This is a genomic window from Thalassovita mangrovi (assembly GCF_009857745.1).
Classification (GTDB): domain Bacteria; phylum Pseudomonadota; class Alphaproteobacteria; order Rhodobacterales; family Rhodobacteraceae; genus Thalassobius; species Thalassobius mangrovi.
This window is the reverse complement of sequence record NZ_WWEN01000009.1, coordinates 109,882-164,297: the sequence shown is the minus strand read 5'-3', so window position 1 is coordinate 164,297 and position 54,416 is coordinate 109,882. Positions and strand designations below refer to the sequence as shown.

Here is a 54,416-nt window from a genome sequence, read left to right as displayed (position 1 = left end):
CATCCTGCCCACCAGCGCGTTTTCACTCCAGTCCACCAGCACGTAAAGCGGCGCCAGCCAGACCGCGCGCGCCGCGCCCAGCCAGCGCAGCGTGATCCAGATCCAGACGCCCAGAAGCGGCGGGAACAGCGTGTCGATCCAATGCATCGGCCCGGTGTAAATCCTGACCTGATCGGGACCAAGCGCCGCCAGATACTCCCGCGCCGCCTGCGCCGAATAGCCCAGCACCCGCGCGTCGAAGGGCGGCAACCGGTCCGGCCCCGCGTAAAGATAGCGCGCCCCCAGCCACAGCAGGATCGCGTAAACCGCCGCCGTCACCAGCGTCAACCCCAGCCAGGCCGGCTGCACCCGGGTCATGGCGCGTCCGCCGCGGTGAGGAATGAATGCGTCATGAAACCGGCTTTCTTCTGAGGCGCCGTGCGGCCCAAACCGCCAGCGACACCAGAAACAGGGTAAAGGCGAGCGTCGAAAACGCCGATTTCAGTATCGTCGCGGTGCTGGAGGCGCGCAACGCCCAATCCGTCACCGCCGCCGGGTCGGCCCGCAGCATCCCGCGCACCAGCATGTTCTCAAGATAATCGCAGCCGGACCCGGCAATCGCCGCCGCCGCCGTCGCCCATCGCAGCCAGCGGAAACCCGGGCGTAGCATCAGATGCGCCCCCAGCGACAACACCGCCGCCAGCAACGCCGGATAGGCCAGATCGAGAAGCGCCTGCGGCCCGAGATAAAGCGCCCTTCCCGCGTCGCTCAAGGCAGACAAGAAGGCCCGGCCTTCTTCCGCGGAATACCCCTTGGGCCGCAGATCGAAGGCGGGCAATCCGCCAGCCGATTGGGAAATTTCCGGCAAGGTCCAGGCGACCATCGCCGTGTAGATGATCATGGCCAGCGCGAACAGGAACCAGAACAGCCGCGCCATCATGCTTACCTGTTGCTGCGCTCGACCCGCGCGCCCAGATCCGCCATCAACCCCTCGAAGATCGGGAAGGAGGTGGCGATCGGGCTGCCGTCATCGACGCTGACCGGCGCCTCGGACGCCATGCCCATCACCAGGAAGCTCATCGCGATCCGGTGATCCAGGTGGCTGGCACAAGTCACACCGCCCGGCACCTTGCCATGGCCGCGCCCCTTGACGATCCACCAATCCGGCCCGTCCTCGACCTCGACCCCGCCCGCGCGCAGACCCGTGGCCATCGCCTCGATCCGATCGCTCTCCTTGACGCGTAATTCCTTCACCCCGCGCATCACCGTGTCGCCCTGCGCGAATGCCGCGACCACCGACAATACGGGATATTCGTCGATCATGCTGGCGGCACGTTCAGGCGGCACCTCGACGCCTTTCAGCTCGGGCGAAAACTTCGCCCGCAGGTCCGCCACCGGCTCGCCGCCCTCTTCGCGCATGTTCTCGAATGTCAGGTCCGCGCCCATATCCTGCAGCGTATAGAACAGCCCGGCCCGGGTTGGGTTCAGCCCGATATTGGGCACCAACACGTCCGATCCCGGCACGATCAGCGCCGCGCAAACCGGGAAGGCCGCCGAGGAAGGATCGCGCGGCACCACGATACTCTGCGACTTCAGCTCGGGCCGCCCGGTCAGGGTGATGACCCGGCCCGCATCTGTCACTTCCGTCGTGATCTCCGCACCGAACCCCGCCAGCATCCGCTCGGTATGATCGCGGGTCGCTTCCTTCTCGATCACCACCGTTTTGCCCGGCGCATTCAGCCCCGCCAGCAACACCGCCGATTTCACCTGCGCCGACGGCACCGGCACTTCGTAGCGCACCGGCACCGGATCGGCGGCACCCACGATGGTCATCGGCAGGCGCCCACCGGCGCGGCCCACCGCCAGCGTGCCGAACAAAGCCAGCGGATCGGTCACCCGCGCCATCGGCCGCTTGTTCAGGCTGGCATCGCCGGTGAAGGTCGCCGTGATCGGCGATGTCGCCATCGCCCCCATGATCAGCCGCACCCCGGTGCCCGAATTGCCGCAATCGATTACATTCCCGGGCTCGGCGAAACCTCCGACACCGACGCCATGCACATGCCAGGTGCCGTCATCGTCGCGCGTCACCTCGGCCCCGAAGGCGCGCATCGCCTTGGCCGTGTCCAGCACGTCCTCGCCTTCCAGCAGCCCGGTGATCACCGTTTCCCCAACCGCCATAGCGCCAAGGATCAGCGATCGGTGGCTGATCGACTTGTCGCCGGGCACATGCGCCTCGCCCTTCAAGGGTCCGCATTTGCGCGATGTCATCGGGATCGGGGTGCCGTGGCCTGACATGAAAGCTCTCCTCAAAACCTGACCGCGTGATAGCCCAAAGCCGAAGGGGCGTCCATCGGCTGGCTTCATCTTGGTTCAAATACCCGCAAGCGCGTCTGCGCCGCCCGCACAGCGTCACGGAAGGCACGCCTAAAAAACCGCAGCAGACCCGACCAAACGACCCGCTGCTTCTTCTTGGTTCAAATACTCAAAAAAGCACGCAGCTCACCGCTTGCGGAAGGTCAGATAATGCGGCACCCGCCCCTCGCGCAGCGCCTTCTGCTCGTAACGGGTGGACAGCCAGTCCCCCCACGGCTCACGCCAATCGGAAGGACCCTCGGCCAGCCACTCGAACCCGGCTTTCGGCACCTCTTCCAGCGTCTGGCGCACGTAATCGGGAATATCCGTCGCCACCCGGAAAATCGCCCCGGGCTTCAGCACCCGGTTCAGCGGCTGCAGGTATTCCTGCGTCACGAACCGGCGGCGGTGATGGCGCTTCTTCGGCCAGGGATCGGGGTAGAGCAGGAACGCCTTGTCGATCGAGGCATCGGGCAGCACGTCAAAGAGGTCGCGCGCATCGCCGGGATGCACCGCCACGTTCTGGGTGCCCAGCCGCCGGATCTTGCCCAGCAGCATCGCGACGCCGTTGATGAACGGTTCGCAGCCGATGATTTCGACCTCCGGATAGGTCTCGGCCATATGCACCATGTGCTCGCCACCGCCGAAGCCGATTTCCAGCCAGACAGGTTTGCCGTGGAACCGTTCGGCCATGTCGATCGGTTCGCGCGCGGGATTTTCCTCCCAGCCCACCGCGCCGGGCGACAGGGCGGCAAGGTCCTCGTCCAGATAATCCTTCTGCGCCTGATTCAGCGTCTTGCCGTGAATCCGGCCATAGAAGTTGCGCCAGGGCGCCTTGGGATGCTTGTTCGAAGAGGTCATGGCGCGCCCTTTAGCCCGGATGGGCGCGATTCACAATTGCCAGCTTGCACCGAATGGTAAAGCGCGCGACGGACGCCCCCAAGAACCGCCCCGCCCCCGCACTATTGTGCGCATACGAACAATCACTGTCAGATTTATCCGAATTTTCTGCGCGAGGGCACAGAGGCATCTTAACCATGACGCCCGGCATGGGCGGACCAGAGATCTTGAAAGGACCTTCTCCGATGACCCAATACCAAAGCTACGCCGCGCCGCTGGGCCGGCTCTTCCTCGCGCTGATCTTCATCGTCGCCGGGGCGCAGAAAATCACCGGCTATGCCGGCACCCAGGGCTATATGGAAATGATGGGCGTGCCCGGCGGGCTGCTGCCGCTGGTCATCCTGACCGAACTGGGCGGTGGCATCGCGCTGCTGCTGGGCTGGCAGACCCGTATCGTGGCCTTCCTGCTGGCGGGCTTCTCGCTGGTGTCGGGCTTCCTGTTCCACTACCTGCCGTCGCTCGGCATGGAAGGGATGGAAGCGCAGACCCAGACCATCATGTTCATGAAGAATATCAGCATCGCCGGCGGCATGCTGATGATCGTGGCGCTCGGCGCGGGCCGCTACGCGCTGGACAATCGCAGCACCGCCGCCGCGGTTCCGGCGGAATAATCCCTACCAAGACCCAGCCCTGCGCGCCCGCGCAGGGTCCGGAATTCAAAAAAAAAGGGGCGGAAAATGCAACATTTTCCGCCCCGTTTTCTGTTCTCGACGACGCCCCGATCAGAGCGCCGCTTTCAGCGCCTCGACCAGGTCGGTCTTTTCCCAGCTGAAGCCGCCATCGGCCTCCGGCGCGCGGCCGAAATGGCCGTAAGCGGCGGTGCGCGAATAGATCGGACGGTTCAGCGACAGGTGGGTGCGGATGCCGCGCGGGGTCAGGTCCATCACCTGCGGGATCGCCAGTTCGATCGCCGCCGCCTCGATATCGCCGGTGCCGTGCAGGTCGGCATAGATCGACAGCGGATGCGACACGCCGATCGCATAGCTCAGCTGGATCGTGCAGCGTTCCGCCAGACCCGCCGCGACCACGTTTTTCGCCAGGTAGCGCGCCGCATAGGCCGCCGAGCGGTCCACCTTGGTCGGGTCCTTGCCGGAAAACGCGCCGCCGCCATGCGGTGCCGCGCCGCCATAGGTGTCGACGATGATCTTGCGACCCGTCAGGCCCGCGTCGCCATCGGGGCCGCCGATGACGAATTTGCCGGTCGGGTTCACCCACCACTGGGTTTCGCGGGTGATCCAGCCCTCGGGCAGCACTTCGCGGATGTAAGGCTCGACGATTTCGCGGATATGATCGCTGGTCTGGTCTTCCTCGGCGTGCTGGGTCGACAGCACGATCGAGGACACGCCCACCGGCTTGCCGTTCTCGTAGCGCACCGAAATCTGCGATTTCGCATCCGGGCGCAGGGTCGGCTCGGCGCCGGATTTGCGCGCCTCGGCCAAGCGGCGCAGGATCGCGTGGGAATACTGGATCGGCGCCGGCATCAGCGCCTCGGTTTCGTTGGTGGCATAGCCGAACATGATGCCCTGGTCGCCCGCGCCCTCGTCCTTGTCGTCGGCGGCGTCGACGCCCTGGGCGATATGGGCCGATTGTTCGTGCAGCAGGTTGGTGATCTCCACCGTCTTCCAGTGGAACTTGTCCTGCTCGTAACCGATGTCCTTGATGCAGTCGCGGGCGATACCGTCGATCTTGCCCATGTATTCGGTCAGCTTCGACTGGTCAGACAGACCCACCTCGCCGCCGATGACGACCCGGTTGGTGGTCGCGAAGGTTTCGCAGGCGACGCGCGCCTCGGGTTCCTCGGCCAGGAACGCGTCCAGCACCGCGTCGGAAATCCGGTCGCAGACCTTATCCGGGTGTCCTTCCGAAACGGATTCGGAAGTGAAAATGTAGTTCTGTCGTGACATGAATAGTGCTCCATTAGAGTCTGCCCGCCACGCCAGGTAGCCGTTGTGACGGGGATACATATTCGTTACGCGCGCCGACCCACCGGGTCAATCGGCTTTTCGGCCGTTTTGCAGCGCCTTATTGCCAATAACGGCCAGAAAAAGCGCTAGGATAGCGCCTGCGGCAAATAAGTCGCCTATTCGCGCATAGATCGTAGGCGGCAATGCTTCGGGCAACGGCAGGTCGATCCACCCCGACAACCCCAACGGCACGGAGCCGGTTATCCGGCCGCGCGCGTCGATCACCGCCGACACGCCGGTATTGGCGACCCGCACCATCGGCAGCCCCTGCTCGATCGCGCGCAGCCGCGCCTGCGACAGGTGCTGATAGGGGCCGGAAAACCGCCCGAACCACGCATCGTTGGTGATCTGCAGCAGGAAACCCGGCCGCTGCGGCGCGGCGCCGACATCCTGCGGGAACACCGCCTCGTAACAGATCAGCGGCAGCGCGGTGCCAAGCGCACCCAGATCGAACAGCGCCGGGCCGGGACCGGCGGAAAATCCCGCGCCTTCGCGCGCCGCCATGCCGTGAATGCCGAACCGCGCCATCAGATCGCCCAAGGGCACGTATTCGCCGAAGGGCACCAGGTGGTGCTTGTCATAGACCTGGGCGATCCTGCCCTGCCCGTCCAGCACCGCCGCCGAGTTGAAGATGCGCTCCCCTTCCTCGCGCTGCGCGCCCAGGACGACCGGCACGCCACTGGCGGCCTCGGCGATCACCTTCAGCGTTTCCTCGGCATATTCCAGGTAGACCGGCACGGATGTTTCCGGCCACACGATCAGGTCGGGGCGCGGATCGGCCGCGGTGGCCTCGACCAGTCGGCGGAAGAAGATCGGGACGTAATCGGGATCCCATTTCTGATGCTGCGGCGCGTTGGGCTGGATCAGCCGCACCACCGGCGCGGCGCGCGGCGCGGGGCCCGAGGCGGCCAGATACGCCCCGCCCGCGAACAGCCCCGCCAGCAGCAGCACCGGAACGACGGCCCTGGCCGGATGGGCGGTAAACAACTGGCGCAGCGCCACGGCAGAGGCCAGCGCGATCAGGCTCAGCCCGTGCGGGCCGACGAACCCCGCCCATTGCGCCATCGCGGTGGGGATCCAGATATGGCCGATCAGCGCCCAGGGAAACCCGGTGAACACATAGGATCGCACCAGTTCCGCCAGCGCCAGCGCGCCGATCCAGACGATCGCCCCCCGCCCCAGCCGGTGCGCCAGCATCATGGCGGCGCCCCAGAACAGCGCCAGCCCGGCGGCCATGAACAAAAGCGCAAACGGCGCCATCCAGCCATGCCGGGCGATGTCGACCAGGAAGGGTTCAACGATCCAGCACAGGGCCAGCGCGAAATAGCCGGTCCCCCCGGCCCACCCGGCCCAGCCCGCCCGCCGCGCCGTCCCCGCGGTCAGGAACACCGAATAAAGCCCGGCAAAGCCCACAAGCGCCAGTTGCCACAGATCGAACGGCGCCTGGCCGGTGGCCGCCAGCGCCCCGAAGACCGCCGCAACGCCCATGCGCCGGCGCGGGCCAAGCCCGCGCAGCCAGCTTTCAAGATGCGGGGCCAGCGCCCGAAGCGGGGAAACCGGGCGCGGCACCGGTCAGGACGCGACGTTCTTCAGCCGCACCCGCAGCCGCTTGATGCGGCGCGGATCGGCATCGACCACTTCGAATTCGGGGCCCGCGGGGTGTTGCACCACCTCGCCGCGCACCGGCACCCGACCCGCCAGCATGAAGACCAGCCCGCCCAGCGTGTCGATTTCTTCCTCGTCGACCTCGTCGGTCTCGGTCAGCGACACGCCGGTTTCGGCCTCGAATTCATCCAGCGGCGTTTTCGCCAGCGCCAGGTATTGGCCGGGCTTTTCGCTGACCCACAGGCGGTCTTCGTCGGTGTCGTGTTCGTCCTCGATCTCGCCGACGACTTCCTCGATCAGGTCCTCGATCGTGACCAGCCCGTCGACACCGCCATATTCGTCGATCACCAGCGCCATGTGGCGCCGTTCGCTTTGCATCTTCTGCAACAGCACCCCGATCGACATCGAGGGCGGCACGAACAGCAGCGGGCGCAACAGCCCGCGCAGGTCGAGATCCTTCTCGTCGCAGCCGCTGAAGCCGTAGCTGAGCGCGAAATCCTTCAGGTGGACCATGCCCAGCGGCGTGTCCAGCGTACCGTCATAGACCGGCAGCCGGGAAAACCCGGTTTCGCGGAACTGTTCGACCAGTTCGGATTTCGAGATATCGGCGGGAACCGCGACGATATCGGCCTTGGGGACCGCCACGTCGTTGACCCGCACCCGGCCCAGCGATTGCAGGTCCGGTGCGCGATTTCCCGATGCCGTGATTTGTATATCCCCGCCCGTGGGGGTGGTTTCGCCTGACGCCTCGGGGCCGAGTGCCGCAAGGACACGCCGGAAGAAACCGGGGGTATTCGAATTGTCCGATGACTGCGCGCTGTGCGCCGCCATAGAAGAGCCGTCGGTACTGTCGCCCATCTTACCTTTCCAACCTGGACGGGTGTCTCACCCGCCTATTTTTCCATATATGGGTCAGGCAACCCCATTTTGCCAAGTATTTCACTCTCCAACCCTTCCATCAACGTGGCATCCTTGTCACGGATATGGTCGAAGCCCAGCAGGTGCAGGGTGGCATGGACCACCAGATGGGTGATGTGATCGGCCAGCGGTTTACCCGCCTCGCTGGCCTCGCGGGTGCAGGTTTCAAAGGCGATGGCGATATCGCCGAGCTCCTCCGGCGGGCCCTCGCCCGTCCCTTGCGGTCCGGTCTCGGGGATGTCCGGCATGTCCCCGTCGACCTGCGCGCCGCGCTCCTCGCTGGGCCAGCTCAGCACGTTGGTGGGTGTCGGTTTTTCGCGGAAATCGGCGTTGAGCTCGGCAATCCGGGCGTCGTCGCAGCCCAGCACGGCAATCTCGAACCGCTCGGGGTCGAGGCCGAGCCGGGCCAGCGCGGCGCGCGCCGCCACCTCGGCCAGGGTTTCGAGATCCGCGTCCTGCCAGCGGTCGTCTTCCAGAATCGTATCGGTCAGCATCTCTTACCGTCGCATGTGGGGGCCTGCCCCCACACCCCCGGAGTATTTGCCCCAAGAAGAAGGGATCAGGCTTCGTCGGCCTCATAGGCTTCGATGATGGCGGCGACAAGGGGGTGGCGGACCACGTCCTTGGCGGTGAAATAGTTGAAGCTGATCCTGGGGATATGTTTCAGCAGCCGTTCGGCATCGTGCAACCCGGAAGAGACGCCGCGCGGCAGGTCGACCTGGCTGCGGTCGCCGGTGATCACCATGCGCGATCCCTCGCCCAGGCGGGTCAGGAACATCTTCATCTGCATCGAGGTGGCGTTCTGCGCCTCGTCGAGCACCACGAAGGCGTTGGCCAGGGTGCGGCCGCGCATGAAGGCCAGCGGCGCGATTTCGATGCGCTTTTCCTCGATCAGCTTGGCGGTCTGCTTGCCGGGCAGGAAATCGTTCAGCGCGTCGTAGAGCGGCTGCATGTAGGGGTCGACCTTTTCCTTCATGTCGCCGGGCAGGTAGCCCAGTTTTTCGCCCGCTTCCACCGCCGGGCGGGCCAGGATGATGCGGTCCACCGCGCCGTCGATGAACATCGACACGCCCACGGCGACGGCCAGGTAGGTCTTGCCGGTGCCGGCCGGGCCGATGCCGAAAGCCATTTCATTGGCGAACAGGTTCTGCACATAGGCTTTCTGCGCCTCGGTACGCGGTTCGACCAGTTTCTTGCGGGTCTTGATTTCGACCTTGCCGCCACGGAACATTTCCAGCTGGTCGCCGTCGCGCGTGCCGGTTTCGGCCTCAGAAGATCCCATGCGGATTTCGCGGTCGATATCGCCGGTTTCCACCGCGCGCCCCGCCTCCAGCCGTTCGTAAAGCCCCTGCAGCACGGTTTCGCATTCCGCCACCGCGCCGGTTTCGCCGTGAATCGACAGATGGTTGCCGCGGCGCAGGATATGCACGCCCAGTTTCTGCTCGATGGCGGCCAGGTTGCGATCATATTCGCCGCAAAGGTCTATCAGCAAACGATTATCGGGAAATTCCAGAACCGCTTCGCTGAGGCTTTCGGGATCGGTGGGCGGGATCAACACGCTGTCGGACAAGCACGACTCCTTGCATCTGATTGTACCCTGATGGTGCCAACTTCGCAGGGTTCACGCAAGATATTGTGGTCGATTGTCATCAAACCGGCATAAAAAAACCGCCGGCGCTGAAACCGGCGGCTTTCGAAGTCGGATCCCCGGGGATCACAAATAGTCGGGGAATTCGCTGCCCTGCTTGAACGGGCCGGTGGCGGTGCCCGGAGGCGCCGCGCCGGAGCAGACCGGCTTGCCGTATTTGTCCAGCCGCTGCGACAGGTAGCCTTCGACGCCGTCGTCGATGATCCAGTGATCGCAGCCGTTGGGATCGACCCAGATACCGGCCTTCAGCTGGCTGAGATGTTTCGCGTCGAAGCCGCGGTCGCGGGTCTTGTCCGAACCGACGGTGCCGTGGCCCGCCACTTCGCAGCCGGCCAGCGTACCGAACAGCGCGAGAGCGATGATGGCTTTGCCCAAAGTCATGTGTGTTTCTCCCTCGCTCGATCAGCGGATGCAGATGATTTCGACGCGGCGGTTCTGCTGCATGCCGGCGGCGGTCGCATTCGACGCTTTCGGCATCCGTTCGCCATAGCCGCGCACATCGACGACCTTGGCGCCGACACCGTTGGCGATGCGGGCTACCGCGTTGGCGCGGTTGTAGCTCAGCCGCATGTTATAGGCGTCCGAGGCGCGGCTGTCGGTGTGACCGGCGATGATATAGGCGCGCGCCTGCGACTGGCGGAAGAAATCCTCCAGCCGGGCGCGGCCCGCAGCGTTGATGCTGTATTTATCGGTGGCGAACAGCTGATCGCTGTTCATCACGCCGCAGACATTGCCACGGCGGCAGACCGGGATGCCTTCGCGGGTCACATGCGGGCTCATGTAGCCCTCGGCGCCGTCATCCATCACCCAGTGTTCGCAGCCATCGGGATCGATCCAGATGGTCGGCAAATATTCTTCGCCACGGATCGTCGTCTCGCCGGCTTCCTGGGCGGCGGCGAATTGCGCCGTGCCCGTGATCCCCATGGCTGAAACGACGGCGCAAGCGAAAGCGGTACGAAATGCTTTGGAAATCATTTTCGCCACAGCCCTGTCCTTCGTGTTGTTACCCCCCGGGGCCCGCTGAATTTGGCAGCAATTAATGCGGTACCCGACGCAAATGAATGGGCGGAGTGTAGCACCTTTGTAGGTTAAGTGAAGGTAAATTCACTAGATATTGCGTCGAAATTGGCAACAGTAACACAAAATAGCCCCCATTGGCGCCAATCCGGGAAAATTGGCACCAATGGGACCGGATCGCGCCCTCAGCCCGGCGGGGTCAGGCCAACAGATCGTAGACGGTGGAGCCGATCATCAGGTTGATCTGCTGCTGCGCGCCGCCATCCACCAGCGCCCAGAGAATCTGCCCGGTCGGCTGATAGATCACGAAGGCTTCGTCCACATCCGCCGCCCCGGCACCGTCCGTGTTGCCGTAATTGACCCGGAACTGGTCGAGCGACGCGCCGGAGCCGCCATATTGCAGGTAATCGCCCTCGGAGGCGTCGTAATCCTGGATCCAGTCCGACCCGTGCCCGGCCACCCCGAGATGGAAGAAGGCGTCGGCGCCGTCGCCGCCGTTCACCCGGTCGTAGCCATAACCGCCATTGATGAAGTCGTCGCCATTGCCGCCGAACAGCAAGTCGCCCCAGGCCTGCCCGGTCAGCGCATCGTCATCGTCGCCACCCAGCACGGTGTCGGCGCCGAAGCCGCCCACAATCGTGTCGTTACCCGCATCGCCGCGCAATTCGTCATTGCCGTAGCCGCCATCGATATCGTCGGCGCCGTTGCCGCCATAGATGTTGTCGCGCAGGTCGTTTTCGCTGCTGCCGCCGACCAGGGTGTCGTTGCCGTCCTCGCCGATCAGCGTATCGGTGCCGTCTTCGCCATACAGCCGGTCGTCGCCGGCATGGCCGTTCATGCTGTCATTGCCGCCGCGCCCTTCGAAGATATCGACCCCGTTCTGGCCCAGCAGCGTGTCGTTGCCTTCCAGCGACCCGCGGATATATTCGACATTGCTCAGGTGGTGGGTGAAGGCGTTGCCGTCCCACAGCCCGGTGGCGGTGCCCGCGTCCAGGTCGACCTCGACCGCGGTTACGCCGGAGCGGTCATAGCGCACCCGGTCGGTGCCGCCGCCGCCATCCAGCGTATCGTCGCCCTGTTCCAGGATGAAGCTTTCGCCGCGCGAACTGCCGAGGATGGAATCGTTGTAATCGGTGGTGCGGATTTCCAGCCATTCGGCCCCGCCCAGGATATTGAGCTGATCCGTACCGCCCAATCCGTCATTGCTGATCACCCCGGTGGTCAGGTCGGCCACCACGCCCTGATCGGGCCCGTCGATGCCATCCCAGTTGAAGAACAACCGGCCACCGCCGTCCACCGTCACGTTGTAGGTGTCATTGCCGGCGCCGCCGCCGAAGCCCACCCAGGCATCCTCGGCCAAGGTGATGTTGAACGTGTCGTCATGGGTGCTGCCGATGATCCCGATGCCGCCATGGGTCAGCGCCGCGGCGAGGTTGGTGAAGGTATCGGTATCACCGTTGCTGGTCACCGTTCCGGTGCGCGCCACGGCATCGATCGTCGCGGTGATCCCGGTTTCCAACTGGTCATAAATGATGTCGTAATAGCTGATCTCGTCGGCCTGGCCGAAATCGAAACTGTCATCGCCGGCGCTGCCGTGGATCTGGTCGTAGCCTTCATTGGCGCCGGGATCGATCGCATCGTCGCCCGCGCCGCCATACAGGTTGTCGTCCAGCGGGCTGCCGGTAATGGTCATGTCAGCGGTGATATGGGGCGCGAGGAGGCTCCAGTCGCCCATGTTGAACCCGTCGCCCGCGCCGCTGGCGTCGAGGGTGATCGCGCTGGTACTGAGCAAAGCGCCCATCGGCGCGCCATTGCTGCTTTCGTCGATCGCGGCCAGGGCGTCGTTATAGTCGACAAGGCCCCAGCTGATCCCCGAAACCTCGGCAATGGTGTCGCCGTCGGAGGTTTCAAAGCTGAAGCCGGTGATGGTCCCGCCGGTCGGATCGTCGCCGGAAAAGGTGAACCCGGTGCCGGTGAGCGTGGTCACGATGCCGCTTTCCGGCTGTTCGAGAACGACCTGCGTCGCGCTGTTGCTGATCAGGTCGATGTCCAGGACACCGCTGGAATTGAAAACGGCGTCACTGATGAAATTCTGATAATACCCGTAATAGGTCAGAAGCATAATACACCTCTCCGATAAAGATATCTTTTGAAAAACCCGGGCGCCGCCGCCCGGGTATCGAAGAGATTAGTGCCTAATCGGTGCAGATCAAGCCATCAGGTCGTAGAGGGTGGAGCCGATCATGAGATTGATTTCTTCCTGTCCGCCGCCATCGACCAGCGCCCAGAGGATCTGACCGGTGGGACGATAGATGATGAAGGCTTCGCTGATGCCTGCCTCGCCGGCATTCTCGGTATCGGCATAATTGATCTGGAACTGGTCGGCCGTGGCGGTGCCGCCGTACAGCAGGTAATCGCCCTCTACCGAGTCGAAGTCCTGGATCCAGTCCGACCCGTGCCCGGCCACGCCGAGATGGAAGAAAGCGTCGGCCCCGGTGCCGCCATTGACCCGGTCGTAGCCGAAACCGCCATTGATGAAATCGTTGCCGTCGCCGCCGAACAGCAGATCGCCCCAGGCCTGTGCGGTCAGGTTGTCATCGCCGTCGCCGCCCAGCACGGTGTCTGCGCCGAAGCCGCCGATCAGCGTGTCGTTGCCGGCATCGCCGCGCAGTTCGTCATTGCCGTAATTGCCGTCCATGTAGTCGGCGCCGTCGCCTCCATACATGACATCGCGCAGGTCGTTTTCGCTGTCGCCGCCGATCATTTCATCGTCCCCGGCACCGCCGATCAGCGTGTCCTGACCATTGCCGCCAAAAATGAAATCGAAGCCGTCCCCGCCATCCAGGCTGTCGCGGCCGGCGCCGCCCAGGATGTCGTCAGAGGAATTGGTGCCGGTGACATTCACGCTGTTGTTGATGAAGGGCAGCAAGTCTTCCCAGTCCGTCATGTCCAGAGGCTGGTTCGCAGTGCTGGCATCGACGGTGATCGCGCCGCTGCTGTCGAACAGGTCGGACATCGGCACCGGGTTGTCATCTTCCTCGAGAGCGGCCAACGCTTCATCAAAGGCCACCAGGCTCCAGCTGATCCCCGAAATCTCGGCGATGGTGTTGCTGCCGGAGGTTTCGAAGCTGATGCCGGTGATCGTGCCGCCGGTCGGGCTACCGGTGCCATCGACGGCAAAGTTGGTGCCGGTCAGCGTGGTTATGATGCCACTGTCTAGCTGTTCAAGAACGGCTTGTGTCGAGCTGACGCTGAGAATGTCGAGATTGACCTCGCCAAACTCATTGAAAAAGGCGTCAGCCAGGAAGCCAGGGTAGAACCCGTAATAATTCAGAAGCATAAAAGCCCCCCTATAAAAATGATATTATTTTAAACGCTCGGACACTGTTTACTGCCTGAAAAGGTTAACGTTCTGTTAACACAAATCAAGCCAGCAAGTCGTAACTCACGCCATTCAACATCAGGTTGATTTCCTCCTGCGCTGCACCATCTACCAGCGCCCAGAGGATCTGCCCGGTCGGGCGGTAGATCACGAAGCCTTCCTCGACCCCGGCGTCGCCGGCACCGGCGGTTTCGGCAAAATTGACCTGGAACTGGTCAAGCGTGGCACCGGAACCGCCGTAATGCAGGATGTCGCCTTCGGCCGCGTCGTAATCCTGGATCCAGTCCGACCCGTGCCCGATCACGCCGGCGTGGAAAAAATGGTCGCCCCCCGCGCCCCCATTAATCCGGTCGGACCCGAAGCCGCCATTGATGAAATCCATCCCGTCGCCGCCGAAGATCAGGTCGGACCAGGCCTGCCCCGCCAACAGGTCGTCACCAGCGCCGCCGACCACGGTATCGACCCCGTAACCGCCGTTGATCGTATCCGCCCCGGCATCGCCCCGCAGTTCGTCATTGCCGTAGCCGCCGTCGATGTAATCGTTGCCGTCGCCGCCATAGATGTTGTCGCGGGTGTCGGTTTCCGACCAACCGCCCAGCAACTCGTCGTCACCCTCGCCCCCGACAAGCAAATCCGTCCCGTCGTCGCCAGCAAGGCTGTCGTTGTCGTCATCGCCAAACATGCGGTCATTGCCATCCCCGCCGGACAGCGCGTCGTCGCCGGCCCCGCCATACATCACGTCATCACCGTCTAAACCGGCATAACTGAGGCTGATGCTCATCAATATGTCGTTGCCGTCGCCGCCATCCAGCGTGTCGCTGCCCTGCCCGCCTAGCAGGAAATCGTTGCCACCAAAGCCCGACAGGAAATCGTTCCCGGCGCCCCCTTCCAGGGAATCGTGATTGGCATCGCCCAGCAAGGTGTCATCGCCTTCCGTGCCTTTCTCAAAAACCGCGGCGACATCGAACACGATATCCGAGACCAGAAACGTGCCGATCGCATCGTTTCCGGACGTATTGAAATCGATGGCCTCGATATTGCGCAGGGTGATTTCGTCACTGCCGACCGTCAGGATGATGTCGTCGCCTGACATGGTGAAAAGGAAGGCTTGGTTATTGTAATTTTCGTCGTAAAGCAGAATTTCAGCTTCATCATAGCCGTCACCGCCATCGAACGTATCCGATCCGGCCGTTTCGGTCAGGATTTGGCCGCTCTGAAGCCTGTCGTCGCCATCGCCACCAAGGAGCAGGTCATCCCCTTCCCCACCGGAGATATCATCGCTGCCGCCAAGGCCCTCGATCGTATCGTTGCCCTCACCGCCATGAAAACCATCGGCCTCCGGTCCGCCAATTAGCAAATCGTCGCCCGGACCTGCCACCACGAAACTGCCGCCTGCCGAGCCTGTCAGCGTAAAGCCGTCAGTGGCATTACCCATCAGGACAAACCAAAACGGGCCCGTATAGGAATCCATCACGAAAGCCGATTGCGTTGCGTCCACCGTCCAGCGTGTTCCAAACAGGTCGGCGAAGCCCGCGAAGTCGCCATAGGTGAACGGTTCCTCTGCCAGGGATTGCGCATATAGGAAATCAGTAACACCCCAAGCGATATCGCCGATTTCAGCCAGCGGCTCCCCCAGTTCGTCGATAATTTCGATGCCGGTCATGGTGCCGGCTGTCAGGTATCCCTCTTCGTCATAGGTAAAACCCGAACCGGTATAGGTGATGCCCCAGCCAGCCCAAATAACAGCGAGCTCCGTTTCGCTGGCCGCCCCGTCAGTGTCGCGAAGAACCGGATTAACAAGGGCATAGTCAAAATTGTAGGAACTTACATGGGTGGAGGGATCTTCAAAGAAAGTTACAAGTGTCATTGGTCAACTCCCTCAAGTTTTGCGTTGAGGAAACCGGCGGCACAGGCCCGACCCGACCCCCATCAGGCAAACCGAAAAAACAGACGGCCAAAGCCAAACTTCGACCTTAAAAATTCATATCCAAGACGTCAGAGCGCATCAGCCCAGTCGAACTGATTGAACCATAACAATACTGCAGCGCCAATCAAAACGCGAAGAAATGCCCCCCACCGCCAAGCGACGGCAGGCCAGCAAAGCCCGAACGGGAAAGCCGAACGGGACCTGTTTGCAGGATCAGGAAATTAGGATGCGCCGCAACCGGCCCGCCGCAACCGGCCGGTCAGACCAGCGTCCCGGCCAGCGAATTGGCGCCGCTTTCGACGATCCGCACCCGGGCGATATCGCCCACCCGGATACCGGCCTCGACGGCGCCAGTAACATGGACCGCGTGCAGGTAATCGGACTTGCCCACCATCTGGCCGTCGCGGCGGCCCGGCTTTTCGAACAGCACCGACACGTCGCGCCCGACCATGCTGTCCTGCACGGCGCGCTGCTGCTGAGTGATCAGCGCCTGCAGCCGCTGCAGCCGGTCGCTGGCTTCCGCGTCGTCGACCTGGGCACGTTCCGCCGCCGGGGTGCCGGGGCGGGTGGAATATTTGAAGCTGAAGGCCTGACCGTATTCGACGGCGCGGATCAGGTCCATCGTGGCCTGGAAATCCTCTTCGGTCTCTTCCGGGAAGCCGACGATGAAATCGCCCGAGATCAGGATATCGGGCCGTGCCGCGCGGATACGCTCGATCAGCTTCAGATAGCTTTCGGCGGTGTGGCTGCGGTTCATCCGCTTCAAAATCCGGTCGCTACCCGACTGCACCGGCAGGTGCAGGTAGGGCATCAGCTTGCTGCATTCGCCATGCGCCGCGATCAGGTCGTCATCCATGTCGTTGGGGTGCGAGGTGGTGAAGCGGATGCGCTCCAGCCCGTCGATATCGTTCAGCGCCCAAATCAGTTGCGCCAGCGACCAGGTGCCGTCCGGGCCTTCGCCGTGATAGGCGTTGACGTTCTGGCCCAGCAGGGTGATTTCGCGCACGCCGCGCTCGACCAGGTCGCGCGCCTCGCCCAGCACCCGCTCCACCGGTCGGGACACCTCGGCGCCGCGCGTATAGGGCACCACGCAGAAGGCGCAGAACTTGTCACAGCCTTCCTGCACCGTCAGGAACGCCGCCGGCGCGCGCCGCGCCTTGGGGCGGTTCTTCAGCTTCTCGAACTTGTCTTCCTCGGGGAAATCGATGTCGAGCGCCTTTTCCCCCTGCCGCGTCTTGGCCTCCATCTCGGGCAGCCGGTGATAGGACTGCGGCCCGACCACCAGGTCGACCAGCGGCTGGCGGCGCATGATTTCCTCGCCCTCGGCCTGGGCGACGCAGCCGGCGACGCCGATCTTCAGATCGGGCTTTTCATCCTTCAGCGCGCGGAACCGGCCCAGTTCGGAATAGACCTTCTCGGCCGCCTTTTCGCGGATGTGACAGGTGTTGAGCAGGATCATGTCGGCGTCTTCGGCCCGGTCGGTTTCGACATAGCCGGACCCGCCCATGGCTTCGGCCATGCGCTCGCTGTCATAGACGTTCATCTGGCAGCCATAGGTCTTGATAAAGAGTTTCTTGGGCTCACTCATCGGGCTGATCCTGTCCGCGGTTTCAAGGCGCCGTCCTATACCAGAACCGGGGCGACTTGCAATGCGGGGCGATTTGGCCGAATTTGACCCCGAAGCAGGCAAAGGTTTGGGGCAAGGGGTAAGGCATGCAATACGACAGCCTGTCGGATTTTCTGTCCCGCGGCCGCGCGGCGCTGCGCCAGGGGCCGCTGTCGATGACCTTCGCCGAGGACGAGACCGAGATCGACACCACGATCCGCCACCAGCTCAACAGCGGCTTCCGCACCGCGCTGGTCTTCATGCCCGACGCGTTCGACCTGGCCGAGGACCTGCACGACAGCGTGCACCGGATCAGCTACGACCCGCTGGCCGAACAGGCGGTACAGACGGCGGTCAACGCGGTGATCGAGGCGGCGCCGGATCTGTGGATGTTCTACTGCTTCAACGCCGAATACCTGTTCTACCCGTTCTGCGAAACCCGCACCGTGGGCGAAATGCTGGCCTTCCACGCCGAGGAACGGCGGGCCGCGATGCTGACCTATGTGGTCGATCTCTACGCCGCCGACCTGGACGAAGCCCCCAACGCGGTCTCGCTCGACAGCGCGCATCTGGACAAGTCGGGCTATTACGCGCTGGCGCGCAACGATCCGGACAATCACAACCATCCCAAGGAACGGCAGCTGGATTTCTTCGGCGGGCTGCGCTGGCGCTACGAGGAACATATCCCCGCCAAGCGCCGCAAGATCGACCGGATTTCGCTGTTCAAATCGAAACCGGGGCTGGAATTGCGCGACGACCACACCTTCAACGACGAGGAATACAACACCTATTCCTGTCCCTGGCACCACAACCTGACCGCCGCGATCTGTTCCTTCCGCACCGCCAAGGCGCTGAAGCGCAATCCCGGATCGCGCTACGACATCCAGAGCTTCCGCTGGCACAATTCGACCCCGTTCGAATGGCATTCGCGGCAATTGCTGGACCTGGGGCTGATGGAACCCGGCCAATGGTTCTGACCCGGATCTAAATTGTGCGCGCCAAGGCGCGCGCTTTATGTCTCGCGAAATTGCCTGCAGCAATTTCACTCGGGCATGCCTCCGGCGGGAGTATTTTCACCAAGAAGAAACCCTGAGCCCGCTGCCCTTCTTCTTGGCAGAAATACTCCGGGGGAGTCGCCCGGTACGGGCGACGGGGGCAGCGCCCCCATCCGCTTCGCCGTTCAGGCGAAGCCCCCGCTTACAGGTTTTCCGGCTGCGGCATGCCCAGCACGTGATAGCCGCCATCGACGCGAATGATTTCGCCGGTGGTGAAGGCGCCCGCATCCGAAGCCAGGTAGACCGCGGTGCCGCCCACCGCTTCCAGCGTCGCGTTCGAGCGCAGCGGCGCGTTCTGGTCGGTATGCTTGTAGGTCTTGCGCGCGCCGCCGATGGCCGCGCCCGCCAGCGTCTTCATCGGACCGGGCGAGATTGCATTCACCCGGATCCCGTCGGGGCCCAGATCGTTGGCCAGGTAGCGGGTCGCCGATTCCAGCGCCGCCTTGGCCACGCCCATCACGTTGTAATTCGGCGTCACCCGGTTCGACCCGCCATAGGTCAGGGTCAGCAGGGTGCCGCCGTTTTCCTTCATCATCGGGTAAGCGCGCCGCGCCACGTCGATGAAGGAATAGCAGGAAATATCCAGAGAATTCTTGAAATTGTCGCGGCTGGTATTGATGAAACGCCCGGTCAGTTCGTTCTTGTCGGAATAGGCGATCGCGTGGACCACGAAATCGATCGTCGGCCAGCGCGCCGACAGCTGGCCGAAGGCCGCCTCGAGCGACGCCTCGTCGGTGACGTCGACATCGACCATGAAGTCCGAGCCCACCGATTCCGCCAGCGGCGCCAGCCGCTTGCCGAAGGCTTCGCCCTGGTAGGTGAAGGCCAGTTCCGCCCCCGCCTCGGACATCGCCTTGGCGATGCCCCAGGCGATCGACCGGTCATTGGCCACGCCCATGATCAGCCCGCGTTTTCCCGTCAGAACTCCGCACATGGCGCTCACCCCAGATATTTCGACAGCAGCATCGACCCGTTGGTGCCGCCAAAGCCGAAGCTGTTGGTCATCACCGTGTCGAGCCCTGCGTTTTCCACCAGCTTGGTGGCCACCTCGCCGTCCCGGATCGCCGGGTCGAGCGTTTCGACATTGATCGACGGGATGATGAAATCGTGTTCCAGCGCCAGCAGGCAATAGACCGCTTCCTGCGCGCCGGTGGCGCCCTGGCTGTGGCCGGTCATCGACTTGGTCGAGGAAATCGGCGGCACGTAATCGTCGCCGAAAACGCGGCGCACCGCTTCGACCTCGCCGACATCGCCGACGGGTGTCGAGGTGCCGTGCGCGTTGATGTAGCTGACCTTGCGGTCCTCGGCCAAGGTCGACAGCGCCAGGCGCATCGCCCGTTCGCCGCCCTCGCCCGAGGGCGCGACCATGTCATGGCCATCCGAGGTGGCGGCGAAACCGGTCACCTCGGCATAGATCTTGGCGCCGCGCGCCAGCGCGTGTTCCAGGTCTTCCAGCACCACGATGCCGCCGCCGCCCGAGATCACGAAGCCGTCGCGATCCTTGTCGAAGGCGCGCGAGGCCTTTTCCGGCGTGTCGTTGTATTTCGAGCTCATCGCGCCCATCGCGTCGAACAGGCAGCTCAGCGTCCAGTCCAGTTCCTCGCCACCGCCGGCGAACATCACGTCCTGCTTGCCCATCATGATCTGTTCGGCGGCATTGCCGATGCAATGCAGCGAGGTCGAACAGGCCGAGGTGATCGAATAGTTGATCCCCTTGATCTTGAACGCGGTCGACAGGTTGGCCGAGATGGTCGAGGACATGCATTTGGGAACCGCGAACGGCCCGATCCGCTTCGGGCTGCCCTTTTCCAGCACGGTCTGATGCGCCACCAGCATGGCGCTGGTCGACGGCCCGCCCGATCCGGCCACCAGGCCGGTGCGCGGGTTGACGATCTCGGCCTCGGTCAGGCCGGCATCCTTGATCGCCTGCTGCATCGCGATATGGGCATAGGCCGCGCCCGGCCCCATGAAGCGCAGCGCGCGCTTGTCGATATGTTCGGTGACGTCGATGTTCAGCGCCCCCGCGACCTGGCTGCGGAAGCCGTGTTCGATCATCGCCTCGTTGGCGGTGATCCCCGACTTGCCGGTTTTCAGCGAGGCCAGAACCTCTTCGACGTTATTGCCGATGGACGACACGACGCCCATCCCGGTAACCACTACTCGGCGCATCTGCGCTCTCCTTCTTTACCCCAGCCGGTCTCTGTCCGCTCAGCTTATCAGCTTTCCGACAGCGCGACCTTCATATCCTTGACCTGGTAGATAACCTCGCCATCGGCTTCTACAATGCCGTCGGCCACACCCATGGTCAGCCGCCGGGTCTGGATCGCCTTGGTGAAGTCCACCTTGTAGGTCAGCATCTTGCGGTCCGGGCGCACCATGCCGGTCAGCTTGACCTCGCCCACGCCCAGAGCATAGCCGCGACCCAGCCAGCCGCGCCAGCCCAGGTTGAAGCCGGTCAGCTGCCACAGACCATCGAGCCCAAGGCAGCCGGGCATGATCGGATTGCCCGGGAAATGGCACTCGAAGAACCACAGGTCCGGCGTGATGTCGAATTCCGCCACCACATGGCCCTTGCCGTGCAGACCGCCATCGCCGGAAATCTCGGTGATCCGGTCCATCATCAGCATCGGCGGCGCGGGCAGCTGCGCATTGCCGGGGCCGAACAATTCGCCCCGGGAACATTTCAGAAGGTCTTCTTTGTCGAAGCTGCTCGGATATTGGGCCATGCAGGCTGCCCCCTTTCGGGAAATATTGTTGCTTTCAACTCCCTCTATCACCCACCGGAGCGGTCCTGCAAGTCCATGCGCAAAGGCACCGGCGGGCTAATGCGAGCTATTTTCATTTGAAATCCCCGGCCTGTCTCCACTATATTACCCTGTGAGGAAAGGAACGTGACAATGACGGCATCCACGCAAGCGGCGCAAAACGGGTCTGAATGGCTGGCAGGGGCAGGGTTGCGCCCGACCCGGCAACGGCTGACCCTGGCAACGCTTCTGGTCGGCGACGGCCAGCATCGCCACGTCACCGCCGAAAGCCTGTTCGCCGCCGTCAGCGAAAGCGGCGAAAGCGTGTCGCTGGCCACCGTCTACAACACGCTGCGCACCTTCTGCGACGCAGGCCTGATGCAGGAAGTCACCGTCGACGGGTCGAAAAGCTATTTCGACACCAACACCCACGACCACCCGCATTTCTTCTGGGAAGACGACGGCAAGCTGACCGACGCGCCGAGCGACCAGCTGGTGATCGCGAAACTGCCCGACGCGCCGGAAGGGTCGGAAATCAGCACCGTCGACGTGGTGATCAAGCTGCGCCGGAAATAACCGGATCGCACCCCCACCGTCTGACCGTAAGGTGGGGTTTCACCCCACCACTCCCCCCCTGTTCACGCAACCGGGCAGCGCCCGACCGCGGGTAGGCGCACAAACCTGTGTGACTGGCAGTTTATCCAACCGCCACATCCACCGTTTCAGTATCGCGCGAACATCACCGAAGCGCCCGCCCGTGTGGGCGGTCGGGCGCTGCCCGGCGGCGCGAAGCGCCGCTGTTTCGGGCATGGATTTCTATTGAGCAGAGGCCCGCCCATCAATCCAGCAAGATCCGACTGCCCGGCACCCGCACCACCGGCACCGTTTCCGGATCGAACCCCTGCAGGCACCGCGTATTGATCGCCCAGCCGTCGAACGGCTCCACCCCCTCGGCCCGTTCCTGCCGCGTCGGCGCCGCAGGCCGCCGGAACGGCAGGATGCCGCAGTGCGGGCAGAAATAATCCTTCGCCGTCCGGCTGCCCCATTGGTACAGCCGCAAGTCCTCCAGCGGGGTCTGCAGCAGCAGCGCCTCTTCCGGCACCCGGAAATTCAGCGCCCCGCGCTGGTGGCAGACGGAACAGTCGCAGACCCGCACGTGATCGATATCCGCCGTGACCTCGAAGCGGACAAATCCGCAATGGCAGCGGCCCTGCCAGACCCGTGCGTTCATTCCTCGTCCTGCAAATCGCGCCGCGGCCGCACCTGCCCGCCATGCCAGCCCTCGCCGTCGCCGTATTCGAGGAATTCGTGGTAATGATCGTGCCGCCCCTCGACCCGCGACGCGTGCTTGATCGGGCACCAATAGGCCTCGGTCCGGCCGGCGATTTCGCGGACATAGGAAATCAGCCCGTTGGCATAGCCGCAATAGACGCAGTTCAGCTTCTGCATGCCGTTGAGATAGGCCAGGTGATGGCGGTCGACGCGGATGTGGTCGCGGCGCCGCACCTTGGGGATGCCGTAGATCGGGAAACAGATCGCGTGATAGACGGTCACGAAGATGTCCAGGATCACGAAGGGCACGATCAGCGAATAGATCACCGGCGCGCTCAGCACCTCTTTCGGCCGGGTCCGGGCCAGGAAACGCGACAGCCGGACCCGCAACAGGCGGTGCGCCTTGCGCGTCTCCTCCTCGAACACCACGCGGCCGTTTTCCAGCCGGTAGCGGAATTCCTCCCGCCGCCTGGACAACTCGGCTTCGAGCTGTTCCTGCAACTCGCGGATGCGTTCGATCAGGGCTTCGGCGGTCATCGGCATGGCGGGGCCTCGGGTCATGTTGCAGCCCGAACCTAGCACAACTCTGCCACAGACCAAGCCCACAGAACACCGGGCGGGGCCCCGGCGCGCGCCGGGGCGCGGCGCCAGAGGCGCCGTAAAGCGCCGCGCGGCGCTTTGCAACGCGATGGATCATCGCGCGCCCCCGTTCCCAAACGGGGGCCGGGCTGGATCAGCCGATGCTAACCAGTTCGATCGCGAAGGTCAGGTCCTTGCCCGCCAGCGGGTGGTTGGCGTCCAGCACCACCGCTTCCTCGGTCACCTCGACGATGGTCACCGGCAGCACCTGGCCGTCATTGGTCTGCACCTGCAGCTGAATCCCGACCTCCAGCGGCAGCTCGGGCGGCACCTCGGCGCGCGGCACCGCCTGCACCGCTTCCGGGTTGGTTTCGCCGTAAGCTTCGGCGCAGGGCACCTCGACCACTTTCTTGTCGCCGACCGCCATGCCCGGCAGCGCCGCGTCCAGCCCCGGGATGATCTGGCCGCTCGCGACCTGGAATTCCAGCGGGTCGCGGCCTTCGGAACTGTCGAAAACCGATCCGTCCGCCAAGGTGCCGGTATAGTGAATGCGTACGGTGTCGCCCGTCTTGACCTGGGTCATCTGTCGTCCTGTCCTGTTGGGATTGATCTGAAGGGATTGATCTGTGAGGCCGCCGATTTGCCGGTACGTGCCGGGGCGGGTGCTCGGGTTGATGCGGCCAGCCTAACCGCCCCGCCCGGCGAATGCAAACCGGGCTCCGCTGCGGTCACGAAAACGGGACAATTCCGGCCTTCCCCTCGGCCCCGCACCGTGCCAACCTCCCCCACGGGAGGAACCACTCATGACCATCACAACCTGCATTTTCGACGCCTACGGCACCCTGTTCGACGTCGCCGCCGCCGCAAGGCTGGCCGCCGCCGAGCCGGGCAACGAGGCCCTGGCCGACACCTGGCCGAAACTGGCCGAACACTGGCGGCTGAAACAGCTGCAATACAGCTGGCTGCGCGCCATCATGGGCGAACATACCGATTTCTGGCAGGTCACCCAGGACGGGCTCGACTGGTCGCTGGAAGCCTGCGGGCTCAATGGCGACCCGGCGCTGCGCGAACGGCTGCTGGCGCTGTACTGGGAATTGCAGGCCTATCCGGAAGTCCCCAAGATGCTGGCCGATCTGAAGGCGGCGGGGATGAACACCGCGATCCTGTCGAACGGATCGCCCGACATGCTGAAGGGCGCGGTGGACAGCGCCGGGATCGGCGACGTGCTCGACGATGTGCTGTCGGTGGAAAGCGTTGGCGTGTTCAAACCGGCGCGCGTGGTCTACGACCTCGTCGGCGAACGCTTCGGCTGCGCCGGTGACGAGGTGCTGTTCGTATCGTCCAACGGCTGGGATGCGGGGGCGGCGGCGGGCTACGGCTTTGTCACCGCCTGGGTCAACCGCGGCGGCGATCCGGTCGACCGGCTGCCCGGCAAGCCTCATCACATCCTGTCCGACCTGACCGCCATTCCCGATATCGCGAGGTCCTGATGCCGCATTTTACCAGTTCCGACGGCGTGTCGATCTATTACGAGGATGCAGGCAGCGGCCTGCCGGTCCTGTGCCTGTCCGGCCTGACCCGCAACGCCCGCGATTTCGACTTCGTCGCGCCGCAGCTGGCTGGGGTGCGGATGATCCGGATGGATTACCGCGGCCGCGGCCGGTCCGATCACGCCGCCGATTACCACAGCTACAGCCTGCAGCGCGAAGCGCAGGACGCTTTGGAACTGCTCGATCACCTCGGGATCGACAAGGTTGCGATCCTCGGCACCTCGCGCGGCGGCATGATCGCGATGGGGCTGGCGATGGGCGCCAAGGACCGGCTGCTGGGCGTCTGCCTGAACGATATCGGCCCGGTGCTGGAAGGCTCCGGGATCGCGGATATCCTGACCTATCTCGGGGTGCAGCCGGATTTCCGCAACTTCGATGAAATGGCCCGCGCCCGCAAGGCGGCGATGGCGGAAAAATTCCCCGGCGTGCCGCTGGAACGCTGGCGCGAGGAAGTCGCCCGCACCCATGTCGAAACACCCGAAGGCGTGCGGCTCAGCTACGACCCGAAACTGCGCGACGCGGTGGTCGAGGCATCCACGACCGCCCCCGATCTGTGGCCCTATTTCGACGCAATCGCGCCGCTGCCCTGCGCCGTCATCCACGGCGCGAACTCCGATCTGCTCAGTTTCCAGACAGTCGAGGAAATGAAACGCCGCAATCCCGATCTGATCGTTGCACATGTCGCCGACCGGGCGCATGTTCCGTTCCTGGACGAACCCGAGGCACAGGCCGCAATCGGTGATTGGCTGCAATGCCTCAGCAAAGGAGAACCGGCATGAATATCGACATGATCGACGCCGCCGCCGGGCGGCTGGCGGGCAAGGCGCGCAAGACCCCGCTTTTGTCCTCGCCCTTCCTGGATGAAATCGCCGGGCGCCGGGTGCTGGTGAAATCCGAATGCCTGCAGCATACCGGAAGCTTCAAGTTCCGCGGCGGCTGGGCGGCGGTCTCATTGCTCGATCCCGATACCCGCGCCAAGGGCGTCATCGCCTTTTCAAGCGGCAACCACGCCCAGGGCGTCGCCTATGCCGCCCAGCAGCACGGGGTGCCGTCGGTGATCATCATGCCGAAGGACGCGCCGCAGCTGAAGATCGACAACACCCGCGCGCTCGGCGCCGAGGTGGTGCTGTACGACCGCGAAACCGAGGACCGGCGCGAAATCGGCGCCAAGATGTCGGAAGAACGCGGGCTGACCCTGATCAAGCCCTTCGACGACCCGGTGGTGATCGCGGGACAGGGCACGATCGGGCTGGAAATCGCCGAACAGGCCGGGGAAATGGGCATCGAGGAAGCCGACGTGCTGGTCCCCTGCGGCGGCGGCGGCATGACCTCGGGCATCGCGCTGGCGCTGGAGGCCCGGGCGCCGAAAATGACAGTGCGGCCCTGCGAACCCGAAGGCTTCGACGACGCCAAACGCTCGCTGCTCAGCGGCAAGATCGAATACAACGCGCATACGACCGGGTCGATCTGCGACGCGATCATGACGCCCTCGGTGGGCGACATCACCTTCCCGATCCTGCAGCGGCTGTGTGGGGCGGGCATCGTGGTCAGCGACGGTGAATGCCTGAACGCGATGGCGCAGGCCTTCCTGCGGCTGAAGATCGTGATCGAACCGGGCGGCGCGGCGGCGCTGGCCGCGGCGCTGAGCCACGCCTCCGAACTGACATCCGAAACGGTGATCGTGGTCGCCTCGGGCGGCAACGTCGACCCGGACATGTATGTCCGCGCCTTGCAGGGCCTATCGGTCTGAGGCAACGCCCAGAGCGGGCGGGGCCCCTGCCCCGCCGCGCAATTAGTGCCGCAGATTTCGAGGGTGGAAACGGAAACCGGGAAGCAATGGCCAATATCGGCAAACTGACAATCGATCTTCCCGACGACGCGGAACACGGGCGGGCCAGCGAAAACATCTTCGTCGAAGGGCTTGGCCATGACCGCTACCGGCTGCAGAGCACCCCTTTCTTCGCCACCGGGCTGAGCTACCGCGACATTGTCATCGCCCGCAAACGCGGGTCGCAGCTGGTCTTTGAAAAGCTGCTCTTCATCGGCGGGCATTCCAGCTACCGGATAAGACCTTCGGACCATGCCGGCCAAAGGGCGTTCAGGACCTACTGGACCCCGCTGCGGGACCTCGGCTGCACCTACGATGAGGGCAATTTCGGCTATTTGCTCTATGCGGTCGACATCCCGCCCGACACCGATATCGCAACCGCCCGCGCCCTGCTGGAAGCCGGCACGGCGGCAGGCGTGTGGGAAGTCGAAGAAGGGGCTGTTGGCCATCTCGTCGTGAAAAGCTGACGCTTTGCGTGTATCACAAACACAGGCAGACATTTTAAGCACGCAACCACAGGCCCGCCCATGACCCGCTTCACCATCGCCAGCTTCAACGTCAAGAACCTGATCGGCGCCGACAAGGAATATTACCGGTTCCAGACCTACACGCCGGAAGAATACGCCTGGAAGCTCGACTGGGTCGCCGACCAGATCCTGACCATGGACGCCGATATCGTCGGTTTCCAGGAAGTGTTCGAAGAAGACGCCCTGCGCGAGGTGATCGAGGAGGCCGATATAAGGGGAGAAGCCTATAACGCCGCCGTCATCCCCGACGCCTCGAAACGCTATCACAAGAAGGCGGTGTTCCGGAAACTGGGCTACACCCCCTACCGCGACGCGGCGCTGGCCTTCGCCCCCAACGCCAACGATACCGGGCAGCCCGGCGAACGCCGCCCCGGCGTCGCCATCCTGTCGCGCCACGGCTTCGTCGGCGCGCCGGAAATCATCCAGGACCTCGACGAGCCACTCACCATCCCGTTCCGCGAACTGACCGGCGAGGATTGCAGTCACTACACCCTGTCGCGCCTGTCGCGCCCGATCCTCAAGGTGCGGGTGCCGGTGGGCAGCGACGTGATCAGCGTGTTCTGCTGTCACCTGAAATCCAAGCTCGGCGAATATCACAAGCCCCCCGGCGCGCCCTTTGCGCCCGAGGCCGATCTGACCCGCTACGATCCGGTGGGCCGCGCCATGGGCAGCTTGCGCAGCGGCGTGTGGCGGATGGCCGAGGCCTGGGTGCTGCGCCGCGCCATCGTGGCGGAGCTCGACAAGGGCCGCCCGGTCATCGCCCTGGGCGATTTCAACGACGGTGAACATTCGGTCAGTTCCGAAATCGTCGCCGGCGAGCTGCCCTTCATCAACTACGCATGGATGCTGCGCCACAACGCGCGGGACGCAGACGACCGCTATTCCCGCGAAGAGGCCAAGCTGATCACCGACTCGGTGGAGCGGGTACGTCTGCATTCGGCGGAGAAACTGTTCGTGCGCAAATCGCAGCGCGACATGGTCTATACGGCGGCCTTCGGCGGCATCTACGAATCCGTCGACCAGATCTTTCTCAGCCGCCATTTCCATCCCGACTACAAGAAGCGGATCGGCCGGATGGACTATTTCAGCACCTTTAACGATCACATCACCGACGGGTCCCACCCCGAGGCGCCCTATAACAAGCTCGCCTCCGACCACGGCCAGATCATGGCCCATATCCGGCTGGGGGTGGAGGAGGAGTAAGGGCCCGCGCAAGCCCGTTCGAACGGGCTTGCCAAGGCGTTTCGAAACGCCTTTTCCCCGCCCACTCTACTGCGCAACAGAGGTTCGCGCCCGGCCCCGAGGGTGGGCGCGATGAAATCTACGCTGACATCGCGAAAAGTATCAAAGTTGCATCAAGCGCAACCGTATCATCAATTCGCGCCCGCCCTGGGGGGCGGGGTCGGGCGCGAACCGGATCGCAAGCGATCCGGGGGATGACAAAATGCAAAGATGCCATTTGACCCCACCGCGCTTTTCCCCGACTTTCCGGCGACCGGTCACAAGGAGAACCGCCATGCACATCGCCGATATCGGAGACATCAAGCTGCACTACCGCGAAGACGGCGACCCGGACGGCGCGCCGATCGTGTTTGCCAACTCGCTCGGCACCGATTTCCGGCTCTGGGACAAGATCGTGCCGCGCCTGCCAAAGGGCCTGCGCATCATCCGCTTCGACAAGCGCGGCCACGGGCTTTCCGACTGCCCGCCCGGCCCCTATTCGATGGGAATGCTGGTGCGCGATACCGAACGGCTGCTGGATCACCTGAAGGTCAAGGATTGCGTCTTCGTCGGCCTGTCCATCGGCGGCATGATCGCGCAGGGGCTGGCGGTCAAGCGGCTCGACCTGGTGCGCGGGCTGGTGCTGTCGAATACGGCCGCCAAGATCGGCCAGCCGCAGATGTGGCAGGACCGGATCGCGGCGGTGAAGGAAAACGGCATCGAAGCCTTGGCCGACGCCACGATGGAACGCTGGTTTTCCCGCCCGTTCCGCGAAACCGCCGAACTGACCGGCTGGCGCAACATGATGACAAGGCAACCGGAAGAGGGCTACATCGGCTGCTGCGCGGCGATCTCGGGCACCGATTTCTACACGCCCACCAGCGGCTTGCGGCTGCCGACGCTGGGTATCGCCGGGTCCGAGGACGGATCGACCCCGCCTGATCTGGTGCGCGAAACCGTCGGCCTGATTCCGGGGTCGAAATTCCACCTGATCCGCCGCGCCGGTCATATCCCCTGCGTCGAACAGCCCGAGGAATATGCCGATGCGCTGATCGGGTTCCTGAAAGAGGTCGGGCACGTGTAACCCCGCGCCCGGCCAGGAAATAAAAGACTGGCGGCGCGGCGCTCAGCCCGCCAGCCAGCCGTCCAGCTTCGCCTTGTCCGGCAGGCCGCCCGCATGGACCAGCTTACCGTCGACCGTGATCCCCGGCGTCGACATCACGCCCGCCATCGCGATTTCGCGCGGATCGGTGACCTTTTCCACTTCGACCTCGACACCCAGCTTCGACGCGGCCTCTCGGACCATTTCGGCGGTGGTTTCGCAGCGCTTGCAGCCGGGGCCGTAGACTTTGACGTTTTTCATGACAGTTCCTCAGAAAAGCAGGTTGAACAGGTATCCCACCGCCAGGATGCCGGAGGCGACGGTGCCGATGAACACGGCGATCAGGCGCAGCTTCAGGACCTGGTGCAGGATGATCATTTCGGGCAGCGACAGCGCGATGACGCTCATCATGAAGGCCAGAACGGTGCCAAGCGCCGCGCCCTTGCCTAAAAGCGCCTCGATGATCGGGATGACCCCTGCGGCGTTGGTGTACATCGGGATGCCCATGACCACAGCGGCGGGCACCGACCACCAGGCATCCGCGCCCATGATCCGCGCCATCAGGTCCTCGGGCACGTAACCGTGGATCAGCGCGCCCATGGCGATCCCGGCGATGATCCAGATCCAGACCTTGGCGAAAATCTCGCGCACCGCCTCGATGCCCAGTCGGTAGCGGTCGGTCATCGTCAGGTGTTCGCCCTCCAGCAGCTCCGGCGCATTGGCGCCGGAATGGATGTCACGCACCCAATCCTGCAGCCAGCCTTCCAGCCGCAGCTTGCCGATGATCAGCCCCGCCACCACGGCGATGGCAAGCCCGAACCCCAGATAGGTCAGCGCCACCTGCCAGCCGACCAGCCCGAACAGCAGCACCAGCGCCACCTCGTTGACCATCGGGGCGGCGATCAGGAAGGAAAAGGTCACGCCCAAGGGCACCCCCGCCGACACGAAACCGATGAACAACGGCACCGCCGAGCAGGAACAGAACGGCGTCAGCACGCCCAGCCCCGAAGCCAGCACGTTGCCGATCCCCTCGCGCCGCCCCGACAGCACCGCACGGGTCTTCTCCGGGCTGAAGAAGCTGCGCACCACGCCCATCGCGAAGACGATCAGCGTCAGCAGCATCATCACCTTGGGCACGTCGTAGAAGAAGAACGCCAGCGCCTCGCCGGTATGGCTGGCGCGATCCACCGGCAGCAGCGCCACCAGCCACTCGGCAAACGGCGCAAGCTGGTGATAGACCAGCCACCAGGCCACCACGAACCCGGCAACGCCCAGATGCCATTGCCAGTCGGGGCGGTGCGACGGCGGCGCGGATACATTGCTTGTCATGCGGCTTTCCTTTCTGCGGTCTTGCGGCAGGCCAGAACGGCCTCGACCGCGGCGGAAATATCGGCGGGAAGGTCGGGATTGATCCGGTAGCGGACCCATTGCGCATCGCGCCGATCGATCACCAGCCCGGCCGCTTTCAGCACCCCCATGTGCCGCGACATCCGCGATTGGGTGGCGGAACAGCGCTCCATCAATTCGCAAACGCAATGTTCGCCGTGATCGGCAAGGATCGCCATCGCAGTCAGCCGCGTCGGTTCGGCCAGGGCATTCAGAACAGTCAGGATCATGGGCGCCTCCGTTTATGCGCATATACGCATATGCGCGAGTCGCTGCAATCCCGATGGCGACGGATATGCGGCTGTGCGACGAATGATCACAACAGGCGGGCAAACGATCCGCCCCAGCTGCGCTGTGTCGCTGCTTGTGCCCGCAATTTGGTCACGTCCCCGATCCGTTGCCGTAACGACCCCTATGGATCATTTCCGCAAAAAACGATTTTCTTGCGACGGAAGCCTGACACTGCAACCGTATTAGCAAGACTGACCTAGATTCGCAGTCACCGCCCGGGAGAACTGAGGCATGAGCACCGAAGCAGACGACATTTCCAAAACCCTGGAGCTCGGGCAATCTCAGCGCAAGCCGTGGCGCTGGATCGGCATTGCCGCGCTGGCCGTGGTGGCCGGTGGCGGCGCCTATTACTACCTCGCTGGCAGCTCCGACGGGCAGGTGCGCTACATCACCGAACCGCTGACCCGCGGCGGGTTCGAAGTGGTCGTGTCGGCCACCGGATCGGTCGAACCCACCAACCTGTTCGACGTGTCCAGCGAATTGTCCGGCACCATCGCCGAGGTGCATGTCGATTATAACGACGAGGTCGAACACGGCACCGTGCTGGCGACGCTCGACACCAGCAAGCTGGAAGCGCAACTGGCGGTGCAGAAAGCCTCGCTCGCCTCGGCCGAAGCCATGGTCGCGCTGGCGCAGGCGACGCTGGACGAGGCGCAGAAAACGCTTGTTCGCGGCCAGGAACTGTCGCGCCGCGGCGTCGAAACCGAAGAAACCCTGATCGGCCAGGAAGCGGCCTTCGCCCGGGCCGAAGCCGAATTGCAGTCCGCCGTCGCCAACCGCGACCTGGCGCAGGCCAATCTCGACCTGGTGCAGGCGGATCTGAACAAGGCCTGCATCTGTTCGCCGGTCAACGGTGTGGTGCTGGACCGCGCGGTGGAGGAAGGTCAGATCGTCGCCGCCTCGCTGTCGGCGCCGGTGCTGTTCACCGTGGCCGAGGACCTGACCCAGATGGAATTGCAGATCGGCATCGACGAGGCAGATATCGGCCGGGTCAAGGTCGGCCAGCAGGCGCGCTTCACCGTCGACGCCTATGACGACCGGGTGTTCCCGGCCGAGATCGCCAAGCTGCGCTTCGCCCATGAAACGGTGGACGGGGTGGTGACCTATACCGGCATCCTGTCGCTGGACAATTCCGACATGGCGCTGCTGCCGGGGATGACCGCGACGGCGGATATCATCACAGCCTCGGTCGAAGACGCCCTGCTGGCGCCCAACGCCGCGCTGCGCTACGCGCCGCCGGTCGAGGTGGAGGAAGACGAAGGCGGCAGCGGCTTGCTGGGCTTGGTGTTTTCGCACCCGCGCGACACCGCGCAGCGCGACAACGGCGATCGCGAACCGACCCTGTGGGTGCTGCGCGACGGGGAACCGCAGGAAATTCGCGTCGAAACCGGCCAATCCGACGGGTCGGTCACCGTGATCGAACCCGGCAGCGGCCTGCAGGAGGGTGATCTTGTCATCACCGACCGTATCGTTGCCGAGTGAGGACCCGCAATCCGTCATCGCCCTGCGCGACGTCACCCGTGTCTATGGCAAGGGCGATGCGCTGGTGCGGGCGCTGGACGGGGTGACGCTGGACGTGGCCCAGGGCGAATTCGTCGCCATCATGGGCCCGTCGGGGTCGGGCAAATCCACCGCGCTGAACGTGATGGGCTGCCTCGACCGGCCCAGTTCGGGGCAATACCTGTTCAAGGGCGTCGACGTCGCCAACCTGACCCGCGATCAGCGCGCCCTGCTGCGGCGCCATTACCTGGGCTTCGTGTTCCAGGGCTACAATCTGCTGCCGCGCACCACGGCGCTGCAGAATGTCGAACTGCCGATGATCTATCAGGGCCGCCCCCGCGCCGAACGCGAAGCCCGCGCCATCGCGGCGCTGGAAAAGGTCGGGCTGGGCCACCGGGCGCGCCACGATCCGTCGCAGATGTCGGGCGGCGAACAGCAGCGGGTGGCGATCGCCCGCGCCCTGGCCGGCGGTCCCAGCCTGGTGCTGGCCGACGAACCGACCGGCAACCTCGACACCAAGCGCTCGACCGAGATCGTCGAACTGCTGCAACAGCTCAACCGCGAAGACGGGCTGACCATCGTCATGGTGACGCACGAAGACGACATGGCCGAATATGCCGACCGGCTGATCTGGATGGTCGACGGCCGGGTCGACTCCGTGCGCAAGACCCGCGGAGGAAAGCGCTGATGTTCTGGGAAACCGTGAAGCTTGCCGTGCAGGCGATCCTGCGCAACCCGATGCGGTCCTTCCTCACCGTGCTGGGCGTGGTGATCGGCGTGGCGGCGGTGATCACCATGGTCACGCTGGGCCGCGGATCGACCGCGCAGGTGACGACGGATGTGGAAAAGCTGGGCGCCAACCTGCTGATGCTGACCCCGGGCCAGGCCCGGTTCGGGCCAAGCGCCACCACCGATACCGCGCGGCCTTTCGACGAAAAGGTCGTCAAAACCATCATCGATCAGCTGTCCAGCGTCGAAACCGCCGCGCCGACCGGGTCTTCGACCATGGTCGCGGTCTATGGCAACACCAATTACCGCACCCGGGTCACCGGCACGACCAACAACTACCTGCAGGCCACCGACTGGGACATGGCGCAGGGCCGCAGCTTCACAAATCTCGAGGAAGAGGCCGGCAAGCAGGTCTGCATCCTGGGCGAAACCCTGCGCGAGGAACTGTTCGGCAACGCCGATCCGGTCGGCGAAAACATCCGCCTCGGCACTCTGTCGTGCAACGTGATCGGGGTGCTGTCCGCCAAGGGTGCGTCTTCCTTCGGCACCGACCAGGACGATATCGTGATCGTCCCCTTCCGCACCTTCGCCCGCCGGATCGCGGGCAGCTCGGATATCCAGCTGATCTATATTTCGGTACGCGACGGGTTTTCCACCGACCGCGCCACCGACGACCTGACCGCACTGCTGCGCGAAATCCGCCGCATCGGCGCGGGCGAGGACGACGATTTCACCATCCGCGACATGGAACAGATGGCCACCATGCTGACCGGGGTGACCGATGTTCTGACCGGGCTTCTGTCGGCGGTCGCGGCGGTCAGCCTGCTGGTCGGCGGCATCGGCATCATGAACATCATGCTGGTGTCGGTCACCGAACGGACGCGGGAAATCGGCATCCGCATGGCGGTCGGCGCGCAAGCGCGCCAGGTGCTGCTGCAGTTCATGGTCGAAGCGGTCGTCTTGTCGGGCTTGGGCGGGCTGATCGGCGTGGTGCTGGGGCTGAGCTTCGGCGCCATTGGGTCGAACATGCTGAACGTGCCCTTCGTGGTCGATCCGCAGATCGTGCTGATCGCCTTTGCCTTCTCGGTGCTGGTGGGCGTCATCTTCGGCTATTTCCCGGCCCGCCGGGCGGCGCAGCTCGACCCGATCCAGGCGCTGCGCCACTAGTCCCGCGCGCAGCCCTGCCCGTTCACGGTGACATGCCCCTCGGGCCGGTAGCGGTATGACAGTTCGCGCGTCGCCAGCGCGATCAGGCAGTTCAGTTCGTCGACCCGGTCCTGATCGGGCGTATCCAGAAGGACCGTCACCGAAAAGCTGGGCGACAGCTTGCCCTGCGGTTCGACATCTATATCGGCGGGCGACAGCCCGACCGTCACCGAACGCCGGTAGATCCAGACCTGTTCGTCTCCCTGTTCGACCCATTTGCCGACATCCGAATCCGTGTCGACGGTCGCGGCGAAATCCGGGTCGGGACCGCCGTCATAGGTCATCCCGGTATCGAGAAACGCATCCAGCAAGGGCGGCACCAGGTAATCGCCGAAACCGCTGACGAATTGCGAACTGGTCAGCTGGATGACGAAGCTTTCGCCCCTGGGAAAGTCCGGCGATTGCTGCGCCCGCGCCGGGCAGGCCAGGGCCAGAACAAGGCAGAACGCCAACCGCTTGCGCATCGCTGATCCTCCCGGCGGGGTTCCAATCGACAGGCAGGATAGCACGAAACCGTCTTCCCGCCTTGGACCGATTGCCACCCGCTGTCCCCCGCGCTAGCGTGCCGCTCAAATAACCGGGAGGACCGCCAATGACCGCCACACCGCATCTGTTTCAGCCGCTGACCCTGCGCGGGATCACCACCCGCAACCGCGTGGTGATTTCGCCGATGTGCCAGTATTCCGCCCATGACGGCCATATGGAGGACTGGCACCTGGTCAACCTGGGCCGGTTCGCGACGGGCGGCGCCGGGATCATCTTCACCGAGGCCACGGCGGTGCAGAAATGCGGCCGCATCACCCACGGATGCCCCGGGTTGTGGACCGACAGCCAAATCCCCGGTCACGCCCGCATCGCCCAGTTCGCGCTGCGCAACGGCGCCATCCCGGCGATCCAGCTGGGCCATGCCGGGCGCAAGGGCGGCATGCAGCGCCCGTGGTACGGCAACGGCCCGCTGAACGACGATGATTTCGCCCGTGGCGACATGCCCTGGACCCCGGTCGGTCCCTCCGCCCTGCCGGTGGCCGAGGGCTGGCCGGTGCCGCACGCCCTGACCAAGGCCGAAATCGCCGATCTGATTGAGGATTACGTTTCGGCGGCACGGCGGGCGCTGGCGGCGGGCTACAAGATCGCCGAGGTGCACGGCGCGCATGGCTACCTGATCCACAGCTTCCTGTCGCCGCTGTCGAACCAGCGCAGCGATGAATACGGCGGCGACCTGTCCGGGCGGATGCGGCTGGCGTTGGAGGTCAGCGAAGCCCTGCGCGCGGTCTGGCCCGACGACTTGCCGCTGTTCTTCCGCACCTCCGCCGTCGACGGATCGCCCGACGGCTGGCTGCTCGACGACACCGTGGTCCTGGCCAAGGAGCTCAAGCGCATCGGGATCGACGTGATGGATTGTTCCTCCAGCGGCATCGCCGGGGCGGCGACGGCATCGGGCAACCAGAAACGCCAGCCCGGCTTCCAGGTCCCCTATGCCGAGAGGGTGCGCAAGGATGCCGACATGGCAACCATGGCCGTCGGGCTGATCACCCACCCGCGGCAGGCCGAGGACATCCTGAAACAGGGCAGCGCCGACCTGATCGCCATCGGCCGCGAGGCGCTGGTCGATCCGAACTGGGCGCTGCACGCGGCGCGCGACCTGGGCCATGACATGGCGTTTGAAACCTGGCCGGAACAATCGGGCTGGTGGCTGGCCGGGCGGCAGAAGACATCGGCTTTCTACCAGACCCAAATCGACGGCTGACCGCCCCCTCTCCGGTCCGGCGCGACCTGCGCCGGACCGGCAAAGGATCGGAGACGAAAGCGACCGACGGCTCAGGCCGCCTTGCGCAGTTGCACGGCCTCGCCGGTGGCGGCCAGCAGGCCCTGCGTATCGCGGATGCGCACGCAGCTCGGCAGCGGCAGCGCCACCACACCGGCCTTTTCCAGCGCCTTGATCTGGCGCGAAACCGTCTCGAAGGTCAGGCTCAGAATCTGACCCATCTCGGCCCGGCTCAGCCGCAGGTCCATCTCGACCGGGCGGCCCTGGCGTTCCCAGAACGACAGCAGCAGCGACGCGACCCGCTGCATCGCCGTCTTGCGACCCAGCATGACCTGCCAGCGGCGGGTCTCGTCGACCCGGTCCTGCAGGTCCTCGAGGTAGTTCAGCCGCAGCCGCGGGATGTCATTCATCAGCGCCGCGAAGACGTCGCCGTCGCAGGACAGCAGCACCGTTTCGCCGATCGCGCTGCGCCGCACCGAGGTCGTGCGCGGCCCGGCCGGGGACAGGAATTCCCCCGCGAAGGCCATGCCGCAAAGCCGGCTGCCGCCGTCGGCGTCAGTCACTTCGTTGCGCACCGCGCCGCGCAGCACGATATCCAGCTGCGGCAACCCGGCCTCATTTCTGGGAAGCAGGTCGCCATCGCCGTAAACTTCTTCTGTGAGGGCCTGCATGGCCTTGGTTTTCTGCCGCGCCGTCAACCCGCGAAACAGCCCCTGCTGCTTCGTTCCGGTGCGGATCGGTTCTATCTGCCCCGGGCTTTCCCAGGGCTGCGTCATCGCATTCATCTCGCGTCTCCTTCGCATGGGATACCCTGCCGCGCCGTTGCGGCAGGATGCGGTCGGGGGAAGCTGCGCACTGACCGGATCATCCGGCGGCGCTTATCCCGTTCCGACATCTGTTCGGGATCGCCGGACACAGGTCCGGCGCGATCAGACGGAAACGGGCGGGGCGCGCGCCCTTCGCGCGCCGCCGGCGATCTGCCGGTGCAATGTCTGATGGTCGGGCCGCGCCAGATCGGCGAACAGCAACGCCAGTTCGACCGGCACCGGCTGCGGCACCGGCGCGTTCTGCGCGATCAGCGCGACCTGGACGCAGTGGCGCTCGTGCTTGCCGCCCTTGCCGTTTTCCGCATCGACGGGGATCGTGTCGCCATCCTCGGTCAGCCACACCTCGCGCGTGCCGTCGCTGGTGCACAGCACCAGGCGAATGCCGTCCGGCCCCGCCTGCCGCATGGTGCCGTCGGGAACGGTCCCAACAAGCACCAGCGCCAGCAGAAGCAGCGTCCGGGGAAGAAGGCGGGCGATCAATCGCATCGGCGGCTCAGCGCCCCTTGCCGGGAATGGCGGCAGGGCGGTCTTGCAGCGCGGCGTGAAAGCCCGCGAAGCGGCAATAAAGCGTCATTTCAGGTATCCAGGGATGGCATCCGGCCATGAGGGCCGGGACGTTTTCGGGTGGCGATAAACGTCAGGCCAGCGGTGGCGCCCGGGCCGGGCGCGCGGCCTCCCTGGTCAAGGATGACAGGCGCGGCGCGGACATCTCCGCCTCCGCCAGCGCCGGCAAGGGCGACAGCCGGACGTAATCCGGCGCCGCCTCGGGCAGATGGAACGCCGTCATCAGGCGGCAGGCATCGCAGCCCTTCTTGGCGCAGACCTTGTCGGAACTTGCACAAAGGTCACTGGCCACCAGCCCAAAGGCGGCGGCATAAATCTCGGCCCGTTCCTCGGCAGGCGAGGCGAAACGATGCGCGAATCCGGACGTCGCGATGGCGAACGTCAGGACGCAAAACAGCGTCCCCAGCAGGATTGGCAGTGCTTTCAACCTCATGACAACTTAGGTAGGCCGCCCCCACCAACGGTACAAGCGTGCAATCCCCTATGGGGCGATTTGTCCTGCGCCCTGCCGCGCACCCTGCCCGCTAGCCCTGCACTTCGCTCAACAATTCCGCAAACAGGGTCGGTTCCAGCGCGGAAGGCGCACCGTAGGGATTGGACATCGCGTAGATCGTAAACAATATGAACCCGGTATAGCCCGCGAAGATGCCAATCAGGATCAGGTTGTCGCGCTTGGGCGGGAAGGTGTAATAGCCCACCGACACCAGCAGAACCCCGACCAGCGCCGCGATCCAAAACACCGAACTCAGCCCGGACTTGGCCTGGTATTCGCGCAGGTCGCGGCTTTCGGCGATCACGTGGATCTTCTTCAGCATGTTGGCGCGCAGCGCCTCCTGCCGGGGTGTTGCCGGAACCAGGTCGAGCGTGGCGGCATAGGCCGCGCTCCATTTCCCCCAGGCTTCGCCCGACAGGGTGCCGTCTTGGGCCAGGCTGGCCCATTCCTGCGACGGGATGAAGCCCAAGTAATCGCGCAGCGCATCGCGAACGCCGTTCGCTTCGTCCCCGTATCTGTCGGCGTCGTAATAGACATCCGATATCGCGTTGACCTCGACCGCGCTTTCATAGGCTAACTGATGGTAATCCACCACCTCCGACGCAAACACCAGCGCCAGCACCAGGCCGTGCAGCGCCGAGATGCGGAACAGGACCGACCCGGCCAGGTCCCTTGTCCGTTCCTCCGGTTCCACCTGCAGCAAGAACCGCGTCGTGAAATAGACCATGAAAACCACCGCCACGGTCGCAATGATGATTGCAGCCCCGATAAGCATCCTGTCCCTTTCGGTTAAATACCTTTGCAATATGCGTTAAGCTTAAGCTGCACGCTTTCGTTCAGGCAAGCGGCCGGTGGCCCTGCGGGTGACGAAAACGGTAACCGGACGGCCCAGCGACGATCCCGGGCCTACCCCAGCGAGGGAGACCGCGATGGAACTCACCGAACACACGAAAGGGGCGATCTGGATCGCGGACTACCCGGTGCATTATGCCGGCACCCGCTTCAACGCCCGGATGACGGTGATCCGGCTGGCCGACGGCAGGCTGATCCTGCATTCGCCCGGCGACATCGACGCGGCGGGTGCGGCGCAGATCGCGGCGCTCGGCACGCCTGCCTTCATCGTCGCCCCGGGATCGTACCACTACCTGCACGTCGCCTCGGCCAAGGCCGCCTTTCCGGGCGCCGAGGTCTGGATCTGCCCCGGCGTCGAACGCAAGGCGCCGGACCTGCAATTCGACGGTTTCCTGTCCGACACGCCGCCCGAGGCCTGGGCCGGGGAGCTCGATCAATGCCTGCTGCGCGGCAACCGCATCGTCTGGGAGGTCGCGTTTTTCCACCGGGCCAGCAAGGTGCTGATCCTGACCGACCTGATCGAAAATATCGGCGACGACACGCCCGGCACCGACTGGACGCTGAAACTGTGGTGGAAGGCGGTGTTCCACATGTGGAACCACCCCAAACCGGCACCGGAATATCAAATCGGCTGGTCTGACAAAAAGGCCGCCAAGGCGTCGCTTGAACGCATCCTGGACTGGGATTTCGACCGCATCATCCTCGCCCATGGCGACCTGATCGACGAGGATGCGAAATCCGTCGCGCGGCAGGCGTGGCAGCGCCCGCTGTCCTGGTCCGGCTAAGCGCGGCGAAACCGCCCGGACAACCCACTGGCGAAAAAAGGTTTTGGAGAATCCCCGGCCCTGCCACTAGCATCGACCCGAAACGCCGCGCCCGAATTCGGCCCAGGAAAAGGAGCGCCACGCCATGCCTAGCAACCAATCCAACCCGTCCCGCCGCACCCGGCCCTTCGGCATCGCCCTGCGATCCGCCCTGATGCTGGCGGCCTGCGCGATGGGGGTCGCGAACCCTGCCGCTGCCGATCAGCGCGCGCAATACGACGCGGTACAGCCCAAATCCATCGTCGAACTGCAACCCTTTCGCAGCGAAGCCTCGGCCAAGCTGCCGGGCAGCGACACGGTGGTGCGGCTGATTTCGCTCAACCCGACGATCAATGCGTGGTTCCTGCTGCAGGTCGGCAAGCAATATTATCACCTCGAAAACCCCAATCCCGGTGGACAGAAGGTCAGCCTGGGCGCAGGCCCGTCGCTCACCCTGAGCGGCAGCGGCGGCGCGAGCTGCGCGCCCTGGGGCAACCCGTCCGAGCTTGCCCAAGCGGCGGCATCGCGACGGCCCTTCGCGACGATCTGCGGCGGTCGGCTCTACCTGCGCAACCGGGTGGCCGGCTCGACGCTCAGCATGCCGCGCGGCGCGCCCGCGGGCGGCGGCCAATCGGCGGGCGGCCCGCCCTCAGCAGCCCTTGCCGGTGCGCCCTCGGCGATCCGCGCCAATATGGGGCTCGGCCTGTCGGGCACGCCGCAGGGGCAGATGACCATGGGCGCCTGGCACCCGGTGTCGGGCCTGGCCGGGGTCTTCGCCAGCGCGATCCAACCCCGGGCGATCAGCCCCTCGGTGCTGCAAGGCCCGGGCACCGTCAACGCGCTGGACGGGTCGGAACTGTCCTCGACCGTCTACCTGGTCGCCTTCGATCTGTCGCGCTATGACCTGGGCTTTGCCGTCGGAACGCAGGACCCGAACCTGCAATGGTCGCCGCGCCCGCCCGGATCGGTGCGCGCCGCGGGCCTGCCGGGGCCGGACGGAGTCAGCACCCCCGCCCCGCTGGCGCCCTTGGGCATGGTCAGCCCCAACCTCGCCGGCCGTACCGTGGCGACCTTCGCCGGCGGCTTCAAGCGGCGCCAGGGCGCGTTCAAATGGGGGCCGTTCGCGACTGTCAACGGCGGGTCGCATTACGGCTTCGTCGAACAGGGCGTGATCTTCAGCAAGCTGCAGCCGGGGCTGTCGACGCTTTACGCGCTGAAAAACGGCCCGGTGCAGATGAAGACCTGGACCAAGTCCGATAACGGCCAGCTGTCCAAGGTCCGCTTCGCCCGGCAAAACGGCGTGGCCTTGATCGAAGGTGGCGTTCCCGGCCGCTACGTGACGCAATGGGGCCCCGGCAACTGGTCGGGGTCGGCCGACGCCAAGCTGCGCACCCTGCGCGCGGGGGCCTGCATGATCACCAAGGGCGGCAAACGCTTCCTCGCCTATGCCTATTTCCCGTCCGCCACGCCCTCGGTCATGGCGCGCACCTTCCAGGCCTATGGCTGCAGCTATGCCATGCTGCTGGACATGAACGCGCCGGAGCTCACCTACCTGGCGCTTTACGTCAACAGCGGCGGCACCACCTATATCGAACATATGGTGCCGCAGATGGCGGCGTCGGACAAACGCGGCGGCGCGGGGGCGATCCCGAAATTCCTCGGCGCCACCGACAGCCGCGACATGTTTTACGTCCTGCGCAAACGCTGAGGCCTGCGTCACTCGCCCTCGGGTTCCGCGAAAGAGGACAGCAGGCCGTCATGGTCCTCGGCCGCTGACAGCAGCAACAACTGGTCCTGCGCCATGACGGTGGATTCCGGCGTCAGCACGGTTTCCTCCTCCTGCCGGATGCGGGCGATCCCCTGTACCGTTTCCGGCAGCGCGATCCCGGCGAAGGGCGTTTCCGCGAACCCGTCCGGCACCGTCACCAGCGCCAGCCGCAATTCGTTCTTCAGCACCCCCACGGTGGACACCCGGTCGTGCTGTTCCAGCGCCTCGACCAGCGACCGGGCGACGCTTTCGTGCGGGGTGATGGTTTCCCCCAGTCCCAATTGGTCGATGATCGGCTGCAATTCGGGATTGGTGATCTGGGTGACCACCCGGGGATAGCCGATCGAACGCGCCACCGCCGCGGCGAGGATGTTCACATTGTCGGTATTGGTCAGCGCAACAAAGGCATCAGACCCGTCGCCGAACGCATCCTGCAACGTATGCGGCAGCGTCCCGTCGCCGTGGATCATGCCGCAATCATGGGTTTCGGCCAATTCGTCGATCCGGTCGCGGTCCTGTTCGATCAGCACCACGTCGTGGCCCCGCGCGATCAGCTGACGGATCGTGGCGATGGCAAATCTCGACGCCCCAAGAACGGTCACGCGCATGTCGGTTTAGTCCCTTCTGATCCAGGTTCCGGGCGCGGCAAGCACGAGAAGGCCGAAGAATTCCACCCGCCCCAGCAGCATGGCAAAGATCGTCAACATCTTCAAATCCCACGGCAGCTCCGGCCCGATCACCCCGGTCCCCGCCCCCACCGTCGACAGCGCCGAAACGATGTCGAACAGCGATCCGGCGGGCGGCAGCCCGTGCAGGGTGAAGGCGATCAGCAGGCCGAACGCCGTCGCCGCATAGGCCACTACCAGCGCCACGGTGAAAACGACCCGTTCAGGGTCGATGATGTCCCCGTCCAGCCGCAGGTACAGCACCGCCTTGACCGGGCTCAGCAGCCGCCGGACCATCAAGGACACGCTGCCCAGCAGCAGCCGCGCGCGGTCGATCTTCACCCCCCCGGCGGTGGACCCGGTCTGCCCGCCGATCATCATCAGGGCGATCAGCAGCACGAAGAAGGGCGACGGGCCGGGGACCGGCCCGATGGTGAACCCGGCGGTGGATTGCAGGCTCAGCACCGTCAGCGCGCCGTGCCAGAGCTGATCCGCCGACCCGTCCCCCGACAACAGCACGAACACGACGCTGGCGCACAGCGCCGCCAGCAGCAGTTTCAGCACGCTGACAACGCCCGAGGTCCGCATCGCGTCCCTCAGCCCCCGGCGATGGATCAGCACCGGGAAGGCCAGCGACAGCGCCCCCAGCACCGACATCAGGATCACGAAGCCCTGCGCGGCAACGGGATACGAGGCCAGGCTGTCACCGCGCGGCCCCATCCCCCCGGTGGACACCGCCGACAGCGCCAAAAGCGGCCCCTCGAACACCCCCGGCACCAGCAGCAGCGCCCCCGCGATGCCGATCCCGGTCACCGCCAGGTAGGCCCAAAGCAGCGCTTGCGCGTGGCTGCGGGTGGAGGTTTCCAGCCGCCCCTCGCCGAAATCGGCGAATCCCAGGGCCTTCGACACCGGCCCCGGGTCCATCAGGAAGGCCAGTCCCGCCACCGCGATGACCAGCCCGCCGCACCATTGGCTCCAGGCGCGCAGCACATGCGCCGCCGCGGGCAGGTCTTCGGGCACCGCGATCATGCTGAACCCGGTGGTGGTCAGGGCCGAGGTCGCCTCGAACAGCGCATCCACCGGCGTAAGACCCAGCACGGCATAGGCAGGCGCCGCCAGCAGCGCCCCCAGCACGAAAACCAGAACGACGGACAGAACCGCCTCGATCCGCCTTATATCCTCGGGCAACTCGGACCGGCGTTGCCACAGCGTGACCGCCCCCGCCAACAACGCCGGCCCCGCCAACGCGGCGGCCAGTCCCGCCTCACCGTCCAGCACCGCGGCCGCCAGCGGCGGCAGCAGCAGCACCTGGAACACCGCGCCCTGACGGAACAGCACCCGGCCCACCACCGGCCAGCGCGGGCGATAGGTCACCGATCTCTGCCCGGCGGCGGTTTTCCTTGAAAGACCCATGGCGGTTTCGCGTTCCGAAAGGGCCGGGCATTGGTCCCGGCTGTTGTGCATCTTGCCTCGCCAGATTGTGAATGGCGCGCCGCAACCGCATTGACCTGAGTCAAGGCGGCCCCACCGGGAAAACTGCACTCTTTTCCAACACATTCTGCAAGAGGAGGCAGGCGGCGCAATGCCACTCTCCCGCCAAAAACCGGCCCCCGCCCATCCGAAACAGCGGCAGGTCGAACTTCCCTGGACGACGCCGAAACCCGATATCGAGGACCCTAGGGCATCGGGGCTGATCGGCGCCATCCTGCAAAGCCCGGAATACCGGCAGGCGGACGAAGACGTCGCCTTCCTGCAGCGCGACGACACCCGCGGGGTGCGGCTGCAGCTGGATTACCAGAAGGCCGAAACCCTGTTCGAAGAACACGGCATCGCCCATTCCATCGTCGTCTTCGGCAGCACCCGCATCCCCGAACCGCGCGCGGCGCGGCAGAAGGTGGCGGATCTGGAAACGGCGCTGTCCGCCGCCCCCGGCGACAAGGCCATCGCACAGCGCCTCGCCATCGCGCGGCGGGTGCTGGACAAAAGCCGCTATTACGAAATCGCCCAGGAATTCGGCCAGATCGTCGGCCGCGCCGAGGGCGAAATGGGCAACAAGCTGGCGGTGATCACCGGCGGCGGCCCGGGCTTGATGGAGGCCGCCAATCGCGGCGCGCATGATGTCGACGCCTGCACCGTCGGGCTGAACATCAACCTGCCGCATGAACAATATCCCAACCCCTACCTGACGCCGGGCCTGTGTTTCCGGTTTCATTACTTCGCCATGCGCAAGCTGCATTTCCTGCTCAGGGCGCGGGCCTTGGTGGTGTTCCCGGGCGGCTTCGGCACGATGGACGAATTGTTCGAAACCCTGACCCTGATCCAGACCCGGAAAATCCCGCCGGTACCTGTGGTTCTCGTGGGCCGCTCCTACTGGCAACGCGCCTTCGACCCGGAATTCCTGGTCGAAGAAGGCGTGATCGACCCCGAGGACCGCGACCTGTTCTGGTACGCCGAAACCGCCGACGAAATCTGGGACGACATTCGCAACTGGTACGCAAGGTCGGGCAAGACCCTGACCTAGAAAAGACGACGGAGGAGGAGCCCATGCAGATATCTTTTCACGGCGCCGCGGGCGGTGTCACCGGGTCGTGCCACATGGTCACGGTCGGCAGACGCAAAATCCTGGTCGATTGCGGCATGTTCCAGGGCGGGCGCGAACTGCACAAGGAAAACGCCGGCGATTTCGGCTTCGATCCTGCCGAGGTCGACATCCTGCTGCTGACCCATGCCCACCTGGATCATTGCGGCCGCATCCCGCTGCTGGTGAAACGCGGCTTTCGCGGCGAAATCATCAGCACCGCCGCCACCCGCGACCTGACCCGGCTGGTGCTGATGGATTCCGCCCACCTGCACGAGGAAGAAGCGAAACACCGCCACCGGCACGGCCAGAAAGAAGGCCCGCTCTACGACACGATCGACGCGTTTGATGCCATCGAACGGTTCGGGCGCAGCGCCAGGTACGGCAAACCGATCGACCTGGGCCACGGCATCACCGCGACCTTCCACGACGCCGGCCATATCCTCGGCTCCGCCAGCATCCTGATCGAAGCCACCGAGGACGGCCGTAAACGCCGCATCCTGTTTTCCGGCGATATCGGCCCGCGGGAACGGCCGCTGCTGAACCCGCCCGACCCGCCGGGCGGGGTCGATGCGGTGGTGATGGAAACCACCTATGGCGACCGCGACCACCGCTCCTTCGACGACTCGGTGGAAGAATTCTACGACGCCATCGCCAGCACCGACCGGCGCGGCGGCAACGTGATCATCCCCACCTTCGCGCTGGAACGGGCGCAGGAACTGCTGTTCTTCCTGCGCGAAGGCATGGCGTCGAAACGGATCAGATCGACGCTCGACGTCTATCTCGATTCCCCGATGGCGATTTCCGCCACCAAGCTGTTCGAACGCCACCCCGAGGCCTTGAAACCCGAACTGGCCGACATGATCCGCGGCGGCCAGGACCCGTTCCAGCTGCCCGGCATCCACTTCGTGCGCGAAGCACGGGATTCGGCCGACCTGAACCGGGTCCGGTCGGGATCGGTGCTGATGGCCGGGTCGGGCATGTGCACCGGCGGGCGCATCCGCCACCACCTGCGCCACAACCTCGCCCACAGCGATTGCAGCATCGTCTTCGTGGGCTTCGCCGCCGAAGGCACGCTGGCGCGGATCATCGTCGACGGCGCGCAGAAGGTGAAACTGTTCGGCCACTGGATACCGGTCAAGGCGCAGGTCCACACGATCAACGGATTTTCGGCCCATGCCGGGCGCAGCGACCTGTTGGACTGGCACGGGCGCACCGGCACGCCCGAAGTCACCTTCCTGGTCCACGGCGAAGAAGATTCGACGCAAAGCTTCGCCAAGGCGCTGAAGGGAACGCGGGTCGAAATGCCCCAGCTGCATCAAAGCTTCGAACTGTGATGCCCGGGGCCTGTTAGGAGGAAAGCAAAATGTCGAATTACATCGAAGACCTGGAACGCAAGCTGGGCGAAATCGACGACGGGATCGCCGCCGCGCAAACCCGTTTCGATCACGGCGACGAAGGCGACAAGGTCAGCGCCCTGGCCGAACTCAGCCTGTTGCGCCAGCGCCATGACGACCTTGCCGAACGGATCGCTACGGCGAAGGAAAAGGGCGCCGATACCTGGTCCGCGCTGCATATGAGCTTGCGCGAGGAAGCAGATGCGCTGAAGGACACGTTCGAAAAATGGCTGACCAAGCTGATCTAGGGGGGGGCACGACATGATCGAATTCATGGAAGGCAGCGAAGGCGCCACCGTCGGGTTGCGCGTCACCGGCAAGCTGCACGAACAGGATTACGCCGAGCTGCTGCCGAAGCTCGAAGCGCTGTTCGCTGAACACGGCAAGCTCAGAATCCTGTTCTACGCCGATCCGGATTTTCAGGGCTGGGACATGTCGGCGGCCTGGCAGGATGCCGCCCTGGGGTTCCGCCACGCGTCGGATTTCGAACGCATGGCGATGGTCGGCGCGCCCGACTGGGTCGACTGGTGCGTCCGGCTGAGCGCGTTTCTGTTCAAGGGCGAAGTGCGGATTTTCGAGGCCGATCAGCTGGACGAAGCCTGGACCTGGATCAGGGGCTGAGCCCCGCGCTCACCCCTGCGCCACCGCCTCGGCCCCGGTCACGACGTCGAGCATTTCTGTCGTCGTCTTTTCCTGCCGCGCGATATGTTCGTTGCGGCGCAGGTCCTCGACCCGATCATTGATATTGCGCGACGCGGAATCCATCGCCCGCATCCGCGCGCCGTTTTCCGAGGCCAGGCTTTCCATCAGCGCATGGGCAATCTCGGCAAACAGGTATTCCCCGGCCAGCCGCGACAGCAATTCGCGTGGCGGGATGTGAACGACCGGCGACACCCGCCCCGGGCGCACCGACATTTCGCCAAAGGGCAGCACCGGTTTGGTCACCACGTCGAACACCGCCCCCGGCCTGTGCCGGGCGAAAACGATGCGCACGGATGCCGCGCCCGAAATCCGCGCCGCGATCCGCCGGGCCAGCGCGGTAACGCCCTGCACCCGCGATGTCATCGGGAAACAAGCATCCTCCGTCACGCCATGTTCCGACGCGGTGATCTGGCCGCGCCGCCCGACGATGACCAGCTCCTCATCCGGTTGCCTGATTTCCAAGGCGTGTTCGATCAGCTTGCCATTGAACAAGCCGACAAATCCGTTTTCCGACGCGATGACCAGCAGCACCTTGCCCGCCGCGCCGTTGCTCAGCACCGTGCCGCTTCCCTCGGGCAGCAGCAGATCGACCTCGGCAATGGCGCGTTCGACGAACTCACTATAGGCGCGGGTGCCGGCGAAGGCCTCCTGCGCCTCGCGCGCCCTAGACGCCGCCATCGAGCGCAGTGCGCCCACCAGCTCTCCCAGCTCGCTCAGGCTTTCCAGCCGGGCCCTGATGCGGCTCAGCTCTTCCATTCAGCCCTCCCCGGCCTCGGGGGTCAGATCGGCCACACAGGATTCGACCAGTTCCAGCAAAGCCGCGCGCGCCTCCTCCGACAGCTGGTTGGTCTCGTTGATCTCGGTCACCGCGCGGGGCCGCTCGGCGGGCAGCCGCGCCGCCAGCGCTTCGCGGAACTTGCCCACATCCGCCAGCGGCAGGGCGTCGATCTTGCCCTCCGCCACCGCCAGCAGCAGCGCCACCTGCAACGACAGCGGCAGCGGCGCATATTCGTCCTGCTTCAGGATCGCGCGCAACCGCCGCCCGTGTTCGATCTTCTTCGTCGTGCGCTCGTCCGCCATCGCGCCGAAGCGGGTGAACACCTCCAGTTCCAGGAACTGCGCGTAATCGAGCTTCAGCGTATCGGCCAGCGCCTTGATCGCGCCCGCCTGCGTCTTGCCGCCCACCCGCGACACGCTCATGCCGACGTTCACCGCCGGTTTCTGCCCCTCGTAGAACAGTTTCGGTTCCAGATAGACCTGCCCGTCGGTGATCGAAATCAGGTTGGTGGGAATGTATGCCGTCAGGTTGCCCGCCTGCGTTTCCGCCATCGGCAGCGCGGTCAGCGACCCGCCGCCGTTTTCCTGCGACAGCTTCGCCGCCCGCTCCAGCAAACGTGCATGCAGATAGAACACGTCGCCCGGATAGGCCTCGCGCCCCGGCGGGTTGCGCAGGATCAGCGACAATTGCCGGTACACGATGGCGTGTTTGGTCAGATCGTCCAGTACCAGCAGCGCGTGCCGCCCCTGATCGCGAAAATATTCCGCGATGGCGCAGGCGGCATAGGGCGCGATCCACTGCGCGCCAGGCGCATCGTCGGCGCCGCCCACCACGAAAACGCAACGCTCGGCAGCGCCATGTTCGCGCACCGCCTTGATCACCCGCGCCACGGTCGACGCCTTCTGCCCGATAGCGGCATAGATGCAGATCACGTCGGAATCGCGCTGGTTGATGATGGTGTCGATAGCGATGGTGGTCTTGCCGGTCTTGCGGTCGCCGATGATCAACTGGCGCTGGCCGCGCCCCAACGGGATCATCGCGTCGATCACCGTCATGCCGGTCAGCAGGGGTTCGGTCACCAGATCGCGGTCGACGATGCCCGGCGCGGGCCGCTCCACCGGGTCCATCCGCTCGCACTTGATCGCATCGCCATCGTCCAGCGGTTCACCGATGGGTGAAATCACCCGGCCCAGCAATCCCTCGCCCACCGGCACCCGGGCGACCTCGCCGGTGCCGTAAACTTCGCTGCCCGCCGATATGCCCTCGCCCGAAGACAAAAGGATGCAGCCCACCGCCGCCTCCTCGATGGTCATGGCAAGGCCCAGCGTGCCGTCCTCGAAGCGCAGCAATTCGTCCAGTTTCGTATGCGGCAGCCCGGCGACCCGGGCCACCCCGTCGCCGATCAGTTCGACCCGCCCGACACGGCGCAATTCCGGTTCGGGCTGCGCCTCGTCCAGCCGCTGCCGCGCCCGTTCGATCCAATCCTTCGCGTCCCGTTCCAGCGCCATCGCGTTACCCCTTCAGCTCCGCCGCCGCGCGCTTCAACCGGTCGGCAACCGAAAAGCTCAGCACCGCGTGGGGGAAGCGCAATTCGGCCCCGCCAAGGATCGCCGCGTCGGTTTCAAACCCGATTTCAGCCCCGGGAAACCGCGCCGCCATCGCATCGCGCCACGCGCCCTGCTGCGCCCCGGTCAGCGACGTGGCGGTGACGATGCGTAGGCCGTTCCCCGCCGCGTCGCTGCGCAGATCGTCCATGTCGGCCACGCCCAGACTGTCCAGACGGGCATTCACCCGCTCCAGCAACCCGTCGCCCTCCAGCGCGCCCTCGCCCAAAGCCTTGCGCGCCAGGTCGCGGGCCAGATCGGCGATCTGATCGCCCAGATCGTCCAGCGCCTGCTTGCGTTCCCGCCCGATACGCTCGCGCGCCTCCGACACCAATTCGGCCGCCTCTTTCTCGGCGGCCTCCAGCATCGCCTGCCGTTCGCTGTCCATCTCTGCGTGCAGCCGCGCTTCTTCCTGCCGCTGCGCCTCCGCCAGCTCCGCCTGCTTGGCCTCATACTCAGCCCGCGCCGCCTCCGCCGCGCGGGTCTTGTCCTCGGCCAGCTCCGCCGCCTTGCGGTCGGCGGCTTCGCGGGCTTCGATCACGCGCCGGATCGGCTGGTAGAGAAACCGGCTCAGCAGCCAGACGACGATCAGGAAATTGATCGTCTGAAGCCCCAGTGTCCACCAATCGATCTGCATCGGGTCAGCCGATGAACGGGTTGGCGTAAAGCAGCAGCAACGCGATGACGAGGCAGTAGATCGCCATCGTTTCGATCATCGCGAGGCCCACGAACAGCGTCCGCGACAGGGTGCCGGCGGCTTCGGGTTGGCGCGCGATGGCCTCCATCGCGGCGGCGATTGCGCGGCCTTCGCTGAAGGCGGGCATGATCGCGCCGAACGATACGGCGACGACCGCGCCGATCACGCTGACGATTTGAATGAGGTTATCCATTAAGTCTCCTTTCTCACGCCTCGACCGCGCCGACGGCGGCGGCGATGTAGACGGTGGCAAGAACGGTAAAAATATAGGCCTGGATGATCCCGATCAGGATGCCCAGCAACAGGAACGGGATGGGCACGATCAGCCCGGCGAGGAACACCACGATGGCGATGACGAATTCATGGCTCATCATGTTGCCGAACAGCCGGATCATCAGCGAAAAGGTCCGCGTCAGTTCCGATAGCACGTTCAGCGGCAACAGGAACGGGTTGGGTTCCAGGTAGTGACGCAGGTACTTCGCCCCGCCGCGCGCCCGGATGCCATAGGCATGGCTGGACAGGAACACGATCAGCGCCAGCGCGGCAGGCGTTTCGATATGCCCGGTAGGGGGCGACGCGCCGGGCACCACAGCGGCAAGGTTCGCCAGCACCAGGAAAATGAACAGCGACCCCAGCAGCGGCAGGAACGGCCACGGGTCGCGGCCGAGGATTTCGCGCAGCTGGGTGGCGATGGTGGTGACCACGATTTCCAGCGCCGCCTGCACCGGCCCGGCATCCACAGTCGGACGGCGCAGCGCGATCTTCAGGAACACCGCCAAGGCGGCCATGATCGCCCAGGTCGTCACCACCGCGCGGCTGATCGGTACGGGGCCTAAGTGGAACAGGATATCCGGGGCAAGGGGGCTGGCGTCCATCATCGCCTATCCCTCCCGCGCCCGGCGTAGCGCGACACCGCGCGCGATAAGGAACCCACCCAGCATCGATATCAGCGGCAACGCCCCGTGGCGCGCGGCGAACCAGAACCCGGCGGCGGCAAGGATCACCCGCAAAAACAGCGGCAGCGCGAAGCTCCACCAATTCGCGGTATCGCCCACGGCGGCCACCGAGCGGCCGATCAGGAACAGGTAGACAGCGCCAAGCGCGCCACCGGCGGCAAGCCAGGGAAGAATGTCGATTGCGTAATTCATTCCTCGTTCATCCTTCTCCAGGCCAGGTAGAACCCCAGGCCCGCGCCTAAAAAAGTCAGCGCGCCACTGAAGGTTACCCCCGTTTCGAAAACCCCGTCCAGCCAGCGCCCGACGAAGACCCCGATCAGCGTCGGCGCCACCACCAGCCAGCCCAGCGCGCCCACCATCGACAGGTTCTTCCACAGCGGCCTCTCGCCGTCCTTGTCCCATGCCTCGCGCCGTTCCTGGCGCTTGCGGATGGCGTCCTGCATTTCCTCGCGCGCCTCGTGGTTCTTGTCGCTCATCGGCCCGGCTCCGGCGCCGTGGTGTCGCGGTTGTCCAGCCGCGGCGGCGGCGTTTCGCTGGCCCGCCCGGCGCGCAGCACCCGTTCGACCTGCCGCATCGTCGCCAGGTGCAGGCGGGTGTCGGTGGTGCGGGTGACGTCCTCTTCCTCGTCGGCGCGGCGCAGCTCGTCCCAGACCGCAGCGCCGAGTTCCGGCAATTCGTCATGCCGGTATCCGCCGCGCGCCGCGATCTCCACGCGGGATCCATCGCGCACCGTCATCACCCCCTGCCGCACCAGAATGAAGCCTTCACGCCCATCCTCGGCCTGCCATGTCACCACGGAAATCGGCAGCACGGTCACGAAATCGGTATGACCCGGCAGGATGCCGAAGGCGCCGGTTTCATCCTCGGCCCGGACATGGCGCACGTCCTCCACATCCTCGATCATCGCCGTCGGGGTGCTGACCGTCAGCCTCATGACCCGCCCCCTTCGGCGCGCGCCCGCGCCTCGTCCAGCGTGCCCACCATGTAAAGCGCGCTTTCCTCCCAATCGTCCGCTGCGCCGTTCAGGATCGCCTCGCAGCCGTCCAGCGTGTCCTTGATCGAAACCGACGCGCCCTTGCGGCCGGTGAATTGCGACGTCACCGCGAAGGGCTGGGTCAGGAACCGGATCAGCCGCCGGGCGCGGCCCACCGCCTTGCGATCCGACGCGCTCAGTTCCTCGATCCCCAGCAGCGAAATGATCTCGCGCAGTTCCTGGTATTGTTCGATCAGCCGCCGGGTTTCCTCGGCGATGTCGTAATGCCGCTTGCCCACCACCGACGGGTCCAGCAGCGTCGAACTCGACGCCAGCGGATCGACCGCCGGGTAAAGCCCCTCGCTCGCCATGTCGCGGCTCAGTACGATGGCGCTGTCGAGATGGGTGAAGGTCGCCGCCACCGCCGGATCGGTGAAATCGTCGGCGGGCACATACACCGCCTGGATCGAGGTCACGGCGGCGTTGTGGACCGAACTGATCCTCTCCTCCAGTTCCGCGATTTCCGAGGCCAGCGTCGGCTGATACCCCACCCGCGATGGCAACCGCCCCAGCAACCCCGACACTTCCGACCCCGCCTGCACGAAGCGGAACACGTTGTCGATCAGCAGCAGCACGTCCTTGCCCATCTCGTCGCGGAAATGTTCCGCCACCGTCAGCGCGCTCAGCGCCACGCGCCAGCGCGCGCCGGGCGGTTCGTTCATCTGGCCGAAGACCAGAACGGTGCGGTCGATCACGCCGGATTTCTGTAGCTCCTGCCACAGCTCATGGCCCTCGCGCGACCGTTCGCCCACGCCCGCAAAGACAGACGTGCCCTTGTACTTGTCGACGATGGTGCGGATCAGTTCCATGATCAGCACCGTCTTGCCCACGCCCGCGCCGCCGAACATCGCCGCCTTGCCGCCATGGGCCAGCGGCGCCAGCAGGTCGATCACCTTGATCCCGCTGAGGAACAGATCGCCGCTCAGCTCCTGCGCTGCCAGTTTCGGCGGGCGGCGGTGGATCTTCCGGCGCGGCGTATCGGCGGGCAAGGGCGGGCCGTGATCGATCGGGTCGCCCACCACGTCGATCAGACGGCCCAGTACGCCGTCGCCCACCGGCACGGTGATCGGCGCGCCGGTATCTAAAACCTCGGTGCCGCAGGCCAGCCCGGCGGTGGCCTGGATGGCGACGCAGCGCGCGGTGCGCACGTCGCGGTGCTGCTGCACCTCCAGCGTCAGCCGCTGCTTGCTGTCCCACAGGACCTCCAGCGCGGTATTGATTTCCGGCAATTCACCGGCCTCGAACCGCACCTCCACCACCGATCCCGAGATTTTCGACACGACCCCGCGCGCGCCTGTCCGTGTCTGGTCGATGGGGCTGGTGTCGGTCATGGCTTACTGCATCATCGGAACGGAAAGGGGGCAGGACAGGATCGCATCCAGCCCGCGCGCCGGATCGGAACCGGAAACCGGCGGCACAACGATCGTACGGATTCCCACGCCATCTTCCTCCGTGCCCTGGGCTTGCGTCACGGTTTCTTGAACGCCATGCATCCCCGCGACAGCACAAGCATGCTACAGGTGAACCAGAAGACATTGATTCATGTCAATGGCTTGGCCGATGTCGCCGTGCTCAATGCACCCCGCAGCGGCCAAACCCGGCGTTGCGCCCCCCAATTCGGGGCCAAATGCTTAGAAAACGCTTAAACCCTGCGCCTTTACAGTGCTCGCACCCTTCTTATTCACAACTTCGTCAGATGCCCCGATGACCCCAGACCAAGCCACGCCGCAACCGCCCGAGCTTCGCCACAGGATCATGGCCGGGTTCATCGGCAACGTGGTGGAATGGTACGATTTCGCGCTCTACGGCTACCTCGCCGGGATCATCGCGCCGATCTTCTTCCCCTCGGAAAACCCCGCCGCGGGGCTGATCGCGACCTATGGCATCTTCGCCGCCGGTTTCCTGATGCGGCCCTTGGGCGCGGCGCTGTTCGGCTGGTTCGGCGATCGCTACGGGCGGGCGCGCACGATGCAGATTTCGGTGACGATGATGGCGATGCCGACGCTGTTCCTGGGGCTGCTGCCGACCTATGCGCAGGTGGGCATACTGGCCCCGGTGCTGCTGGTGCTGGTGCGGCTGCTGCAGGGCCTGTCGGTGGGCGGCGAATTTTCCTCCTCGGCGACCTACCTGGTGGAAACCGCGCCGCAGAACCGGCGCGGGCTGACCGGCAGCTGGGCCAATATCGGATCGATGAGCGGCTCGCTTCTGGGGGTCGGGGCGGCGGCGCTGGTGACCAACCTGTTCGACGCTGAAACCCTGTCGGCCTGGGCCTGGCGGCTGCCCTTCCTGGGCGGTGCTCTGCTGGGCACCAGCGCGATCCTGATCCGCCGCAACCTGCACAACTCCGAACGCTTCCAGCAGCATCATGAAGGCCGCGACGACACCTCGCCCCTGCTGCAGGCCTTCACCACCAACCTGCACGAAACCCTGCTGGCACTGGCCTTCGCCGCCAGCTACGGCACCTGTTTCTACATCGCCTTCGTCTACCTGCCCGAATGGCTGTCGAGCCAGGGGCTGATGCCGCGCGGCACGGCGTTGACGATCAATACCGCGATGACCTTGCTGGTGATCCCGGCAATGCCGCTGGCGGCGATCGTCGGCGACCGCTGGCTGCCGCGGCGCACATGGATCGGAATCGCGCTGCTG

General features: G+C 65.0%; 60 protein-coding genes and 1 riboswitch (2 of these 61 only partly in view). Of the genes, 20 read left to right on the top strand and 40 right to left on the bottom strand.

Annotated features, from left to right (window positions below; genetic code table 11):
• The 4 genes from GR167_RS17745 to trmB all read right to left on the bottom strand — a co-directional run.
• A protein-coding gene (locus GR167_RS17745) for a hypothetical protein (RefSeq protein ID WP_160975071.1) crosses the window boundary here: on the bottom strand, positions 1-357 show its 5' portion. The gene continues 138 nt to the left of window position 1, outside the view; the window shows 357 of its 495 coding nt (coding positions 1-357); it begins with the start codon at positions 355-357; its stop codon lies off the left edge, out of view.
• A gap of 31 nt (positions 358-388) precedes the next feature.
• Positions 389-916 (bottom strand): hypothetical protein, encoded by a 528-nt coding sequence (locus GR167_RS17740; protein WP_160975070.1) that lies wholly within the window; start codon positions 914-916, stop codon positions 389-391.
• A 5-nt stretch (positions 917-921) separates the two neighbouring features.
• Positions 922-2,274 (bottom strand): 3-phosphoshikimate 1-carboxyvinyltransferase, encoded by a 1,353-nt coding sequence (aroA, locus tag GR167_RS17735; RefSeq protein WP_160975069.1) that lies wholly within the window; start codon positions 2,272-2,274, stop codon positions 922-924.
• A gap of 204 nt (positions 2,275-2,478) precedes the next feature.
• Complete coding sequence (gene trmB, locus GR167_RS17730; protein ID WP_160975068.1) at positions 2,479-3,192, bottom strand: tRNA (guanosine(46)-N7)-methyltransferase TrmB; 714 nt, start codon at positions 3,190-3,192, stop codon at positions 2,479-2,481.
• A 224-nt stretch (positions 3,193-3,416) separates the two neighbouring features.
• Between trmB and GR167_RS17725 the strand changes: the two genes are divergently transcribed.
• Positions 3,417-3,842, top strand: coding sequence for a DoxX family protein (locus GR167_RS17725; protein WP_160975067.1), 426 nt, complete (start codon positions 3,417-3,419; stop codon positions 3,840-3,842).
• 111 nt (positions 3,843-3,953) lie between these two features.
• Here GR167_RS17725 and metK read toward each other — a convergent pair whose 3' ends face one another.
• The 11 genes from metK to miaB all read right to left on the bottom strand — a co-directional run bounded on the left by metK (position 3,954) and on the right by miaB (position 17,280).
• Positions 3,954-5,135 (bottom strand): methionine adenosyltransferase, encoded by a 1,182-nt coding sequence (gene metK, locus GR167_RS17720; protein WP_160975066.1) that lies wholly within the window; start codon positions 5,133-5,135, stop codon positions 3,954-3,956.
• Positions 5,136-5,141: 6 nt separating this feature from the next.
• A riboswitch (SAM-SAH riboswitch) is annotated at positions 5,142-5,190 on the bottom strand.
• Positions 5,191-5,222: 32 nt separating this feature from the next.
• Complete coding sequence (gene lnt, locus GR167_RS17715; protein WP_370741340.1) at positions 5,223-6,764, bottom strand: apolipoprotein N-acyltransferase; 1,542 nt, start codon at positions 6,762-6,764, stop codon at positions 5,223-5,225.
• A gap of 3 nt (positions 6,765-6,767) precedes the next feature.
• The gene (locus tag GR167_RS17710) at positions 6,768-7,658 is read right to left on the bottom strand and encodes a hemolysin family protein (RefSeq protein ID WP_160975065.1); all 891 of its coding nucleotides are present in this window, start codon (positions 7,656-7,658) and stop codon (positions 6,768-6,770) included.
• A gap of 35 nt (positions 7,659-7,693) precedes the next feature.
• Positions 7,694-8,212, bottom strand: coding sequence for an rRNA maturation RNase YbeY (gene ybeY, locus GR167_RS17705; protein WP_160975064.1), 519 nt, complete (start codon positions 8,210-8,212; stop codon positions 7,694-7,696).
• A gap of 65 nt (positions 8,213-8,277) precedes the next feature.
• Positions 8,278-9,288, bottom strand: a complete 1,011-nt coding sequence (locus GR167_RS17700) for a PhoH family protein (protein ID WP_160975063.1) — start codon at positions 9,286-9,288, stop codon at positions 8,278-8,280.
• A gap of 144 nt (positions 9,289-9,432) precedes the next feature.
• Entirely contained in the window at positions 9,433-9,747 is a 315-nt protein-coding gene (locus GR167_RS17695) for a hypothetical protein (protein ID WP_160975062.1), read from the bottom strand.
• Between the two features lie 21 nt (positions 9,748-9,768).
• Positions 9,769-10,290, bottom strand: coding sequence for an OmpA family protein (locus tag GR167_RS17690; RefSeq protein WP_235916010.1), 522 nt, complete (start codon positions 10,288-10,290; stop codon positions 9,769-9,771).
• Positions 10,291-10,582: 292 nt separating this feature from the next.
• Positions 10,583-12,505 (bottom strand): calcium-binding protein, encoded by a 1,923-nt coding sequence (locus tag GR167_RS17685; RefSeq protein ID WP_160975061.1) that lies wholly within the window; start codon positions 12,503-12,505, stop codon positions 10,583-10,585.
• Positions 12,506-12,592: 87 nt separating this feature from the next.
• The gene (locus tag GR167_RS17680; RefSeq protein WP_160975060.1) at positions 12,593-13,723 is read right to left on the bottom strand and encodes a calcium-binding protein; all 1,131 of its coding nucleotides are present in this window, start codon (positions 13,721-13,723) and stop codon (positions 12,593-12,595) included.
• Positions 13,724-13,808: 85 nt separating this feature from the next.
• Positions 13,809-15,632: a calcium-binding protein gene (locus GR167_RS17675; protein WP_160975059.1), complete on the bottom strand. Its 1,824-nt coding sequence runs from the start codon at positions 15,630-15,632 to the stop codon at positions 13,809-13,811.
• 319 nt (positions 15,633-15,951) lie between these two features.
• Entirely contained in the window at positions 15,952-17,280 is a 1,329-nt protein-coding gene (gene miaB / locus GR167_RS17670; RefSeq protein WP_160975058.1) for a tRNA (N6-isopentenyl adenosine(37)-C2)-methylthiotransferase MiaB, read from the bottom strand.
• Between the two features lie 125 nt (positions 17,281-17,405).
• Between miaB and GR167_RS17665 the strand changes: the two genes are divergently transcribed.
• A complete protein-coding gene (locus GR167_RS17665) occupies positions 17,406-18,275 on the top strand; it encodes a hypothetical protein (RefSeq protein ID WP_160975057.1) in 870 nt (289 codons plus the stop codon).
• A 220-nt stretch (positions 18,276-18,495) separates the two neighbouring features.
• Here the strand turns inward: GR167_RS17665 and GR167_RS17660 are convergent, their stop codons facing one another.
• From GR167_RS17660 to fabA, 3 genes are read right to left on the bottom strand one after another with little or no spacing between them, the layout of a single operon-like run.
• Positions 18,496-19,287 (bottom strand): enoyl-ACP reductase FabI, encoded by a 792-nt coding sequence (locus GR167_RS17660; RefSeq protein WP_160975056.1) that lies wholly within the window; start codon positions 19,285-19,287, stop codon positions 18,496-18,498.
• Between the two features lie 5 nt (positions 19,288-19,292).
• Positions 19,293-20,522, bottom strand: coding sequence for a beta-ketoacyl-ACP synthase I (fabB, locus tag GR167_RS17655; protein ID WP_160975055.1), 1,230 nt, complete (start codon positions 20,520-20,522; stop codon positions 19,293-19,295).
• Between the two features lie 47 nt (positions 20,523-20,569).
• Entirely contained in the window at positions 20,570-21,079 is a 510-nt protein-coding gene (gene fabA / locus GR167_RS17650; RefSeq protein ID WP_160975054.1) for a bifunctional 3-hydroxydecanoyl-ACP dehydratase/trans-2-decenoyl-ACP isomerase, read from the bottom strand.
• Positions 21,080-21,250: 171 nt separating this feature from the next.
• On the opposite strand from fabA, the gene irrA reads away from it, so the two are divergent.
• On the top strand, positions 21,251-21,673 hold the full coding sequence (gene irrA, locus GR167_RS17645) for an iron response transcriptional regulator IrrA (protein WP_160975053.1): 423 nt from the start codon (positions 21,251-21,253) through the stop codon (positions 21,671-21,673).
• A gap of 262 nt (positions 21,674-21,935) precedes the next feature.
• Here the strand turns inward: irrA and GR167_RS17640 are convergent, their stop codons facing one another.
• The 3 genes from GR167_RS17640 to GR167_RS17630 all read right to left on the bottom strand — a co-directional run bounded on the left by GR167_RS17640 (position 21,936) and on the right by GR167_RS17630 (position 23,531).
• The gene (locus GR167_RS17640; protein ID WP_160975052.1) at positions 21,936-22,328 is read right to left on the bottom strand and encodes a GFA family protein; all 393 of its coding nucleotides are present in this window, start codon (positions 22,326-22,328) and stop codon (positions 21,936-21,938) included.
• Positions 22,325-22,930 carry a CDK5RAP3 family protein gene (locus GR167_RS17635; protein ID WP_235916003.1) on the bottom strand — a complete coding sequence of 202 codons (606 nt, stop codon included), beginning with the start codon at positions 22,928-22,930 and terminating at the stop codon, positions 22,325-22,327. Before GR167_RS17635 ends, GR167_RS17640 begins: the two co-directional genes overlap by 4 nt.
• A gap of 172 nt (positions 22,931-23,102) precedes the next feature.
• A complete protein-coding gene (locus GR167_RS17630; protein WP_160975051.1) occupies positions 23,103-23,531 on the bottom strand; it encodes an FKBP-type peptidyl-prolyl cis-trans isomerase in 429 nt (142 codons plus the stop codon).
• Positions 23,532-23,751: 220 nt separating this feature from the next.
• On the opposite strand from GR167_RS17630, the gene GR167_RS17625 reads away from it, so the two are divergent.
• The 6 genes from GR167_RS17625 (at position 23,752) to pcaD (ending at position 29,158) form a co-directional block, all read left to right on the top strand.
• Positions 23,752-24,438: a haloacid dehalogenase type II gene (locus tag GR167_RS17625; RefSeq protein ID WP_160975050.1), complete on the top strand. Its 687-nt coding sequence runs from the start codon at positions 23,752-23,754 to the stop codon at positions 24,436-24,438.
• The gene (locus tag GR167_RS17620) at positions 24,438-25,277 is read left to right on the top strand and encodes an alpha/beta fold hydrolase (protein ID WP_160975049.1); all 840 of its coding nucleotides are present in this window, start codon (positions 24,438-24,440) and stop codon (positions 25,275-25,277) included. The genes GR167_RS17625 and GR167_RS17620 overlap by 1 nt, the downstream gene beginning before the upstream one ends.
• The gene (locus GR167_RS17615; RefSeq protein ID WP_160975048.1) at positions 25,274-26,248 is read left to right on the top strand and encodes a threonine ammonia-lyase; all 975 of its coding nucleotides are present in this window, start codon (positions 25,274-25,276) and stop codon (positions 26,246-26,248) included. The genes GR167_RS17620 and GR167_RS17615 overlap by 4 nt, the downstream gene beginning before the upstream one ends.
• Before the next feature lie 86 nt (positions 26,249-26,334).
• The gene (locus GR167_RS17610) at positions 26,335-26,793 is read left to right on the top strand and encodes a DUF4265 domain-containing protein (RefSeq protein ID WP_160975047.1); all 459 of its coding nucleotides are present in this window, start codon (positions 26,335-26,337) and stop codon (positions 26,791-26,793) included.
• Between the two features lie 60 nt (positions 26,794-26,853).
• Complete coding sequence (locus tag GR167_RS17605) at positions 26,854-28,056, top strand: endonuclease/exonuclease/phosphatase family protein (protein WP_160975046.1); 1,203 nt, start codon at positions 26,854-26,856, stop codon at positions 28,054-28,056.
• A 313-nt stretch (positions 28,057-28,369) separates the two neighbouring features.
• On the top strand, positions 28,370-29,158 hold the full coding sequence (gene pcaD, locus GR167_RS17600; RefSeq protein WP_160975045.1) for a 3-oxoadipate enol-lactonase: 789 nt from the start codon (positions 28,370-28,372) through the stop codon (positions 29,156-29,158).
• A 42-nt stretch (positions 29,159-29,200) separates the two neighbouring features.
• Here pcaD and GR167_RS17595 read toward each other — a convergent pair whose 3' ends face one another.
• The 3 genes from GR167_RS17595 to GR167_RS17585 are packed head-to-tail and all read right to left on the bottom strand — an operon-like array spanning position 29,201 to position 30,792.
• The gene (locus GR167_RS17595) at positions 29,201-29,437 is read right to left on the bottom strand and encodes a thioredoxin family protein (RefSeq protein WP_160975044.1); all 237 of its coding nucleotides are present in this window, start codon (positions 29,435-29,437) and stop codon (positions 29,201-29,203) included.
• A gap of 9 nt (positions 29,438-29,446) precedes the next feature.
• Positions 29,447-30,505: a permease gene (locus tag GR167_RS17590; RefSeq protein WP_160975043.1), complete on the bottom strand. Its 1,059-nt coding sequence runs from the start codon at positions 30,503-30,505 to the stop codon at positions 29,447-29,449.
• Positions 30,502-30,792 carry an ArsR/SmtB family transcription factor gene (locus GR167_RS17585; protein WP_160975042.1) on the bottom strand — a complete coding sequence of 97 codons (291 nt, stop codon included), beginning with the start codon at positions 30,790-30,792 and terminating at the stop codon, positions 30,502-30,504. Before GR167_RS17585 ends, GR167_RS17590 begins: the two co-directional genes overlap by 4 nt.
• A 292-nt stretch (positions 30,793-31,084) precedes the next feature.
• Here GR167_RS17585 and GR167_RS17580 point away from each other — a divergent pair, with 292 nt between their 5' ends.
• Genes GR167_RS17580 through GR167_RS17570 form a run of 3 tightly spaced genes read left to right on the top strand, consistent with a single transcriptional unit; the run spans position 31,085 to position 34,249 of the window.
• A complete protein-coding gene (locus GR167_RS17580; RefSeq protein WP_160975041.1) occupies positions 31,085-32,335 on the top strand; it encodes an efflux RND transporter periplasmic adaptor subunit in 1,251 nt (416 codons plus the stop codon).
• Positions 32,304-33,041, top strand: coding sequence for an ABC transporter ATP-binding protein (locus GR167_RS17575; protein WP_160975040.1), 738 nt, complete (start codon positions 32,304-32,306; stop codon positions 33,039-33,041). Before GR167_RS17580 ends, GR167_RS17575 begins: the two co-directional genes overlap by 32 nt.
• Positions 33,041-34,249 (top strand): ABC transporter permease, encoded by a 1,209-nt coding sequence (locus tag GR167_RS17570; protein WP_160975039.1) that lies wholly within the window; start codon positions 33,041-33,043, stop codon positions 34,247-34,249. The genes GR167_RS17575 and GR167_RS17570 overlap by 1 nt, the downstream gene beginning before the upstream one ends.
• Here the strand turns inward: GR167_RS17570 and GR167_RS17565 are convergent.
• Positions 34,246-34,752, bottom strand: coding sequence for a hypothetical protein (locus GR167_RS17565; RefSeq protein WP_160975038.1), 507 nt, complete (start codon positions 34,750-34,752; stop codon positions 34,246-34,248). The genes GR167_RS17570 and GR167_RS17565 overlap by 4 nt on opposite strands.
• 128 nt (positions 34,753-34,880) lie before the next feature.
• On the opposite strand from GR167_RS17565, the gene GR167_RS17560 reads away from it, so the two are divergent.
• Positions 34,881-36,035, top strand: a complete 1,155-nt coding sequence (locus tag GR167_RS17560) for an NADH:flavin oxidoreductase/NADH oxidase (RefSeq protein WP_160975037.1) — start codon at positions 34,881-34,883, stop codon at positions 36,033-36,035.
• A 71-nt stretch (positions 36,036-36,106) separates the two neighbouring features.
• On the opposite strand, the gene GR167_RS17555 is transcribed toward GR167_RS17560, so the two are convergent.
• From GR167_RS17555 to GR167_RS17540, 4 genes are all read right to left on the bottom strand, one after another.
• Positions 36,107-36,838, bottom strand: coding sequence for a Crp/Fnr family transcriptional regulator (locus GR167_RS17555; RefSeq protein ID WP_160975036.1), 732 nt, complete (start codon positions 36,836-36,838; stop codon positions 36,107-36,109).
• 144 nt (positions 36,839-36,982) lie between these two features.
• Positions 36,983-37,366, bottom strand: a complete 384-nt coding sequence (locus tag GR167_RS17550) for a DUF2946 family protein (protein WP_160975035.1) — start codon at positions 37,364-37,366, stop codon at positions 36,983-36,985.
• Positions 37,367-37,517: 151 nt separating this feature from the next.
• Entirely contained in the window at positions 37,518-37,877 is a 360-nt protein-coding gene (locus GR167_RS17545; RefSeq protein WP_160975034.1) for a polyketide synthase, read from the bottom strand.
• 91 nt (positions 37,878-37,968) lie between these two features.
• Positions 37,969-38,712, bottom strand: a complete 744-nt coding sequence (locus GR167_RS17540) for a bestrophin-like domain (protein ID WP_160975033.1) — start codon at positions 38,710-38,712, stop codon at positions 37,969-37,971.
• Between the two features lie 154 nt (positions 38,713-38,866).
• Between GR167_RS17540 and GR167_RS17535 the strand changes: the two genes are divergently transcribed.
• Both GR167_RS17535 and GR167_RS17530 read left to right on the top strand, forming a co-directional pair.
• Positions 38,867-39,574: a DUF4336 domain-containing protein gene (locus GR167_RS17535; RefSeq protein WP_160975032.1), complete on the top strand. Its 708-nt coding sequence runs from the start codon at positions 38,867-38,869 to the stop codon at positions 39,572-39,574.
• Positions 39,575-39,698: 124 nt separating this feature from the next.
• On the top strand, positions 39,699-41,300 hold the full coding sequence (locus tag GR167_RS17530; RefSeq protein WP_160975031.1) for a hypothetical protein: 1,602 nt from the start codon (positions 39,699-39,701) through the stop codon (positions 41,298-41,300).
• An 8-nt stretch (positions 41,301-41,308) separates the two neighbouring features.
• Here the strand turns inward: GR167_RS17530 and GR167_RS17525 are convergent, their stop codons facing one another.
• Together GR167_RS17525 and GR167_RS17520 are read right to left on the bottom strand one after the other, a co-directional pair.
• A complete protein-coding gene (locus GR167_RS17525) occupies positions 41,309-41,968 on the bottom strand; it encodes a potassium channel family protein (RefSeq protein ID WP_160975030.1) in 660 nt (219 codons plus the stop codon).
• A gap of 6 nt (positions 41,969-41,974) precedes the next feature.
• Positions 41,975-43,489: a TrkH family potassium uptake protein gene (locus GR167_RS17520; protein WP_160975029.1), complete on the bottom strand. Its 1,515-nt coding sequence runs from the start codon at positions 43,487-43,489 to the stop codon at positions 41,975-41,977.
• Positions 43,490-43,607: 118 nt separating this feature from the next.
• Between GR167_RS17520 and GR167_RS17515 the strand changes: the two genes are divergently transcribed.
• Genes GR167_RS17515 through GR167_RS17500 form a run of 4 tightly spaced genes read left to right on the top strand, consistent with a single transcriptional unit; the run spans position 43,608 to position 46,621 of the window.
• A complete protein-coding gene (locus GR167_RS17515) occupies positions 43,608-44,546 on the top strand; it encodes an LOG family protein (protein ID WP_160975028.1) in 939 nt (312 codons plus the stop codon).
• Positions 44,547-44,569: 23 nt separating this feature from the next.
• Positions 44,570-45,940 carry an MBL fold metallo-hydrolase RNA specificity domain-containing protein gene (locus GR167_RS17510; protein WP_160975027.1) on the top strand — a complete coding sequence of 457 codons (1,371 nt, stop codon included), beginning with the start codon at positions 44,570-44,572 and terminating at the stop codon, positions 45,938-45,940.
• Positions 45,941-45,969: 29 nt separating this feature from the next.
• Entirely contained in the window at positions 45,970-46,248 is a 279-nt protein-coding gene (locus GR167_RS17505; protein ID WP_160975026.1) for a hypothetical protein, read from the top strand.
• A 13-nt stretch (positions 46,249-46,261) separates the two neighbouring features.
• Complete coding sequence (locus GR167_RS17500; protein WP_160975025.1) at positions 46,262-46,621, top strand: SpoIIAA family protein; 360 nt, start codon at positions 46,262-46,264, stop codon at positions 46,619-46,621.
• Positions 46,622-46,630: 9 nt separating this feature from the next.
• Here GR167_RS17500 and GR167_RS17495 read toward each other — a convergent pair whose 3' ends face one another.
• The 9 genes from GR167_RS17495 to atpD are packed head-to-tail and all read right to left on the bottom strand — an operon-like array spanning position 46,631 to position 53,101.
• Positions 46,631-47,458, bottom strand: coding sequence for a F0F1 ATP synthase subunit gamma (locus GR167_RS17495; protein ID WP_160975024.1), 828 nt, complete (start codon positions 47,456-47,458; stop codon positions 46,631-46,633).
• Positions 47,459-48,988 (bottom strand): F0F1 ATP synthase subunit alpha, encoded by a 1,530-nt coding sequence (locus GR167_RS17490; protein ID WP_160975023.1) that lies wholly within the window; start codon positions 48,986-48,988, stop codon positions 47,459-47,461. It abuts the gene before it with no gap.
• A gap of 4 nt (positions 48,989-48,992) precedes the next feature.
• Entirely contained in the window at positions 48,993-49,721 is a 729-nt protein-coding gene (locus GR167_RS17485) for a F0F1 ATP synthase subunit B family protein (RefSeq protein ID WP_160975022.1), read from the bottom strand.
• 4 nt (positions 49,722-49,725) lie between these two features.
• Positions 49,726-49,974: a F0F1 ATP synthase subunit C gene (locus GR167_RS17480; protein WP_160975021.1), complete on the bottom strand. Its 249-nt coding sequence runs from the start codon at positions 49,972-49,974 to the stop codon at positions 49,726-49,728.
• Positions 49,975-49,987: 13 nt separating this feature from the next.
• Positions 49,988-50,656 carry a F0F1 ATP synthase subunit A gene (gene atpB / locus GR167_RS17475; protein WP_160975020.1) on the bottom strand — a complete coding sequence of 223 codons (669 nt, stop codon included), beginning with the start codon at positions 50,654-50,656 and terminating at the stop codon, positions 49,988-49,990.
• A 6-nt stretch (positions 50,657-50,662) separates the two neighbouring features.
• A complete protein-coding gene (locus tag GR167_RS17470; RefSeq protein ID WP_160975019.1) occupies positions 50,663-50,929 on the bottom strand; it encodes an ATP synthase subunit I in 267 nt (88 codons plus the stop codon).
• The gene (locus tag GR167_RS17465) at positions 50,926-51,213 is read right to left on the bottom strand and encodes an AtpZ/AtpI family protein (RefSeq protein ID WP_160975018.1); all 288 of its coding nucleotides are present in this window, start codon (positions 51,211-51,213) and stop codon (positions 50,926-50,928) included. Before GR167_RS17465 ends, GR167_RS17470 begins: the two co-directional genes overlap by 4 nt.
• The gene (locus GR167_RS17460) at positions 51,210-51,671 is read right to left on the bottom strand and encodes a F0F1 ATP synthase subunit epsilon (protein ID WP_160975017.1); all 462 of its coding nucleotides are present in this window, start codon (positions 51,669-51,671) and stop codon (positions 51,210-51,212) included. The genes GR167_RS17465 and GR167_RS17460 overlap by 4 nt, the downstream gene beginning before the upstream one ends.
• Complete coding sequence (gene atpD / locus GR167_RS17455) at positions 51,668-53,101, bottom strand: F0F1 ATP synthase subunit beta (protein WP_160975016.1); 1,434 nt, start codon at positions 53,099-53,101, stop codon at positions 51,668-51,670. The genes GR167_RS17460 and atpD overlap by 4 nt, the downstream gene beginning before the upstream one ends.
• Before the next feature lie 373 nt (positions 53,102-53,474).
• On the opposite strand from atpD, the gene GR167_RS17450 reads away from it, so the two are divergent.
• Positions 53,475-54,416, top strand: partial view of an MFS transporter gene (locus GR167_RS17450; protein WP_212770026.1) — the 5' portion only. 354 nt of this gene lie beyond the right edge of the window; 942 of the gene's 1,296 nt are visible here — the first part of the coding sequence; its start codon is at positions 53,475-53,477; the stop codon falls past the right edge of the window.

Excerpts from the sequence above, each read along its gene's own strand:
- GR167_RS17740 (WP_160975070.1), bottom strand. The coding sequence starts at position 916 with ATGGCGCGGCTGTTCTGGTTCCTGTTCGCGCTGGCCATGATCATCTAC.
- aroA (WP_160975069.1), bottom strand. The coding sequence starts at position 2,274 with ATGTCAGGCCACGGCACCCCGATCCCGATGACATCGCGCAAATGCGGA.
- trmB (WP_160975068.1), bottom strand. The coding sequence starts at position 3,192 with ATGACCTCTTCGAACAAGCATCCCAAGGCGCCCTGGCGCAACTTCTAT.
- GR167_RS17725 (WP_160975067.1), top strand. The coding sequence starts at position 3,417 with ATGACCCAATACCAAAGCTACGCCGCGCCGCTGGGCCGGCTCTTCCTC.
- metK (WP_160975066.1), bottom strand. The coding sequence starts at position 5,135 with ATGTCACGACAGAACTACATTTTCACTTCCGAATCCGTTTCGGAAGGA.
- GR167_RS17710 (WP_160975065.1), bottom strand. The coding sequence starts at position 7,658 with ATGGGCGACAGTACCGACGGCTCTTCTATGGCGGCGCACAGCGCGCAG.
- ybeY (WP_160975064.1), bottom strand. The coding sequence starts at position 8,212 with ATGCTGACCGATACGATTCTGGAAGACGACCGCTGGCAGGACGCGGAT.
- GR167_RS17695 (WP_160975062.1), bottom strand. The coding sequence starts at position 9,747 with ATGACTTTGGGCAAAGCCATCATCGCTCTCGCGCTGTTCGGTACGCTG.
- GR167_RS17690 (WP_235916010.1), bottom strand. The coding sequence starts at position 10,290 with ATGGGGATCACGGGCACGGCGCAATTCGCCGCCGCCCAGGAAGCCGGC.
- GR167_RS17685 (WP_160975061.1), bottom strand. The coding sequence starts at position 12,505 with ATGCTTCTGACCTATTACGGGTATTATCAGAATTTCATCAGTGACGCC.
- GR167_RS17680 (WP_160975060.1), bottom strand. The coding sequence starts at position 13,723 with ATGCTTCTGAATTATTACGGGTTCTACCCTGGCTTCCTGGCTGACGCC.
- GR167_RS17675 (WP_160975059.1), bottom strand. The coding sequence starts at position 15,632 with ATGACACTTGTAACTTTCTTTGAAGATCCCTCCACCCATGTAAGTTCC.
- miaB (WP_160975058.1), bottom strand. The coding sequence starts at position 17,280 with ATGAGTGAGCCCAAGAAACTCTTTATCAAGACCTATGGCTGCCAGATG.
- GR167_RS17665 (WP_160975057.1), top strand. The coding sequence starts at position 17,406 with ATGCAATACGACAGCCTGTCGGATTTTCTGTCCCGCGGCCGCGCGGCG.
- GR167_RS17660 (WP_160975056.1), bottom strand. The coding sequence starts at position 19,287 with ATGTGCGGAGTTCTGACGGGAAAACGCGGGCTGATCATGGGCGTGGCC.
- fabB (WP_160975055.1), bottom strand. The coding sequence starts at position 20,522 with ATGCGCCGAGTAGTGGTTACCGGGATGGGCGTCGTGTCGTCCATCGGC.
- fabA (WP_160975054.1), bottom strand. The coding sequence starts at position 21,079 with ATGGCCCAATATCCGAGCAGCTTCGACAAAGAAGACCTTCTGAAATGT.
- irrA (WP_160975053.1), top strand. The coding sequence starts at position 21,251 with ATGACGGCATCCACGCAAGCGGCGCAAAACGGGTCTGAATGGCTGGCA.
- GR167_RS17640 (WP_160975052.1), bottom strand. The coding sequence starts at position 22,328 with ATGAACGCACGGGTCTGGCAGGGCCGCTGCCATTGCGGATTTGTCCGC.
- GR167_RS17635 (WP_235916003.1), bottom strand. The coding sequence starts at position 22,930 with ATGACCCGAGGCCCCGCCATGCCGATGACCGCCGAAGCCCTGATCGAA.
- GR167_RS17630 (WP_160975051.1), bottom strand. The coding sequence starts at position 23,531 with ATGACCCAGGTCAAGACGGGCGACACCGTACGCATTCACTATACCGGC.
- GR167_RS17625 (WP_160975050.1), top strand. The coding sequence starts at position 23,752 with ATGACCATCACAACCTGCATTTTCGACGCCTACGGCACCCTGTTCGAC.
- GR167_RS17620 (WP_160975049.1), top strand. The coding sequence starts at position 24,438 with ATGCCGCATTTTACCAGTTCCGACGGCGTGTCGATCTATTACGAGGAT.
- GR167_RS17615 (WP_160975048.1), top strand. The coding sequence starts at position 25,274 with ATGAATATCGACATGATCGACGCCGCCGCCGGGCGGCTGGCGGGCAAG.
- GR167_RS17610 (WP_160975047.1), top strand. The coding sequence starts at position 26,335 with ATGGCCAATATCGGCAAACTGACAATCGATCTTCCCGACGACGCGGAA.
- GR167_RS17605 (WP_160975046.1), top strand. The coding sequence starts at position 26,854 with ATGACCCGCTTCACCATCGCCAGCTTCAACGTCAAGAACCTGATCGGC.
- pcaD (WP_160975045.1), top strand. The coding sequence starts at position 28,370 with ATGCACATCGCCGATATCGGAGACATCAAGCTGCACTACCGCGAAGAC.
- GR167_RS17595 (WP_160975044.1), bottom strand. The coding sequence starts at position 29,437 with ATGAAAAACGTCAAAGTCTACGGCCCCGGCTGCAAGCGCTGCGAAACC.
- GR167_RS17590 (WP_160975043.1), bottom strand. The coding sequence starts at position 30,505 with ATGACAAGCAATGTATCCGCGCCGCCGTCGCACCGCCCCGACTGGCAA.
- GR167_RS17585 (WP_160975042.1), bottom strand. The coding sequence starts at position 30,792 with ATGATCCTGACTGTTCTGAATGCCCTGGCCGAACCGACGCGGCTGACT.
- GR167_RS17580 (WP_160975041.1), top strand. The coding sequence starts at position 31,085 with ATGAGCACCGAAGCAGACGACATTTCCAAAACCCTGGAGCTCGGGCAA.
- GR167_RS17570 (WP_160975039.1), top strand. The coding sequence starts at position 33,041 with ATGTTCTGGGAAACCGTGAAGCTTGCCGTGCAGGCGATCCTGCGCAAC.
- GR167_RS17565 (WP_160975038.1), bottom strand. The coding sequence starts at position 34,752 with ATGCGCAAGCGGTTGGCGTTCTGCCTTGTTCTGGCCCTGGCCTGCCCG.
- GR167_RS17560 (WP_160975037.1), top strand. The coding sequence starts at position 34,881 with ATGACCGCCACACCGCATCTGTTTCAGCCGCTGACCCTGCGCGGGATC.
- GR167_RS17555 (WP_160975036.1), bottom strand. The coding sequence starts at position 36,838 with ATGAATGCGATGACGCAGCCCTGGGAAAGCCCGGGGCAGATAGAACCG.
- GR167_RS17550 (WP_160975035.1), bottom strand. The coding sequence starts at position 37,366 with ATGCGATTGATCGCCCGCCTTCTTCCCCGGACGCTGCTTCTGCTGGCG.
- GR167_RS17545 (WP_160975034.1), bottom strand. The coding sequence starts at position 37,877 with ATGAGGTTGAAAGCACTGCCAATCCTGCTGGGGACGCTGTTTTGCGTC.
- GR167_RS17540 (WP_160975033.1), bottom strand. The coding sequence starts at position 38,712 with ATGCTTATCGGGGCTGCAATCATCATTGCGACCGTGGCGGTGGTTTTC.
- GR167_RS17535 (WP_160975032.1), top strand. The coding sequence starts at position 38,867 with ATGGAACTCACCGAACACACGAAAGGGGCGATCTGGATCGCGGACTAC.
- GR167_RS17530 (WP_160975031.1), top strand. The coding sequence starts at position 39,699 with ATGCCTAGCAACCAATCCAACCCGTCCCGCCGCACCCGGCCCTTCGGC.
- GR167_RS17525 (WP_160975030.1), bottom strand. The coding sequence starts at position 41,968 with ATGCGCGTGACCGTTCTTGGGGCGTCGAGATTTGCCATCGCCACGATC.
- GR167_RS17520 (WP_160975029.1), bottom strand. The coding sequence starts at position 43,489 with ATGCACAACAGCCGGGACCAATGCCCGGCCCTTTCGGAACGCGAAACC.
- GR167_RS17515 (WP_160975028.1), top strand. The coding sequence starts at position 43,608 with ATGCCACTCTCCCGCCAAAAACCGGCCCCCGCCCATCCGAAACAGCGG.
- GR167_RS17510 (WP_160975027.1), top strand. The coding sequence starts at position 44,570 with ATGCAGATATCTTTTCACGGCGCCGCGGGCGGTGTCACCGGGTCGTGC.
- GR167_RS17505 (WP_160975026.1), top strand. The coding sequence starts at position 45,970 with ATGTCGAATTACATCGAAGACCTGGAACGCAAGCTGGGCGAAATCGAC.
- GR167_RS17500 (WP_160975025.1), top strand. The coding sequence starts at position 46,262 with ATGATCGAATTCATGGAAGGCAGCGAAGGCGCCACCGTCGGGTTGCGC.
- GR167_RS17495 (WP_160975024.1), bottom strand. The coding sequence starts at position 47,458 with ATGGAAGAGCTGAGCCGCATCAGGGCCCGGCTGGAAAGCCTGAGCGAG.
- GR167_RS17490 (WP_160975023.1), bottom strand. The coding sequence starts at position 48,988 with ATGGCGCTGGAACGGGACGCGAAGGATTGGATCGAACGGGCGCGGCAG.
- GR167_RS17485 (WP_160975022.1), bottom strand. The coding sequence starts at position 49,721 with ATGCAGATCGATTGGTGGACACTGGGGCTTCAGACGATCAATTTCCTG.
- GR167_RS17480 (WP_160975021.1), bottom strand. The coding sequence starts at position 49,974 with ATGGATAACCTCATTCAAATCGTCAGCGTGATCGGCGCGGTCGTCGCC.
- atpB (WP_160975020.1), bottom strand. The coding sequence starts at position 50,656 with ATGGACGCCAGCCCCCTTGCCCCGGATATCCTGTTCCACTTAGGCCCC.
- GR167_RS17470 (WP_160975019.1), bottom strand. The coding sequence starts at position 50,929 with ATGAATTACGCAATCGACATTCTTCCCTGGCTTGCCGCCGGTGGCGCG.
- GR167_RS17465 (WP_160975018.1), bottom strand. The coding sequence starts at position 51,213 with ATGAGCGACAAGAACCACGAGGCGCGCGAGGAAATGCAGGACGCCATC.
- GR167_RS17460 (WP_160975017.1), bottom strand. The coding sequence starts at position 51,671 with ATGAGGCTGACGGTCAGCACCCCGACGGCGATGATCGAGGATGTGGAG.
- atpD (WP_160975016.1), bottom strand. The coding sequence starts at position 53,101 with ATGACCGACACCAGCCCCATCGACCAGACACGGACAGGCGCGCGCGGG.